The 42,698-nt window shown below is 73.4% G+C and carries 38 protein-coding genes, 3 pseudogenes and 2 riboswitches (1 of these 43 only partly in view); of the genes and pseudogenes, 21 read left to right on the top strand and 20 right to left on the bottom strand.

Annotation, left to right across the window (positions count from 1 at the left end; translation table 11 throughout):
- The first annotated feature begins 644 nt into the window (after positions 1-644).
- Both ACZ3IG_RS21790 and ACZ3IG_RS21785 read left to right on the top strand, forming a co-directional pair.
- A complete protein-coding gene (locus ACZ3IG_RS21790; protein ID WP_467434063.1) occupies positions 645-1,571 on the top strand; it encodes a HipA family kinase in 927 nt (308 codons plus the stop codon).
- Positions 1,568-1,852 carry an Rdx family protein gene (locus tag ACZ3IG_RS21785; protein WP_467434061.1) on the top strand — a complete coding sequence of 95 codons (285 nt, stop codon included), beginning with the start codon at positions 1,568-1,570 and terminating at the stop codon, positions 1,850-1,852. Before ACZ3IG_RS21790 ends, ACZ3IG_RS21785 begins: the two co-directional genes overlap by 4 nt.
- Positions 1,853-1,855: 3 nt before the next feature.
- Here ACZ3IG_RS21785 and aceB read toward each other — a convergent pair whose 3' ends face one another.
- Positions 1,856-3,478, bottom strand: coding sequence for a malate synthase A (gene aceB / locus ACZ3IG_RS21780; RefSeq protein ID WP_467434060.1), 1,623 nt, complete (start codon positions 3,476-3,478; stop codon positions 1,856-1,858).
- Between the two features lie 108 nt (positions 3,479-3,586).
- Positions 3,587-4,189, bottom strand: a complete 603-nt coding sequence (locus ACZ3IG_RS21775; protein ID WP_467434059.1) for a nucleotidyltransferase family protein — start codon at positions 4,187-4,189, stop codon at positions 3,587-3,589.
- Between the two features lie 267 nt (positions 4,190-4,456).
- On the opposite strand from ACZ3IG_RS21775, the gene ACZ3IG_RS21770 reads away from it, so the two are divergent.
- On the top strand, positions 4,457-4,771 hold the full coding sequence (locus ACZ3IG_RS21770) for a DUF5955 family protein (RefSeq protein ID WP_467434057.1): 315 nt from the start codon (positions 4,457-4,459) through the stop codon (positions 4,769-4,771).
- Between the two features lie 30 nt (positions 4,772-4,801).
- Here ACZ3IG_RS21770 and ACZ3IG_RS21765 read toward each other — a convergent pair whose 3' ends face one another.
- Positions 4,802-5,608, bottom strand: a complete 807-nt coding sequence (locus ACZ3IG_RS21765; RefSeq protein ID WP_467434056.1) for an IclR family transcriptional regulator — start codon at positions 5,606-5,608, stop codon at positions 4,802-4,804.
- Between the two features lie 260 nt (positions 5,609-5,868).
- Here ACZ3IG_RS21765 and allB point away from each other — a divergent pair, with 260 nt between their 5' ends.
- From allB to ACZ3IG_RS21745, 4 genes are all read left to right on the top strand, one after another.
- Entirely contained in the window at positions 5,869-7,206 is a 1,338-nt protein-coding gene (gene allB, locus ACZ3IG_RS21760; protein ID WP_467434055.1) for an allantoinase AllB, read from the top strand.
- A gap of 69 nt (positions 7,207-7,275) precedes the next feature.
- Positions 7,276-8,400 carry an allantoicase gene (gene alc / locus ACZ3IG_RS21755; RefSeq protein WP_467434053.1) on the top strand — a complete coding sequence of 375 codons (1,125 nt, stop codon included), beginning with the start codon at positions 7,276-7,278 and terminating at the stop codon, positions 8,398-8,400.
- A gap of 162 nt (positions 8,401-8,562) precedes the next feature.
- Positions 8,563-9,189 carry a dihydrofolate reductase family protein gene (locus ACZ3IG_RS21750; RefSeq protein ID WP_467434052.1) on the top strand — a complete coding sequence of 209 codons (627 nt, stop codon included), beginning with the start codon at positions 8,563-8,565 and terminating at the stop codon, positions 9,187-9,189.
- Positions 9,190-9,342: 153 nt separating this feature from the next.
- A complete protein-coding gene (locus ACZ3IG_RS21745) occupies positions 9,343-9,738 on the top strand; it encodes a guanyl-specific ribonuclease (RefSeq protein ID WP_467434050.1) in 396 nt (131 codons plus the stop codon).
- Positions 9,739-9,762: 24 nt separating this feature from the next.
- On the opposite strand, the gene ACZ3IG_RS21740 is transcribed toward ACZ3IG_RS21745, so the two are convergent.
- Positions 9,763-9,966: a hypothetical protein gene (locus ACZ3IG_RS21740; protein WP_467434049.1), complete on the bottom strand. Its 204-nt coding sequence runs from the start codon at positions 9,964-9,966 to the stop codon at positions 9,763-9,765.
- 180 nt (positions 9,967-10,146) lie between these two features.
- Between ACZ3IG_RS21740 and ACZ3IG_RS21735 the strand changes: the two genes are divergently transcribed.
- The 10 genes from ACZ3IG_RS21735 (at position 10,147) to ACZ3IG_RS21690 (ending at position 23,211) form a co-directional block, all read left to right on the top strand.
- Complete coding sequence (locus ACZ3IG_RS21735) at positions 10,147-11,403, top strand: sensor histidine kinase (protein WP_467434048.1); 1,257 nt, start codon at positions 10,147-10,149, stop codon at positions 11,401-11,403.
- 55 nt (positions 11,404-11,458) lie between these two features.
- Complete coding sequence (locus tag ACZ3IG_RS21730) at positions 11,459-12,145, top strand: response regulator transcription factor (protein WP_467434046.1); 687 nt, start codon at positions 11,459-11,461, stop codon at positions 12,143-12,145.
- 127 nt (positions 12,146-12,272) lie between these two features.
- Positions 12,273-13,037 carry a GntR family transcriptional regulator gene (locus ACZ3IG_RS21725; protein WP_467434045.1) on the top strand — a complete coding sequence of 255 codons (765 nt, stop codon included), beginning with the start codon at positions 12,273-12,275 and terminating at the stop codon, positions 13,035-13,037.
- 191 nt (positions 13,038-13,228) lie between these two features.
- Positions 13,229-14,233, top strand: coding sequence for a sugar ABC transporter substrate-binding protein (locus ACZ3IG_RS21720; RefSeq protein ID WP_467434044.1), 1,005 nt, complete (start codon positions 13,229-13,231; stop codon positions 14,231-14,233).
- Positions 14,230-15,270, top strand: coding sequence for an ABC transporter permease (locus tag ACZ3IG_RS21715; RefSeq protein WP_467434043.1), 1,041 nt, complete (start codon positions 14,230-14,232; stop codon positions 15,268-15,270). The genes ACZ3IG_RS21720 and ACZ3IG_RS21715 overlap by 4 nt, the downstream gene beginning before the upstream one ends.
- Positions 15,267-16,058, top strand: a complete 792-nt coding sequence (locus ACZ3IG_RS21710; protein WP_467434042.1) for an ATP-binding cassette domain-containing protein — start codon at positions 15,267-15,269, stop codon at positions 16,056-16,058. The genes ACZ3IG_RS21715 and ACZ3IG_RS21710 overlap by 4 nt, the downstream gene beginning before the upstream one ends.
- Before the next feature lie 127 nt (positions 16,059-16,185).
- Positions 16,186-17,334 (top strand): ROK family glucokinase, encoded by a 1,149-nt coding sequence (locus ACZ3IG_RS21705; protein WP_215168471.1) that lies wholly within the window; start codon positions 16,186-16,188, stop codon positions 17,332-17,334.
- Positions 17,331-17,912 (top strand): sugar kinase, encoded by a 582-nt coding sequence (locus ACZ3IG_RS21700; protein ID WP_467434040.1) that lies wholly within the window; start codon positions 17,331-17,333, stop codon positions 17,910-17,912. The genes ACZ3IG_RS21705 and ACZ3IG_RS21700 overlap by 4 nt, the downstream gene beginning before the upstream one ends.
- A 164-nt stretch (positions 17,913-18,076) precedes the next feature.
- Positions 18,077-20,974: a DEAD/DEAH box helicase gene (locus ACZ3IG_RS21695; RefSeq protein WP_467434039.1), complete on the top strand. Its 2,898-nt coding sequence runs from the start codon at positions 18,077-18,079 to the stop codon at positions 20,972-20,974.
- Positions 20,971-23,211, top strand: coding sequence for an SWIM zinc finger family protein (locus ACZ3IG_RS21690; protein ID WP_467434037.1), 2,241 nt, complete (start codon positions 20,971-20,973; stop codon positions 23,209-23,211). The genes ACZ3IG_RS21695 and ACZ3IG_RS21690 overlap by 4 nt, the downstream gene beginning before the upstream one ends.
- A gap of 173 nt (positions 23,212-23,384) precedes the next feature.
- Here the strand turns inward: ACZ3IG_RS21690 and ACZ3IG_RS21685 are convergent.
- The 7 genes and pseudogenes from ACZ3IG_RS21685 to ACZ3IG_RS21655 all read right to left on the bottom strand — a co-directional run.
- Positions 23,385-23,696 (bottom strand): annotated as a pseudogene (locus ACZ3IG_RS21685) (cation efflux transmembrane domain-containing protein); the annotation flags it as partial.
- A gap of 51 nt (positions 23,697-23,747) precedes the next feature.
- Entirely contained in the window at positions 23,748-24,428 is a 681-nt protein-coding gene (locus ACZ3IG_RS21680; protein ID WP_467434036.1) for an ATP-binding cassette domain-containing protein, read from the bottom strand.
- Complete coding sequence (locus tag ACZ3IG_RS21675; RefSeq protein ID WP_467434034.1) at positions 24,425-25,384, bottom strand: ABC transporter ATP-binding protein; 960 nt, start codon at positions 25,382-25,384, stop codon at positions 24,425-24,427. Before ACZ3IG_RS21675 ends, ACZ3IG_RS21680 begins: the two co-directional genes overlap by 4 nt.
- The gene (locus tag ACZ3IG_RS21670) at positions 25,353-27,119 is read right to left on the bottom strand and encodes an ABC transporter permease subunit (RefSeq protein ID WP_467434033.1); all 1,767 of its coding nucleotides are present in this window, start codon (positions 27,117-27,119) and stop codon (positions 25,353-25,355) included. The genes ACZ3IG_RS21675 and ACZ3IG_RS21670 overlap by 32 nt, the downstream gene beginning before the upstream one ends.
- A complete protein-coding gene (locus tag ACZ3IG_RS21665) occupies positions 27,116-28,609 on the bottom strand; it encodes an ABC transporter substrate-binding protein (protein ID WP_467434032.1) in 1,494 nt (497 codons plus the stop codon). The genes ACZ3IG_RS21670 and ACZ3IG_RS21665 overlap by 4 nt, the downstream gene beginning before the upstream one ends.
- Before the next feature lie 133 nt (positions 28,610-28,742).
- Positions 28,743-29,168: an MmyB family transcriptional regulator gene (locus ACZ3IG_RS21660; protein WP_467434031.1), complete on the bottom strand. Its 426-nt coding sequence runs from the start codon at positions 29,166-29,168 to the stop codon at positions 28,743-28,745.
- Positions 29,169-29,248: 80 nt separating this feature from the next.
- A pseudogene (locus ACZ3IG_RS21655) lies at positions 29,249-29,347 on the bottom strand (transcriptional regulator); the annotation flags it as partial.
- Between the two features lie 208 nt (positions 29,348-29,555).
- Here ACZ3IG_RS21655 and ACZ3IG_RS21650 point away from each other — a divergent pair.
- Together ACZ3IG_RS21650 and ACZ3IG_RS21645 are read left to right on the top strand one after the other, a co-directional pair.
- A pseudogene (locus tag ACZ3IG_RS21650) lies at positions 29,556-29,720 on the top strand (carboxylesterase/lipase family protein); the annotation flags it as partial.
- Positions 29,721-30,030: 310 nt separating this feature from the next.
- Entirely contained in the window at positions 30,031-30,519 is a 489-nt protein-coding gene (locus tag ACZ3IG_RS21645; RefSeq protein ID WP_467434029.1) for a GNAT family N-acetyltransferase, read from the top strand.
- 144 nt (positions 30,520-30,663) lie between these two features.
- Here the strand turns inward: ACZ3IG_RS21645 and ACZ3IG_RS21640 are convergent, their stop codons facing one another.
- The 8 genes from ACZ3IG_RS21640 to ACZ3IG_RS21605 all read right to left on the bottom strand — a co-directional run bounded on the left by ACZ3IG_RS21640 (position 30,664) and on the right by ACZ3IG_RS21605 (position 39,039).
- Positions 30,664-31,449: an ABC transporter ATP-binding protein gene (locus ACZ3IG_RS21640; RefSeq protein WP_467434028.1), complete on the bottom strand. Its 786-nt coding sequence runs from the start codon at positions 31,447-31,449 to the stop codon at positions 30,664-30,666.
- A complete protein-coding gene (locus ACZ3IG_RS21635; protein ID WP_467434027.1) occupies positions 31,446-32,561 on the bottom strand; it encodes a FecCD family ABC transporter permease in 1,116 nt (371 codons plus the stop codon). The genes ACZ3IG_RS21640 and ACZ3IG_RS21635 overlap by 4 nt, the downstream gene beginning before the upstream one ends.
- On the bottom strand, positions 32,558-33,577 hold the full coding sequence (locus ACZ3IG_RS21630) for an ABC transporter substrate-binding protein (protein WP_467434026.1): 1,020 nt from the start codon (positions 33,575-33,577) through the stop codon (positions 32,558-32,560). Before ACZ3IG_RS21630 ends, ACZ3IG_RS21635 begins: the two co-directional genes overlap by 4 nt.
- A gap of 48 nt (positions 33,578-33,625) precedes the next feature.
- Positions 33,626-33,746, bottom strand: a riboswitch (cobalamin riboswitch).
- A gap of 76 nt (positions 33,747-33,822) precedes the next feature.
- Complete coding sequence (locus ACZ3IG_RS21625; protein ID WP_467434025.1) at positions 33,823-34,572, bottom strand: class I SAM-dependent methyltransferase; 750 nt, start codon at positions 34,570-34,572, stop codon at positions 33,823-33,825.
- Complete coding sequence (locus ACZ3IG_RS21620) at positions 34,541-35,806, bottom strand: MFS transporter (protein ID WP_467434023.1); 1,266 nt, start codon at positions 35,804-35,806, stop codon at positions 34,541-34,543. Before ACZ3IG_RS21620 ends, ACZ3IG_RS21625 begins: the two co-directional genes overlap by 32 nt.
- On the bottom strand, positions 35,799-37,040 hold the full coding sequence (locus ACZ3IG_RS21615; protein WP_467434022.1) for an ATP-grasp domain-containing protein: 1,242 nt from the start codon (positions 37,038-37,040) through the stop codon (positions 35,799-35,801). The genes ACZ3IG_RS21620 and ACZ3IG_RS21615 overlap by 8 nt, the downstream gene beginning before the upstream one ends.
- The gene (locus ACZ3IG_RS21610; protein WP_467434021.1) at positions 37,037-38,059 is read right to left on the bottom strand and encodes a cysteine synthase family protein; all 1,023 of its coding nucleotides are present in this window, start codon (positions 38,057-38,059) and stop codon (positions 37,037-37,039) included. The genes ACZ3IG_RS21615 and ACZ3IG_RS21610 overlap by 4 nt, the downstream gene beginning before the upstream one ends.
- Positions 38,056-39,039: a GHMP family kinase ATP-binding protein gene (locus ACZ3IG_RS21605; protein WP_467434020.1), complete on the bottom strand. Its 984-nt coding sequence runs from the start codon at positions 39,037-39,039 to the stop codon at positions 38,056-38,058. The genes ACZ3IG_RS21610 and ACZ3IG_RS21605 overlap by 4 nt, the downstream gene beginning before the upstream one ends.
- A gap of 112 nt (positions 39,040-39,151) precedes the next feature.
- Positions 39,152-39,382: riboswitch (cobalamin riboswitch) on the bottom strand.
- Positions 39,383-39,589: 207 nt separating this feature from the next.
- Here ACZ3IG_RS21605 and ACZ3IG_RS21600 point away from each other — a divergent pair.
- The gene (locus ACZ3IG_RS21600) at positions 39,590-40,570 is read left to right on the top strand and encodes a ferric reductase-like transmembrane domain-containing protein (protein ID WP_467434019.1); all 981 of its coding nucleotides are present in this window, start codon (positions 39,590-39,592) and stop codon (positions 40,568-40,570) included.
- A 599-nt stretch (positions 40,571-41,169) separates the two neighbouring features.
- Here ACZ3IG_RS21600 and ACZ3IG_RS21595 read toward each other — a convergent pair.
- A complete protein-coding gene (locus ACZ3IG_RS21595; RefSeq protein ID WP_467434017.1) occupies positions 41,170-42,135 on the bottom strand; it encodes a glycoside hydrolase family 6 protein in 966 nt (321 codons plus the stop codon).
- A gap of 204 nt (positions 42,136-42,339) precedes the next feature.
- On the opposite strand from ACZ3IG_RS21595, the gene ACZ3IG_RS21590 reads away from it, so the two are divergent.
- Positions 42,340-42,698, top strand: partial view of a LacI family DNA-binding transcriptional regulator gene (locus tag ACZ3IG_RS21590; RefSeq protein WP_467434016.1) — the beginning only. It continues 655 nt past the right edge of the window; only the first 359 of its 1,014 coding nucleotides appear in the window; its start codon is at positions 42,340-42,342; the stop codon falls past the right edge of the window.

Here is a 42,698-nt window from a genome sequence, read left to right as displayed (position 1 = left end):
GACAGTTCCCGCACCCGCCGCGACAGCCGTCCGTAGGGCTTGCCGTTGGCGTAGGCCTTGTCCTCGTCGGCCTGCAGCATTTTCTCGCCGATCAGGACGAACAGCAGGTTGTTCAGCTGCGGCGAGACCTGGATGCTCATCGACGGCGTTCCGATCCGTCACCGTCGGTGCCCACCGCGGGTGTGCTTCCCGTCGGCCGCCCGGCCGGGCGACGCCCCGAGCGGGCAAGCGCGACGAGCCCCACCGCGGGGACGGAGGCCGAGGGGCCGGAGCAGCCGGAAGACGCGTGTGCTGGGAACATGGCGGAGTGATCGTCCGCGACATCGGCGACGCGCAGGCCAATAAAGATCAACGGATCGATGACGCGAACCGACTGTTCACCGACCCGTCACCCTCACCTGGCGACCGTGGCCGATGACCGGGGCCGTCACGCCCGGCCTTTCACGTCAGTGACCGCTCCACCGCTGCGGCGGACGCGAAGCAGCCGTGGAATACTCGGCAGGGTGCCTGCGCGGGCGGGAGCGGGAATGCTCCCCAGGGCCGACGCGGGCCCGACGCGGGCCCGACGAGGGCGGAGGCGCCCGGCCGGTACCTCGGAGGGCGGCCGTGGTTCGCATGACTGAAGGGCTAGGTCGGCTGCGCAGATGCTGAGACACGTCACCGCCACCCGCTACGTCGAACCCCTGCACTCCGGCGGCTCCGTCCCCGCGGTCGTCGAGGCCGACGACTGCGGAACGTACGTCGTCAAGTTCACCGGCTCGGCCCAGGGCCGCAAGGCGCTGGTCGCCGAGGTGATCGTCGGGGAGCTGGCGCGGGCGCTGGGGCTGCGCTTTCCCGAGCTGGTGCTGGTCGGCTTCGACCCGGCGATCGCGGAGAGCGAGCCGCACCAGGAGGTGCGCGAACTCCACCGGGTCAGCGCCGGCGTCAACCTAGGCATGGACCATCTGCCGGGTGCTGCGGACTTCACCCCCGAGGCGGCCCGGACCTTCCCGGTCGATCCGCTGGAGGCCGGGCGGATCGTCTGGTTCGACGCCCTCACCGCCAACGTCGACCGCACGGTGCACAGCTCCAACCTGATGATCTGGCCCACCCTGGGCACCGTACCGCCGCGGCTGTGGCTCATCGACCACGGCGCCGCCCTCGTCTTCCACCACCGCTGGGAGAGCGCCGACCCCGGCAAGGCGTACGACTTCCGCCACCACGCGCTGGGCCGCTACGCCCCCGACGTACGGGCCGCCGACACGGAACTCGCGCCCCGGGTGACCGAGCGGCTGCTGCGCGAGATCACCGCCGAGGTCCCGGACGCCTGGCTGGCCGCCGAGGAGGGCTTCGCCGGCCCCGACGACGCGCGCCGGGCTTACGTGGACCACCTCCACGCGCGCGTACGGGCGTCCGCCGCCTGGCTCCCCACCGACTTCCCCACCCGGGAGGAACTCGCCGCCGAGGACGCCCGACGCGCGGCCCGTACCCGGCAGGGCCGGCCGGACTGGCTCAAGCGGGTCCCCGACCTGCACGGCAAACCGGCGGCGGCACAGGACTGGTCGGTACACCTCAAGGGAAGCGGCGGATGACGGACGACGTACGGCGTGTGGAGATCGAGTACTGCACCCAGTGCCGCTGGCTGCCCCGGGCGGCCTGGCTGGCGCAGGAACTGCTGACCACCTTCGAGGCCGAGCTGACCGAACTGGCGCTCAAGCCGGGCACGGGCGGGGTGTTCGTCGTGCGGGTCGGCGACGAGGTGGTCTGGGACCGCCGCGAGCAGGGCTTCCCCGAGCCGACGGCCGTCAAGCGGGCCGTACGCGACCGAGTGGCCCCGGGCAGGACCTTGGGCCACTCGGAGCGGACGGCGTGAACCTCAGCCCTTGAGCTGCTCGTACGCCGGCAGGGTCAGGAAGTCGGCGTAGTCGTCGTCGAGGGAGACCGTCAGCAGCAGGTCGTGGGCCTGCTGCCAGTTGCCGGAGGCGAACGCCTCCTCGCCGGTCTCGGCGCGGATGGCGGCCAGTTCCTCGGCGGCGACCTCGCGGGCAAGCTCCGCGGTGACCCGTTCGCCGTTGTCGAGGACGACACCGGCGTTGATCCACTGCCAGATCTGGGAGCGGGAGATCTCGGCGGTGGCCGCGTCCTCCATCAGGTTGAAGATGGCGACCGCGCCGAGACCGCGCAGCCACGCCTCGATGTAACGGATGCCGACCTGGACGGCGTTGACCAGACCCGCGTACGTCGGCTTGGCGTCCAGGGAGTCGATGGCGATCAGGTCGGCGGCCTTGACGTCGACGTCCTCGCGCAGCCGGTCCTTCTGGTGCGGCTTGTCGCCGAGGACCTTGTCGAAGGACTCCATGGCGATCGGCACCAGGTCGGGGTGGGCGACCCAGGAACCGTCGAAACCGTCGCCGGCCTCGCGGTCCTTGTCGGCGCGGACCTTCTCGAAGGCCACCTTGTTGACCTCGGCGTCCCGGCGGGACGGGATGAACGCCGCCATGCCCCCGATCGCGTGCGCGCCGCGCTTGTGGCAGGTGCGGACGAGGAGTTCGGTGTACGCGCGCATGAACGGGGCGGTCATCGTCACCGCGTTGCGGTCCGGCAGGACGAACTTCTCGCCGCCGTCGCGGAAGTTCTTCACGATCGAGAAGAGGTAGTCCCAGCGGCCGGCGTTCAGCCCCGAGGCGTGGTCGCGCAGTTCGTAGAGGATCTCCTCCATCTCGTAGGCGGCCGTGATCGTCTCGATCAGGACGGTGGCGCGGACGGTGCCCTGCGGGATGCCGCAGTACTCCTGCGCGAAGACGAAGACCTCGTTCCAGAGGCGGGCCTCCAGGTGGGACTCCGTCTTGGGAAGGTAGAAGTACGGGCCCTTGCCGAGGTCGATCAGCCGCTGGGCGTTGTGGAAGAAGTACAGGCCGAAGTCGACCAGCGCGCCGGGGACCGGGGTGCCGTCGAGCCGCAGGTGGCGCTCGTCCAGGTGCCAGCCGCGGGGGCGCATGACGACCGTGGCCAGTTCCTCGTCGGCCTTCAGGGCGTAGGACTTGCCCGACCCGGCGTCCGTGAAGTCGATGTTCCGGGTGTAGGCGTCGATCAGGTTGAGCTGGCCGAGGACGACGTTCTCCCAGGTCGGGGCCGAGGCGTCCTCGAAGTCGGCGAGCCAGACCCGGGCGCCGGAGTTGAGCGCGTTGATCGTCATCTTGCGGTCGGTGGGACCGGTGATCTCCACCCGGCGGTCGTTCAGCGCGGCCGGGGCCGGGGCCACCCGCCAGGAGTCGTCCGCGCGGATCGCGGCGGTCTCGGGGAGGAAGTCGAGCGTGGAGGTGCGGGCGATCTCGGCGCGGCGCTCCGCGCGGCGGGCGAGGAGTCCGTCGCGACGGGGCGTGAACCGCCGGTGCAGCTCGGCCACGAAGGCGAGCGCCGCGTCGGTGAGGACCTCCTCCTGCCGGGGCAGGGGCTCGGCGTCGACGATGGCCAGCGGGGACGGCGCTGGTGCGGACATGAGCTGTCACTTCCTTCAGCGGGCGGCAAGCTTCTGATCAGTGGATAGTAGTTTCCTCATGGTGGAAGTTCAATGTTTTGTTGATGTCGAGACACCGGTGCGGCGCGTTCACTCGTCGAGGTGGACGAGGTCCGCCTCGGTGTCGATGTCGTAGGGCCGCGCCACGTCCGCGCACTCGACGAGCGTCAGCTCCCGCGCGTGCGCCTTCAGATAGGCGCGTGCCCCCCGGTCCCCGGCGGCAGTCGCGGTGACGCCCGCCCAGTGCGCCGCGCCGAGGAGCACGGGATGTCCGCGTACGCCGTCGTAGGCGGCCGAGACCAGTGACGTCTCGTCCCGGAAGGCGGCGCGGACCCGGGCCATCGCCTCGGCGCCGATGCCGGGCTGGTCCACCAGGCAGACGAGCGCGGCCCGCGCGCCCGTACCGGCCAGGGAGTCCAGCCCGGCGCGCAGGGAACCACCCATGCCCTGCTCCCAGTCCGGGTTGTCCACCAGGACGCACCCGTTCAGAGCCGCCCGCGCGCGTACGGTCTCCGCGCGCGCCCCCAGGACCACGTGCACGCGGGCGCAGCCGGCCGCGCGCAGGGCGAGTACCGCATGCTCGGCCAGTGGCCGGCCGCGGTGTTCCAGCAGCGCCTTGGGGCGTCCGCCCAGCCGCCGCCCGCCGCCCGCCGCCAACAGCAGGCCGGTGACCTGCTCTTCGTATGTCTTCATGCGTCCTGCATACCGGAGTTCGGCGAACGGCGTCCCGGCGAGCGGGGGGTTTCGGGACACTGAATTTCGGCCCCCGCTGTGGCGTGCGCGTACCGGGTGGCGTTTACTGACCCGCATCCCCTCGGCGCCCGACCAGCGCCGTCGGGGGCCAGAGCCTGTCCGACGGTGCCCGCCTGCCTCCGGGCGACGGCGGGCATCGTCGGACAGGCTCCGGGGGGAAACGGGATCGCGTGACGGGCGCACAACGGGGTGCCAGGGGGAGGGGCTGTGTTGCGTAGCGTGGGGCAGAAGCGAGCGGCCGACGGTGACGAGGACGTGCGGGTCCAGGAACTGCGGACCGCGGTGGCGCGGCTGCGCCGGCGGCTGGCCGCGTTGCCCGCGGAGTTCCCCGACCGGGGCGTCGCCGAGGAGGAGTTGGCCGACCTCGCCGCGATGGCCGCCGCCGGGGTGCCGGAGGTGCCGCGGCTGCGCCGCTCCCTGTTGCTGCTCGCCGGCGCGATCGGCTCGGTCAGCGCTCTGTCGGCCGGCCTGACGGAGGTCCGTCACGCCGTGGAACTCTTCGGGGGGCCCTCGCGGTCGTAGCCGGATGGTCGCGGTCGGGCCGGCGCGGCGTCAGGCCGCCGAGCCGCCGCCCGAGGCCAGCAGCGTCTGGGAGAGTTCCGCCGCCACCTGCCGCAGTACCGGCACGATCGTGGCGGTGGCCGCCTCGGTGACACGGCCGGCCGGACCGGAGATCGAGATGGCCGCGGCGGTGGGGGAGTCGGGCACCGGGACGGCCAGGCAGCGCACGCCGATCTCCTGCTCGTTGTCGTCGATCGCGTACCCCTGGCGCCGCACCTCCTCCAGCGCCGCCAGGAAACCGTCCGGCGTGGTGATCGTCTTCTCCGTGGCGGCGGGCATTCCGGTGCGGGCCAGCAGTGCCCGCACCTCTTCCGGCGGGAAACCCGCGAGCAGCGCCTTGCCCACGCCGGTGGAGTGCGGCAGCACCCGCCGGCCCACCTCGGTGAACATCCGCATCGAGTGCTTGGACGGCACCTGCGCCACGTACACGATCTCGTCCCCGTCCAGCAGGGCCATGTTCGCCGTCTCGCCGGTCTCCTCGACCAGGCGGGCCAGGTGCGGACGTGCCCATGTGCCCAGCAGCCGGGAGGCCGACTCGCCCAGGCGGATCAGGCGCGGGCCGAGCGCGTAGCGGCGGTTGGGCTGCTGACGGACGTAGCCGCAGGCGACCAGGGTGCGCATCAGCCGGTGGATGGTGGGCAGCGGCAGCCCGCTGCTCGCGGACAGCTCGCTCAGGCCGACCTCGCCGCCCGCGTCCGCCATCCGTTCGAGCAGGTCGAAGGCGCGCTCCAGGGACTGGACGCCGCCGCTCGCGGTGGTTTTGGCGGAGTCGGTGGTGCTGGCGCTGGACGACGGCACGGCACGTTCCTTTCGGGGCGGACGGGAGGGCAGAAGCCTACCCGGCGGCCGGTTGACTCCCTGCTCGTGCGTAGCTACGTTTTGCTTGTCGAAAGTGTATTTCCACTTTGTGGAAACCTCCAGGGGTGCCCGTCGTGCGGGCGCCCGACCGGGAGCGCCTTTCGGCGGCCGGGGGTGCCTCTTGACGCCGGGGAGGCGGAGGGGGAAGCTCCTTCAACAGTTCGTTGAAGTGCGTTCCATGGCGAAAGAGAGGGGCTCGGGTGTCCGAAGCCGAACTGGTGCTGCGCTCCACGCGGGTCGTCACCCCGGAGGGGACACGCGCCGCGTCGATCCCGGTGACCGACGGCACGATCACCGCCGTCCTGCCGTACGACGCCCCCGTCCCGTCCGGTGCCCGCCTGGAGGACGTCGGAGACCACGTCGTCCTGCCCGGCCTGGTCGACACCCACGTGCACGTCAACGACCCCGGCCGCACCGAGTGGGAGGGCTTCTGGACCGCCACCCGCGCCGCCGCGGCCGGCGGCATCACCACCCTCGTCGACATGCCGCTCAACTCGCTGCCGCCCACCACCACCGTCGACCACCTGCGCGTCAAGCGGCAGGTCGCCGCGGACAAGGCCCACATCGACGTCGGCTTCTGGGGCGGCGCCCTGCCCGACAACGTCAAGGACCTGCGCCCGCTGCACGAGGCCGGGGTCTTCGGCTTCAAGGCGTTCCTGTCCCCGTCGGGCGTGGACGAGTTCCCCCACCTCGACCAGGAGCAACTCGCCCGGTCCCTGGCCGAGATCGCCTCCTTCGACGGCCTGCTGATCGTGCACGCCGAGGACCCGGACCACTTGGCCGCCGCCCCGCAGCAAGGCGGCCCGCACTACCGGGACTTCCTCGCCAGCCGCCCGCGCGACGCCGAGAACAGCGCCATCGCGGCCCTCATCGCCCAGGCGAAACGGTTCGACGCCCGGGTACACGTCCTGCACCTGTCCTCCAGCGACGCGCTGCCGCTGATAGCCGAGGCCAGGGCCGAGGGCGTCCGCCTCACCGTCGAGACCTGCCCGCACTACCTGACCCTCACCGCCGAGGAAGTCCCGGACGGTGCCAGCGAGTTCAAGTGCTGCCCGCCCATCCGCGAGGCCGCCAACCAGGACCTGCTGTGGCAGGCGCTGGCCGACGGCACCATCGACTGCGTCGTCACCGACCACTCGCCGTCCACCGCCGACCTGAAGACCGACGACTTCGCCACCGCCTGGGGCGGCATCTCCGGCCTCCAGCTCAGCCTGCCCGCGATGTGGACCGCCGCCCGCGCCCGCGGCCACGCGCTGGAGGACGTCGTCCGCTGGATGTCCGCGGGTACGGCCGCCCTGGCCGGACTCGACCGCAAGGGCGCCGTCGAGGCGGGCCGCGACGCCGACTTCGCCGTCCTCGCCCCCGACGAGACGTTCACCGTCGACCCGGCCGCCCTCCAGCACCGCAACCGCGTCACCGCGTACGCCGGCCGGACCCTGTACGGCGTCGTCAAGTCCACCTGGCTGCGCGGACAGCGCGTGGTGGCCGACGGCGCGTTCACCGCACCGAAGGGACGGCTCCTCACCCGGAACCCCTGACCACCACGGCCACCACCACGACCACCAAGTCCGCACACCGCCCGACGACGAAAGGCAGAACTGATCACTGTGACGGCGACCTCGATGTTCACCGGCGACGCGAACCCCTACGCGGGCGGTGACCCGTACGCGGACTACCGCAGCGCGGAGCTGCCCTTCACGCACCACGCCAACCTCGCCGACCGGCGGCTGGGCGCCGGGGTCGTCGCCGCCAACGACGAGTTCTTCGCCCAGCGGGAGAATCTGCTGGTGCCCGGGCGGGCCGAGTTCGACCCCGAGCACTTCGGGCACAAGGGCAAGATCATGGACGGCTGGGAGACCCGCCGGCGCCGCGGCGTCTCGGCCGGCCACCCCTGGCCCGCCGACGACGACCACGACTGGGCCCTGGTCCGCCTCGGTGCCCCCGGCGTGATCCGGGGCATCGTCGTCGACACCGCGCACTTCCGCGGCAACCACCCGCAGGCGGTGTCCGTCGAGGGCACCGCGCTGCCCGGCTCCCCGTCCCCCGAGGACCTCCTCGCCGACGACGTCAAGTGGACGACCCTCGTCCCGCGCACCCCCGTCGGCGGCCACGCGGCCAACGGCTTCGCGGTCGACGTCGAGCAGCGCTTCACGCACCTGAGGGTGAAGCAGCACCCCGACGGCGGCATCGCCCGCCTGCGCGTCCACGGCGAGGTCGTCCCGGACCCGGCGTGGCTCGCCGCCCTCGGCACCTTCGACGTGGTCGCCCTGGAGAACGGCGGCCGGGTCGAGGACGCCTCCGACCTCTTCTACTCGCCGGCCACCAACACCATCCAGCCGGGCCGCTCCCGCAAGATGGACGACGGCTGGGAGACCCGGCGCCGCCGTGACCGGGGCAACGACTGGATCGCCTACCGCCTGGCCGAGCGTTCCCGGATCCGCGCGGTCGAGATCGACACGGCGTACCTCAAGGGCAACGCGGCCGGCTGGGCCTCGCTCTCCGTCAAGGACGGCGAGGGCGGCGAGGGCGGCGAGTGGCGCGAGATCCTGCCCCGCACCCGTCTCCAGCCCGACACCAACCACCGCTTCGTCCTCGCCGAGGAGGCCGTCGGCACGCACGCGCGCGTGGACATCTTCCCCGACGGCGGCATCTCCCGCCTGCGCCTGTTCGGCGCCCTCACCGAGGACGGCGCGGCCCGGCTGGCCGCCCGCCACCAGGAACTGGGCGGCTGACCGGGCCGGACGACAGCGCGGCCAGGCGGGCCGGAACGCAGCTGCCCGCCTGACCGCGCCCGCCTGGCGGGAAACGTGGCCGGGAAGCGATGAGTCGCGCGGACGGGCGGAGTCTGCCCTGATGACAGTGGATACGCCGCGCGCGAAAGGCAGGCACCCGTCATGGGCAAGCTCGTCCTCACCACCTTCGTCACCCTCGACGGCGTCTACCAGGGCCCCGGCGGCCCCCAGGAGGACACCAGCGGCGGCTTCGGCCAGGGCGGCTGGGCCGTCCCGTTCGACGACGAGGACACCGACCGGTTCATCCACGAGGTCTACGGCCGCGTCGGCGCCTTCCTCCTCGGACGCCGTACGTACGACATCTTCGCCGCGTACTGGCCGAAGGTCACCGACCCCGCCGACCCGATCGCCTCGAAGCTGAACGGCCTGCCGAAGTACGTCGCTTCCACCACCCTCACCGACCCCGGGTGGGCCGGCACCACCGTGCTCGGCGCCGACCTCGCCGCGGAGGTCACCGCGGCCAAAGAACGCACGGACGGCGAGATCCTGTCGCACGGCAGCGGCGTCCTCACCCGCTCCCTGTTCGCGCTCGGCCTCGTCGACACCCTCCACCTGCTGACCTACCCCGTCGTCCTGGGCGCCGGGCGGCGCCTGTTCGAGGAGGGCGGCGCGCCGACCGCCTTCCGGCACACCGGCGGGCGGATCACGGCGAAGGGCGTGACCATCCAGTCGTACGAGCCGGCGGGACGCCCCGAGTACGGCACGTACGAGCTGCCGGTGGACGGGTGACGCGGGCGCCGGGCCGCCCGGGGCTCCTCGCCGTGCCGCAGGCGGACCGGCCGTGTGCACGGGTTAACCCCGTGAAAACTCATCGGGCGAGACGGAGAAATCTTCCTCCTTGTCATTGACATGCCATCGTCTACGCGCGTCATCATGGTGGACATGCGATTCCCCCCACACGCCGCCCGCGTCGGCGCGGCCGCCGCAGCCCTGACCGCCCTGCTCGTGGGCGGCACCGTCTCCGCGACCACCGCCACCGCCGCCCCCGCGGCGGTCGGCAGCATCTGCTACAGCGACCTGCCGTCCCAGGCGCACGACACCCTCGACCTGATCGAACAGGGCGGCCCTTACCCGTTCGAGCAGGACGGGACCGTCTTCCAGAACCGCGAGGGCATTCTGCCCAGCCAGTCCACCGGCTACTACCACGAGTACACGGTGATCACCCCCGGCTCCTCCACGCGTGGCGCCCGCCGCATCGTCACCGGTGAGGAGTACCGGGAGGACTACTACACCGCCGACCACTACGCCTCGTTCGACCTGGTCGATCACGGCTGCTGACGACCGTTCGACCACGGCTGCCGATCACCGCGTGCCGCGTCCGCCGTCGGCCGCGGCGCACAGGGCGAAGCCCAGCACGAGCAGGGCGACGTTCACGTAGATCCCGTAGCCGTCGAGGAAACCGATCCGCTGCACCAGGCCGATGTGCCAGTCGGTGAACTCGTGCAGCAGACCGGCCGCTCCCTGGAGGACGGCCAGGAATCCCAGTAGTTCCAGCGACTTCTTCATGCTGACAGACCCTCGCCCCGCGGACCCCCCACCCACATCGGCCGCGGGGCGAGACCTTTCCGACGGAAGTACCGGCCGCCGGCCGTCCCGGCCGACGAAAGTCTCCCGTCGTGCGACTCAGGTAGGAGATGCGGTCCGCGGGGCGGTGGCGGCGGCCCGCGATGCGTACATTCGTCGTCCGTGACAGTCGTACGGAGCACGTCGTCCCCGGCCCGCCAGGAACGGCACTGGCTGCTGCCGTCCGCCCTGGCGGAGCAACTGGACCCGGACCCCGCGCGGCCCGGCGGGCGGCCCCGGCGGACCGCCCGCGACTGGTGCGTCGACACGGCCTGCTTCCTGCTCGCCGTCGTCATCGGCCTGCTCACGGCGGACGCACTGGAGAACGAGCCGGGCCTCTCGCCCGGGGTCCAGGCCGCCGACCAGCTCGTCGGTGCCCTCGCCTGCGCCGCCGTCTGGCTGCGGCGCCGCCGGCCGGTCGGGCTCGCCGTGGCCCTGGTCCCGGTGTCGCTGGTCTCCGCCACCGCGGGCGGCGCCGTCCTGGCGTCCCTCTTCACCCTCGCCGTGCACCGGCCGTTCCGGTACGTGGCCTGGACGGGCGGCGCCTTCATCGCACTCCAGCCCCTCTACTACCGTCTGCGCCCGGACCCCGAACTCCCCTACGTGGGCGCCGTCCTCTTCGGCTTCCTGCTGACCACCGCGGCGGTGGGCTGGGGCATGCTCGCCCGGTCCAAACGGCAGCTCCTGGTCAGCCTGCGGGACCGGGCCCGGCGTGCCGAGACGGAGGCCCGGCTGCGGGCCGAGCAGGCGCAGCGGCTGGCCCGCGAGGACATCGCCCGCGAGATGCACGATGTCCTCGCCCACCGGCTCACCCTGCTCAGCGTGCACGCGGGAGCGCTGGAGTTCCGGCCGGACGCGCCCCGCGAGGAGGTGGCGCGGGCGGCGGGCGTCATCCGGGAGAGCGCGCACGAGGCCCTCCAGGACCTGCGGGAGATCATCGGCGTACTGCGGACCGGCCACGCCGATGAACCTGACGACGCCGGCCGGCCCCAGCCGACCCTCGCGGCACTCGACGCGCTGGTCACCGAGTCCCGGGAGGCCGGCATGACGGTCACGCTCGCCGGACGGGTCGCCGAGTCCGCCGCCGTCCCCGCCGCCGTGGGCCGCACCGCCTACCGCATCGCCCAGGAGGCCCTGACCAACGCCCGCAAACACGCCCCCGGCACGGAGGTGTCCGTCTCCGTCACCGGCGCGCCGGGCGACGGACTCACCGTGACCGTGCGCAACGCCCCGCCCGACCGCGACGTACCCCCCGTCCCGGGCTCCGGACAGGGCCTGATCGGCCTCACCGAACGCGCCACCCTCACCGGTGGCACCCTCCGCCACGGCCCCACGGCGGACGGCGGGTTCGAGGTACGGGGGTGGCTGCCCTGGGGATGACGCGGAGGTGACGCGGGAGCGCCCGGCCCCGCCGGAGCGTGATTACGTGACTCCCATGACTGCTGCCACCATCAGACTCCTCCTCGTCGACGACGACCCCTTGGTGCGGGCCGGGCTGTCGCTGATGATGGGCGGCGCCGACGACATCACGGTCGTCGGTGAGGCCGCCGACGGCGCCGAGGCCGAGACGCTGGTCGACCGCACCCGCCCGGACGTCGTCCTCATGGACATCCGGATGCCCGGGACGGACGGCCTGACCGCCACCGAGCGGCTGCGCGGGCGCGAGAACGCCCCGCAGGTCGTGGTGCTCACCACCTTCCACGCCGACGAGCAGGTGCTGCGGGCGCTGCGCGCGGGGGCCGCGGGCTTCGTCCTGAAGGACACCCCGCCCGCCGAGATCGTCGACGCTGTGCGCAAGGTCGCCGCGGGCGACCCCGTCCTGTCGCCCGCCGTGACCCGCCGGCTGATGGCGCACGCGGCCGACACCGCCGCCGACGACCGGCGCTCCCGCGCGCGGGCCCGCGTCACCGCGCTGGCCGACCGCGAACGCGAGGTCGCCGTGGCGGTCGGCCGGGGCCTGGCCAACGCCGAGATCGCGGCCGAACTCTTCATGAGCGTCGCCACCGTCAAGGCCCATGTCTCCCGCGCCCTCGCCAAGCTGCGCCTCAACAACCGCGTGCAGCTGGCGCTGCTGGTCTACGACGCGGGACTCCTGGACGGCCCGGAGGCCGGCGCGTACTGACACCGCCCGCCTGCCGGCCCTGACGCCATGACAGGGATGCGCATGTCCGAACAACCAGGCAACCGGATAACCGGCCAACCGAACAACAAGACTTCCCGTCAACAGTTCGCAGAGCTACGCTCGCCCCGTGCCGAAGCCAGAAGGTGACCCGACCGCGACGCTCGACCTCGGTGTGGACCGGACCAGTCCGGTGCCGCTGTACTTCCAGCTGTCGCAGCAGCTGGAGGCGGCCATCGAGCGCGGCGCCCTGACCCCGGGGAGTCTGCTGGGCAACGAGATCGAGCTGGCCGCCCGGCTCGGACTGTCCCGGCCCACGGTCCGCCAGGCCATCCAGTCGCTGGTCGACAAGGGCCTGCTGGTGCGCCGCCGCGGCGTCGGCACCCAGGTCGTCCACAGCCGGGTCAAGCGCCCCCTGGAGCTGAGCAGCCTCTACGACGACCTGGCGGCGGCGGGTCAGCGTCCTGGTACGAAGGTCCTGGTCAACGATGTCGTCCCGGCGACCGCCGAGATCGCCGCCGCGCTGGGTGTGGCCGAGGGGAACGAGGTCCACCACGTGGAGCGGCTGCGGCTGACCCACGGCGAGCCGATGGCGTACCTGTGCAACTACCTGCCGCCCGGCCTCCTCGACCTGGACACCGGCCGGCTGGAGGCGACCGGTCTGTACCGGCTCATGCGCGGCGCGGGCATCACCCTGCACAGCGCCCGCCAGTCCATCGGCGCCCGCGCCGCCACCGCCGCCGAGGCCGAGCGGCTCGGCGAGGACGAGGGCGCCCCGCTGCTCACCATGGAGCGTGCCACGTACGACGACAGCGGCCGCGCGGTCGAGTACGGCACCCACACCTACCGGCCGTCCCGTTACTCGTTCGAGTTCCAGCTCCTCGTCCGGTCCTGAGCCACCGGGCCGCTACCGGCCCCCCGTGCGCCGCGCCCGGTGCCCGTGCCCGACAATAGGGCGTTTGGGTTGGTGAGGTCGCCGGCCCTCACGTAGGACAGAACCACCGCAGACACCACCACAGACCACAGCAAGACACACCGCAAGACAGCACACCGCAAGACAGCACACAGCAAGAAGGGCACCGCCTCGTGGCACGGTTTCGGACCTGGACAGGCATCGCGCTGGCAGGGGCATTGTCACTCTCCCTCGTCGGCTGCAGCAGCACCGGCGGCAAGCGCGCCGAGGACGCCCGCAAGGCCGCCGCGGCCCAGGGGAAGGCGGCGGTGAACACGCCCCGCTGGACCGTCGCGATGATCACCCACTCGGGCGACGGCGACACCTTCTGGGACATCGTCCAGAGCGGCGCCGAGCAGGCCGCCGTCAAGGACAACATCAACTTCCTGTACTCCCACGACGACGAGGCCCAGCAGCAGGCCCAGCTCGTCGACGCGGCCGTGGACAAGAAGGTCGACGGGATCATCGTCACGCTGGCCAAGCCGGACGCCATGAAGGCCGCCGTCGCCCGCGCGGTGAAGGCCGGCATCCCGGTGATCACCGTGAACTCCGGCTCGGCCGAGTCCAAGGAGTTCGGCGCGCTCACCCACATCGGACAGGACGAGACGATCGCCGGCGAGGCCGTCGGCGAGGAACTGAACGAGCGGGGCCGCGAGAGCGCCGTCTGCGTCCTGCACGAGCAGGGCAACGTCGGTCACGAGCAGCGCTGCGACGGCGTGGCGAAGACCTTCGACGGCAAGCTCCAGCGGCTCTACGTCACCGGCACCAGCATGCCGGACGTGCAGTCCGCCATCGAGGCGAAGCTCCAGACCGACAAGGGCGTGGACACCGTGGTCACGCTGGGCGCCCCGTACGCGGACACCGCCGTCAAGGCCAAGCGGGGCGCGAACAGCGACGCCGAGATCGACACCTTCGACCTGAACGCCAAGGTCGCGGCCGGCCTGAAGGACGGCAGCCTCGGCTTCGCCGTCGACCAGCAGCCCTACCTCCAGGGCTACGAGGCGGTCGACCTGCTGTGGCTCTACCGGTACAACGCCGACGTCCTCGGCGGCGGGCAGCCCGTGCTCACCGGCCCGCAGATCATCACCGAGGACGACGCCGACGCGCTGGCGGACTACACGGAACGGGGCACCCGATGAGCGCCACCGGAGCGGCAGTCTCCGACGAAAGGATCCTGCGCACCTCGCCGCTGCGGAAGCTGCTCGGCCGCCCCGAGCTGGGCTCGGTCGTCGGCGCCATAGCCGTCTTCGTCTTCTTCGCGCTGGCCGCCGACAGCTTCCTGCACGCCTCCAGCCTCAGCACGGTCCTGTACGCCTCCTCCACGATCGGCATCATGGCCGTACCCGTGGCGCTGCTGATGATCGGCGGGGAGTTCGACCTGTCGGCGGGCGTCATGGTGACCTCCTCCGCCCTGCTGTCCTCGATGTTCAGCTACCAGATGACCGCGAACGTCTGGGTCGGCGTCGGCGTCTCCCTGCTGGTCACCCTCGCCCTCGGCGCCTTCAACGGCTTCATGCTCAGCCGCACCAAGCTGCCCAGCTTCATCATCACGCTGGGCACCTACCTGATGCTGATCGGCATGAACCTCGGCTTCACCAAGCTGATCGACGGCACCGTCTCCACCAAGACCATCGCCGACATGGAGGGCTTCGCCTCCGCCAAGGACGTCTTCGCCTCGACGCTCACCGTCGGCGGCGTCGGCTTCAAGATCACCATCCTGTGGTGGCTGGCGCTGGTCGCGGTGGCGAGCTGGATCCTGCTGCGCACCCGCGCAGGCAACTGGATCTTCGCGGTCGGCGGCAACCAGGACGCCGCCCGCGCGGTCGGCGTCCCGGTGACGAAGACGAAGATCGGCCTGTACATGGGCGTCGCCTTCGGCGCCTGGATCTCCGGCCAGCACCTGCTCTTCTCGTACGACGTCGTGCAGTCCGGCGAGGGCGTCGGCAACGAGCTGATCTACATCATCGCGGCCGTGATCGGCGGCTGTCTGATCACCGGCGGCTACGGCAGCGCGGTCGGCTCGGCGGTCGGCGCGCTGATCTTCGGCATGACCAGCAAGGGCATCGTCTTCGCCGAGTGGAACCCGGACTGGTTCAAGTTCTTCCTCGGAGCGATGCTGCTCCTCGCGACCCTGCTCAACGCCTGGGTCCGCAAGCGCGCGGAGGCCACCAAGTGACGCGGACATCGAGTCGTACCCCCCTCGTCGAACTGTCGGACGTCAGCAAGCAGTACGGCAACGTCCGCGCCCTGGAGGGGGTGTCCCTGGCGGCGCACGCCGGGGAGATCACCTGCGTGCTCGGCGACAACGGCGCCGGCAAGTCCACCCTCATCAAGATCATCGCGGGGCTGCACCAGCACGACGGCGGCACCCTGGCCCTGGACGGCGAGGAGACCCGCCTCTCCTCGCCCCGCGAGGCCCTCGACCGGGGCATCGCCACCGTCTACCAGGACCTGGCCGTCGTCCCGCTCATGCCGGTGTGGCGCAACTTCTTCCTCGGCTCCGAGCCGCGCAAGGGCGTGGCCCCGTTCAAGCGCATGGACGTCGACCTCATGCGTCGCACCACGCGCGCGGAACTGCTCCGCATGGGCATCGACCTGCGCGACGTCGACCAGCCCATCGGCACCCTCTCCGGCGGCGAGCGCCAGTGCGTGGCGATCGCCCGCGCGGTGTACTTCGGCGCCAAGGTGCTGGTACTGGACGAGCCGACCGCCGCGCTGGGCGTGAAGCAGTCGGGGGTCGTACTGAAGTACGTGGCGGCCGCCCGCGACGAGGGCCTCGCCGTCGTCTTCATCACCCACAACCCGCACCACGCCTATCTGGTCGGCGACCGTTTCGTCCTCCTGAAGCGCGGCACCATGGTCGGCAACCACACCCGCGACGACATCACCCTGGACGAGCTGACCCGCCAGATGGCCGGCGGCAACGAACTGGACGACCTGCGCCACGAACTACGCCGCCGCTAGGCGCCCGGACACGGACGCGGGGAAGCGCGCGCCCGGCCCCGAACCACCCGCACCCGACCGACCCCCGACAACCCCCTCACCCGCGCCGTTCGGCACCCGCCAGGGCCGTACGGCACAATCGCACCCGATGAGCACCTACCGCGACCTCACCGCCCCCATCGGCTCCCGCCGGGCCACCGTGCTGCGCACGGCCGGCACCAGGGAACGCCGCTCCCACCTCACGGCCCCCCGCGTGCCCACCGTGGGCATCGACATCGGCGGCACCAAGGTGATGGCGGGCGTCGTCGACGCGGACGGCACCATCCTGGAGAAGGTCCGCGCGGAGACCCCGGACAAGTCCAAGAGCCCCAAGGTCGTCGAGGACACCATCGTCGAACTGGTCCTGGACCTCTCCGACCGCCACGACGTGCACGCCGTCGGCATCGGCGCGGCCGGCTGGGTCGACGCCGACCGCAACCGCGTTCTGTTCGCCCCCCACCTGTCCTGGCGCAACGAACCCCTCCGGGACCGTCTCTCCGGCCGCCTGTCCGTGCCCGTCCTCGTCGACAACGACGCCAACACCGCCGCCTGGGCCGAGTGGCGCTTCGGCGCCGGCCGCGGCGAGGACCACCTCGTCATGATCACCCTCGGCACGGGCATCGGCGGCGCCATCCTGGAGGGCGGTCAGGTCAAGCGCGGCAAGTACGGCGTCGCCGGAGAGTTCGGTCACATGCAGGTCGTCCCCGGCGGCCACCGCTGCCCGTGCGGCAACCGCGGCTGCTGGGAGCAGTACAGCTCAGGAAACGCCCTGGTCAGGGAGGCCCGCGAGCTGGCCGCCGCCGACTCCCCGGTGGCGTACGGGATCATCGAGCACGTCAAGGGCAGCATCGGCGACATCACCGGCCCGATGATCACCGAGCTGGCCCGCGAGGGCGACGCCATGTGCGTCGAACTCCTCCAGGACATCGGCCAGTGGCTCGGCGTCGGCATCGCCAACCTCGCCGCCGCCCTCGACCCGTCCTGCTTCGTGATCGGAGGCGGCGTCAGTGCCGCCGACGACCTGCTGATCGGCCCCGCCCGGGACGCGTTCAAGCGCCAGCTGACCGGCCGCGGCTACCGCCCCGAGGCCCGCATCGTCCGCGCCCAGCTCGGCCCCGAGGCCGGCATGGTCGGCGCCGCCGACCTGGCCCGCCTGGTCGCCCGCCGCTTCCGCCGCGCCAAGCGCCGCCGCGTGGAACGCCATGAGCGCTACGAACGCTACGCACAGTCCCGCCGTACGGAACGGGAGGCGCTGTGACGGACCCCCTGCCGCTCCAGGACGGGCCCGCCGAGGAGCCCGGGGCCCCGGCCGAGGACCGGCGGCACCGGTTCCGCCGCCGGGCGCTCACCCTGCTCATCATCGTGCTGCTGATCGGCATCCCGGCCGGCTACCTGCTGATCTCCGCCGAACAGAGCCGCAGCAGCGGCCGGGACAAGGAGGAGAAGTACTCGGCGACCGGGCTGACCGAGGCATGGCCCTCCAAGCTCCAGCGCCGCCTCTACCAGGTCCCGGTCCCGCACCCCGCCGGCAAGGTCGCGTACTACGAGACCAACAACTGGAAGACGAGCCGCCTGTACGTCCAGTTCGAGACCACCGGCGCCGGTCTGGACGCCTTCCTCGCGGGCATCGGCGTCGACCGGAGCGACCTTGAGCGGGACGACATCTCCATCAGCGCCCGCGACCAGCGGGTCACCGGCTGGGACTTCTCGGCGCCGGGACAGTGGTGGGGCCTGATCCGCACCCAGAAGAACCCGGCACCGACCCAGGACGTCGTCGTGAACCTGGCCAACCCGGCCCTCCCGATGGTGTACGTCGTCTCGCGCACCGTTCCCTGACCGGTCCCCGACCGGTCCCCGACCGGTCCCCGACCGATCCGACCGGTCCGACCGGTCCGACCGGTCCGACCGGGTCCCGGCAGGCGTCCGGAGCCGATTGGCAGACCCCGCCCGTAAAGTCGTAGACAGTGGATCCGGCGAACGGGAGGGAGGTGACAGGACGTATGACGGACACGTACACAGCGGAGACCTACACGGCGGACACGCCCACGGCGGGCACGGGACCCGGTGTCGTACGGCTCGCCGCCGTCTTCCTGCCCGCCCCGCTGCCGCGCGAGGGACGCTTCGCCTTCTGGGACCCGGCCGACGGCACCTCGCCCACCCCGCCTGCCGAGCCCTCCGGGACGGCCCCGCTCACCGTCGTTCGCCCCCACGGCACTCGCGTGCGCCGCGGGACCGTCCCCGCGGTGACCCTCCCCGTCGAGGAGGCCCTGCCCCTGCTGGTGCGCGCCCGGCACGACCCGGCCGCCCACCCCGCCACCGCCTGCTGGGGCGCCGCCGCCCTGCACGCCCTGCGGCTCGCCGCGCGCGGCCGGGTGCTGCCCGGCCTGACCGCCGACGGCCACGACGCCTGGCGGGCCGGACCCCTGGACCCGGACGACATCGCCCACCTGAGGGCGATCGCCGCCGCCCTGCCGCCCGAGGGACACGCGGTCCCGCTGGACGGCCCGGGCCCGCTCCGGCTGCCCGAGCCGCGCGCGCTGATCCGCTCCTTCCTGGACGCCGTCACCGACACGCTGCCCCGCACCCCGGCCGCGCCGTACGCCCTGGGTCTGCCCTTCGCCGCCCGCCCCGCCCAGCGGCTGCCCGGCGCGCGGGACTGGGCCGCCGAGGTCGCCGCCGGCATGGACGCGGGCGTGCGGATCTCGCTCCGCCTGGACCTGTCGCCGTTCGACCTGTTCGACGCCTCGGGGCAGGGCGGGGGCGGGGGCAGGGGCGACGCGGACAGCGGGCGCGGGCGCGCGGCGGGCGCCGCGGTGGTCCAGGTGCACAGCCTCGCCGACCCCACCCTGGTGGCCGACACCGCGGACCTGTGGTCGGGTGCGGCGGACCCCGCCTTCGGCCCGCGCGCCCGGGTCGACGCGGCCCTCGCGGTGCGGCGCGCCGCCCGGATCTGGCCGCCGCTGGACCGGCTCACCGAGCAGGACGTGCCCGACGTACTGGCTCTGTCCGAGGAGGAGCTGACCGACCTGCTCGGCATCGCGGCCACCCGGCTGGCCACCGCCGGCGTCGCCGTGCACTGGCCCCGTGACCTGGCCCAGGACCTCACCGCGACCGCCGTGGTCCGTTCCGCGCCCGGTTCGGCGACCGACGGCACCGGCTTCTTCGAGAGCGGTGACCTGCTCCGGTTCAGCTGGCAGCTGGCGCTCGGCGGCGACCCGCTCACCGAGGCCGAGATGGACCGGCTCGCCGAGGCGCACCGCCCGGTGGTCCGCCTCCGCGACCGCTGGGTGCTGGTCGACCCGGTCCTGGTCCACCGCGCCCGCAAACGCGACCTGGGCCTCCTCGACCCCGTCGACGCGCTGTCCGTGGCCCTCACCGGCAGCGCGGAGGTCGACGGAGAGACGGTGGAGGCGGTGCCGGTCGGCACCCTGGCGGCCCTGCGCGACCGGCTCACCGCCGGACTCGCCCCCGCCGAGCCGCCCCCGGGACTCGCGGCCACCCTCCGCGACTACCAGCTCAGGGGCCTGGCCTGGCTGGACCTGATGACCTCGCTCGGCCTCGGCGGCTGCCTCGCCGACGACATGGGCCTCGGCAAGACGGTCACCCTCATCGCCCTGCACCTCAAGCGGGCCCGCACCGAGCCGACCCTCGTCGTCTGCCCCGCCTCCCTGCTCGGCAACTGGCAGCGGGAGATCACCCGGTTCGCCCCCGGCGTCCCCGTCCGCCGCTTCCACGGCCCCGACCGCACCCTGGACGGCCTGGACGGCGGCTTCGTCCTCACCACCTACGGCACCATGCGCTCGGCGGCGGCCACCCTGGCCGACCTGCCGTGGGGCATGGTCGTCGCCGACGAGGCACAGCACGTCAAGAACCCGTACTCGGCGACGGCCAAGGCCCTGCGCACCATCCCGGCCCCCGCCCGCGTCGCCCTCACCGGCACCCCGGTCGAGAACAACCTCTCCGAGCTGTGGGCCCTCCTCGACTGGACGACCCCCGGACTCCTCGGCCCACTGAAGTCCTTCCGCGCCCGCCACGCCCGCGCCGTGGAGACCGGCGAGGACGACGAGGCGGTGACCCGGCTGGCCCGCCTGGTCCGCCCGTTCCTCCTGCGCCGCCGCAAGTCCGACCCCGGCATCGTCCCCGAGCTGCCGCCGAAGACCGAGACGGACCACCCGGTGCCGCTCACCCGGGAGCAGGCGGCCCTGTACGAGGCGGTGGTGCGCGAGTCGATGGCCGTCATCGAGGCGGCGGACGGCATCGCCCGCCGGGGGCTGGTGCTGAAGCTGCTGGGCGCGCTGAAGCAGATCTGCGACCACCCCGCGCTGTATCTCAAGGAGGACCACCGGCAGCAGGGCGACGGCGCCGCCGCCCGCTCCGGCAAGCTGGCCCTGCTCGACGAACTGCTGGACACGGTGCTCGCGGAGGACGGCTCGGTCCTGGTCTTCACCCAGTACGTCGGCATGGCCCGCCTCCTCGCCGCCCACCTGACCGCCCGCGCGGTCCCCGTCGACCTGCTGCACGGCGGTACACCGGTGCCGGAGCGCGAGCGGATGGTCGACCGCTTCCAGGCCGGCGCGACCCCGGTCCTGATCCTGTCCCTCAAGGCGGCGGGTACCGGCCTCAACCTCACCCGGGCCGGACACGTCGTCCACTTCGACCGCTGGTGGAACCCTGCGGTCGAGGAACAGGCCACCGACCGTGCCTACCGCATCGGCCAGACCCAGCCGGTCCAGGTCCACCGCCTGGTCACCGAGGGCACGGTCGAGGACCGCATCGCGGAGATGCTCACCGCCAAGCGGGCCCTGGCCGACGCGATCCTCGGCTCCGGTGAGTCGGCCCTCACCGAACTGACCGACCGCGAGCTGTCCGACCTGGTGTCCCTGCGGAGGTCGTCATGACACCCCGTCCCGCCGACGAGGCCCGCCGCGCCCTGCGCGCGGCACGGGAACGGGCGGCGGATCCGGCGCGGGAACAACCGGCCCCGCCCGCACCGACGCCGCCCGCGGAGCCGACTTCGACGCCCACGCCCAGCCCCACGCCCACGCCCACGGCGACGGCGACCGATCCGGCCCAGGGGCTGCCCGCCGACGCCTCCCGCCCCGCCGACGCCGCCCGCGCGGCACTGCGCCGTGCGGTGGCGGCCGCGGGGCGCACCGCCCCCACGCCGTCCGTCGACGGCGACCCCGTGGCGCCGGGCACGCACGAGAAGCCGCGAGTTCGTTCCGGGGACGCGTCGGCCGGCGCCGACGCGAGGGGAGGCTCCGGGCCGGCCGCCCCCGGCGGGGACGGGACGGTGACATCGGCCGACCGCGGATGGGACGAGGACATGACGTCCGACGGGTCCGACTCCGGCTCCCGTTCCGGCTCTGACTCTGGCTCTGACTCTGGCTCCGGTTCTGACTCCGACTTCGACTCCGACGCGGACGAGAGCGCGGAATCGTTCACCGCAGCAGCCCGGACCGCACCCACGGCACCCCCCACCTTGGTCGCCGCCCCCGACGGCGACGCTGCCCAGGCCCGTCCCGGGGACGGCGCGCGAGAGGCGCTGCGGGCCGCCCGCCAGCGGGCGCGCCGGTCCCAGGTGCCCGCGCCCGCGCGCAAACCCGCCCCCACGCACCGCCCGGCCCGCCCCGAAACCGTCGCGGACACCCGGGCCCGCACCGTACGGGCCGCGCTGGCGAACGCCTTCCGCCTGCCCATCGACGACTCGGCCGACTCCGACCACGCGGGCGACGTGAGCGAGGCGGGAGGCAGCATGGGCGACCCCGCCCCCCTCGACGACACGCCCCCCGACCCGGGCCGGGCGCCGGCCGCCGAACTGACGTCGGCGTCCCCCCACACCCCTCGTTCCATGGCCGCCCCGGGCCGGGACGGCGAGCTGCGTCGCACCTTTCCCGCGTTTCCCCCGGGACCTTCGGCCGGACAGGGGTTCGCCGAGACCTGGTGGGGCAACGCGTGGGTCACCGCGCTGGAGGAGGGCGCGCTGGACGCCGGACGGCTGGCGCGGGGACGCGGGTACGCCGAGCGGGGCCACGTCGACGCCATCACCGTCACGCCCGGTCTCGTCCTCGCCTACGTCCAGGGCAGCCGCCCCCGTCCGTACCGGGTGCGGGTACGGCTGCGCACGCTGGACGACGCGGACTGGGGACGGTTCCTCGACACCGCCGCCGAGCGGCCCGGACACATCGCCGCCCTGCTCGACAAGGAGCTGCCCCACTCCTTGGCCGACTGCGGCGTTCCCTTGTTGCCCGGCCCCGGGGACCTCGTCCCGCAGTGCACCTGCCCCGACTCCGGCCACCCCTGCAAGCACGCCGCCGCCCTCTGCTACCAGACGGCACGGCTGCTCGACGCCGATCCGTTCGTCCTGCTCCTGCTGCGCGGCCGGGGCGAGCGGGAACTGCTCGACGCCCTGTCCCGGCTGAGTGCCGCCCGCGCGGCCCGCGCCGTCCAGGGCAGGGAGCCGGAACCCCTGCCAGGGGTACGCGCCACCGAGGCCCTCGCCACGCGCGTACGCCCGCCCCTTCCGCCGCCGTTGCCCACGCCCCCGCACCCGGAACAGCCGCCCGCCTATCCGGCGGCCCCCGGCGGTCCCGACCCCTTCGCCCTGGACCAGTTGGCCACCGACGCCGCCGCCCGCGCGCACGCCCTGCTCACCACGGGGCGGGACCCGGTCGGCGGGTTCACGCTGTGGCAGGACGCCGTGCGTCTGGCCGCCGCCCGCCCCGGTTCCGGCCTGACCGCGGCAACCCGCGCCCTCTACTCCTCCCTGGCCCGGGCGACCGGCCGGGACACGGCCGAGCTGGCCCGCGCGGTGGCCGCCTGGCGGCAGGGCGGCCCGGAGGGCCTCAGCGTCCTTGAGGAACCCTGGGACCCGCCGGCCGGACGCTTCGACCGGGCCCGGCCCCTGTTGCTCGCCGCCGACCTGCCCGCCTTCCGCCCGTGGCGCAACCGCCTCACCCACCCCAGGGGCCATCTCCAGCTCCGCCTGGGCCGCACCGGCCTGTGGTACGCCTACGAGTCCGAGCCGGACCACGACGACTGGTGGCCCCGGGGCACCCCGGACCTGGACCCGGTCGGCGCCCTGACCGGCCTCGGGACCCTCGAAGATCCGGATTCCGGCATGCCGCACAGGTGAGCGGTGGCGGCTGTCGACGCCGACAAGGGCTGCCGCTGGCTTCGCCCCGCAGCCGCACTGACCGAGGTTCTGGCGAGCGTGGACGAACTGCCGCGCACGGCCTCCGGGAAGCCGCTGAGGTCCCGGGTCCGCGCCCGCTTCGGCGGCACCTGCTCAGGCGGGACGCAACACGAGGACGTGTCCGGCTGCCGCCCGCAGCAGCCCTTGCCCCGCCAGGCGTCGCGGCCCTCCCTGACCGCGACGACCGCGATCACGAGGGCGGCGACGGGGTCGGCCCAGGACCAGCCGAGGGCGAGGTGGGCGAGCAGGCCGACGAGCAGTACGGCGGACAGGTAGGTGCACAGCAGCGTCTGTTCGGAGTCGGCCACGGCGGAGGCGGAGCCCAGCTCCCGCCCGGCCTTGCGCTGGGCCGCGGACAGGAACGGCGTGACGGCCAGCGAGAGCGCGGCGAGAACGATGCCGGGGAGCGACTGGCCGGCTTCGCCTCGCGCTACCCGCTGTGCCCCGGCAGCCGGACCGCGCGCTCGGTCCCGGCGTCAGACGCGGACCGCCCGCCCCTCCCGCATCTCGACCACCCGGTCCGCGAAGTGCCGTACGACCGCCCGGTCATGGCAGATGAACAGGTACCCGAGGCCCAGTTCGTCCTGGAGGTCGGCGAGCAGGTTCAGCACCCCGGCCCGCACGGAGGCGTCGAGCGCCGACACCGGCTCGTCGAGGACGAGCAGCCGGGGCCCGGAGGCGAGGGCGCGGGCGATCCCGGCCCGCTGGCACTGGCCGCCGGAGAGTTCGTGCGGGCGCCGGTCCCCGTACGACGGGTCGAGGCCGACCCGGTCGAGCAGCTCGGCCACGCGGGCGGGACCGGCGGTACGGTCCCACAGCCCGTGCAGTCTCAGCGGTTCGGCCACCGCGTCGCGGATGCGGTGGCGGGGACTGAGGGAGCCGTACGGGTCCTGGAAGACGGGCTGCATGCGCGGGCGCAGCGGACGCAGTTCCCGTTCGGTCAGGGCCGTCAGTTCCCGCCCCTCGAAGCGGACCTCCCCGCTGTCGGGCCGGCGCAGCTGGAGCGCCGCGAGGGCGGTGGAGGACTTGCCGCAGCCGGAGGGGCCGTTGAGGGCGAGGGTCTCACCGGCGTCCAGCGTGAACGAGAGACGGTCCACGGCGGTCACCGGTCCGTAGCGGACGACCAGGTCACGGACGTCCAGCAGGGGGTGGGTCACACGAACTCCCGGAGCGGGTCGGGCACGTCGGCGGCACGGTGGCAGGCGACCAGCCGGCCGTCCACGGTGCGTTGTCCGGGTTCGTGGTCGTGGCACACGTCCGTCGCCAGCGGGCAGCGCGGTGCGAACGCGCAGCCCGGCCCGAGGGCGTCCGGCGCGGGCGGGGTGCCGGGCAGCGCCGGCAGCCGGCGGCGCCGGGGGCCGTCCTGCGGGAGCGAGGCCAGCAGGCCCGCCGTGTACGGGGCGCGGGGACGGTCCAGGACCTGGCGGACCGGTCCGGTCTCGGCCGCGCGTCCCGCGTACATCACCAGCACGCGGTCCGCGTGGGCCCGTACGACGTCCAGGTCGTGGGTGACGAGGACCAGCGCGGCGCCGACCGCCTCCCGCTGCTCGGCCAGCACCCGCAGCACCTGCTCGCGGCGCTCCTCGTCCAGCGCGGTGGTCGGCTCGTCGGCGACCACGACATCGGGCTCGTTGACCGTCGCCATCGCGATCACGGCGCGCTGCCGCATGCCGCCCGAGTACTCGTGCGGGTAGGCGCGGGCCCGGCGCGCGGCGTCCGGGATGCCGACCCGGTCCAGCGCCGCCACGGCCAGGGCGCGCGCCTCGCCGCGGGAGACCCGCCGCACCGACCGTACGGCGGCGGCGAGCTGGTCGCCCACGCGGTGGACGGGGGAGAGGGCCGACAGTGCGTCCTGCGGAACGAGGGTGATCCGGCGCCCGCGCCCGGCGGCGGGGTCGGCGCAGTCCCGCAGCCGCACGCTGCCCGCGGTCGTCGCACCGCGCGGCACCATCCCGAGCAGCGCCCGGGCGGTGAGCGACTTGCCCGCGCCCGACTCGCCGACCACGGCGAACACCTCGCGCGGCCGGACCTCGAAGGACAGTCCGCGCACCACCTCCACCGGGCCGAACGCGATCCGCAGGTCACGCACCGACAGCAGTGCCTCGGACGGCATGGGCGGTCTCCTTTCGTACCGTGTGGCCGGACATGCGCCGGGCGCCCCGGCCCCGCGCGTACGACGCCCCCGACACGGCCAGCCCGGCCAGCAGGGCCAGGGCGACGGCCGGGGCCAGCGCGGCCCAGGGGGCGCGTTCGATGTAGGCCCGGGACTCGTCGAGGAGCAGGCCCCACTCGGGGGCGGGCGGCTGGGCGCCCAGGCCCAGGAAGCCCAGGGACGCCAGGGCGAGGGCGATGCCGGGCAGCCGCAGCAGGGCGTGCCGGGCGACCGGGGCGGCGACGGACGGCAGCACGTGCCGGGTGAGGATCCACCACGGCGGTGCGCCGATGGCGCGCTGGGCGGTCAGGAACGCCGACGCCCGCACCTCCTGCACCAGCGCCGCCGCGTGCGCCGCCAGCGGCGGCCAGGAGATCAGCGCGACGGCGAGGGCCGCGCCGCCGGTGCCGGGACCGGCCGCCGCCGCGACCAGGATGCCGACGATCACCGGGGGCAGGGCGTTGGCGATGTCCGCCGCGCCCGCCGCCACACCGGGCAGGAAGCCCAGCGCCAGCCCGGCCAGCAGGCTCAGCAGGCAGACGGCCGCCGCTGTGCCGACCGTCGAGGCGGCCCCGTGCCCGAGCCGGGCCAGCACGTCACGGCCGAGCCCGTCGGTACCCAGCGGATACGCCCAGGAGGGCGCCGTCAGCCGGGCCGTGGTGTCCACCGCGTAGGGGTCGCGCAGCAGCCCCCAGCCGATCGCCGCCAGCAGCACGGCGGCGAGGAGGGCCGGCAGCGCCGGGTGCGCCCGGACCGGGCGGGCCGGCGGCAGCACCAGCCCGGCCTCCCGCAGGGCGGACCCCAGCATCCGGCGCCGTACGAGAGCGGCCAGCGCGCCGGTGACCAGGCCCAGGGCGAGCAGGGCGAGGACCGAGCCCTGCAGCAGCGGCAGGTCCTGCGACTTGGCCGCGCCCAGCGCGGTACGCCCGATGCCGGGCACGGCGAACACGGCCTCCACCGCGACCGCCCCGCCGGTCAGACCGACCGCGACCATCCCGAACTGCGGCACCAGCGGCGGCAGTACGCGGCGCAGCGCGGCGGCCGAGACCCGGGTACGGCTCACTCCCGCTCCCCGCCACAGCTCCACCCACCGTTCGTCCAGCACGGCGGGGAGCGCGTCCGCCACGAGCCGGCCGAGCAGGCCGCCCGCGGGGACGCCGAGCGCGAGGGCGGGCAGCACCATGTACGCGGGACCCTGCCAGCCGGACGTCGGCAGCCACCCCAGCCACACCCCGCACACCAGCAACACCACGGTGGCCAGAAGGAACTCCGGCACGGCGGCGGCCATCGCGGCGAACGCCCCGCCCGAGCCCCGCCCCCGCACCAGCACGGGCGCCACCAGCGCCGTGGCCAGCAGCGCCGCCACGGTCAGCGCGGCGGCCATCAGCCCCAGGGACACCTGGAGCCCGGAGACGACCGACGGCAGGATCTCCGTCCCCGACACCCACGAGGTGCCGAGGTCGCCGCGGACCAGCCCGCTCGCCCAGTCGCCGAGCAGGGAGAGCGGGCCGGCGTCCAGGCCGAGGTCCCGGCGGATAGCGTCCAGGGCCTCCTCGGTCGGCTCCTGCTCCGCGGACCGGGCGCGCAGCACGGTCAGCGCCGGGTCCCGGCCCGAGAGCCAGGGGAGCAGTCCGACGGCGGCGAGGACCGCGGCCAGACAGACGGCGCGGGTCACGCCCGCTGCGGACGGCCTCACTTGACGTGGGTGTCGAGCGTGACCAGCTCCCGCTCGCGCGGGTCGTGGGCCGCGCCGGCCACATCGGCCGCGTCGCCCTGGATCACGCGCTCGTGGAGCATCGGCACGGCCGCGTCGGTGGCGAGCACGGTGGCCTCGGCGTCGACGACGGCCCGGCGCCGGGCGTCACCGGTCGGCGTCGTACCGGCCTTGTGCAGGGCCTTGTCCACGGCCGGGTCGGCGAGCTGGGGGATGTTGAAGGAACCGTCGGAGGCGAAGTCGCTGTAGAGGTACGCGGCCGGGTCGCCGGAGTCCAGGACGGTGGCCCGGGAGAGGATGAAGGCGTCGAAGGCGCCCGCCAGGGCGTCGGACTCGATGTTGGCGTACTCGCGGACCTCCAGCTTCACCGTGAACCCGGCCTTCTGGAGCTGCTGTTGCAGCGCGGCGGCCACCTCGGGCAGTTCGGCCCGGTCGGTGAAGGTGCCGATGGTGACGGTCCGGCCGTCCGGGTCGCCCGCCTTGGCGCGGCTCACCGGCTCGCGCAGGTCCGCCGCCCACGGCAGTGCGGGCCCGAGCAGCCCCTCGGCGACGTCCGCCCTGCCCTCGTAGACGCCCTTCACGATCGACTCGGCGTCGATCGCCTCCCGGGCCGCCGCCCGCAGCGCGGGGTCCTTGAAGGCGCCCTTCTCCGTGTTGAGGTACAGGGTGTTGGTGCGCGGCATCGGGACCTCGGTGATCAGCTCCTCGTCCAGCAGCGCGGCCTGCGAGACGGGCACGGCCTCGACGATGTCGGCCTCGCCGCTGCGCAGCGCGGCGGCGCGGGCGGTGCCGTCGGGCACGAACGTCACGTCGATACCGGGGGCCTTGGCCGTGCCGCCCCAGTAGTCGTCGTAGCGGTCGAGGGCGGCCGAGGAGGTGCCGTTGACCTCGGTCAGCTCGAAGGGGCCGGTCCCGGTGCCGACCGGGTCGACCCTCTTGCCCCGGTACGCCTTCGCCGCGAGGATCGACAGCTGCGGGGAGCTGAGCCGCTGCGGGACCAGGGGGTCCTCCTCGGCGGTGGTGACGACCACGGTCCCGGCGTCCTTCGCCCGCACGGTCAGCTCGACGCCGTCGAGGATGCGGGGCTTGGGGGAGGCGGTGGCCGCCTTCGTGAGGGAGCGGACGACGGCCTCGGCGGTCAGCTCGGTACCGTCGTGGAAGGTGACGCCCTCGCGGAGCGTGAAGGTCCAGGCCCGGCCGGCCTGCTTCCACCCGGTGGCCAGGGCCGGTTCGGCGTCGCCGTCCGCGTCCAGTTTCACGAGCGTCTCCGCCGTCGACCAGCGGGACAGCTTGAACGCGTCGTCGGAGAGCGGGGACAGGCCCGAACGCGGCGGCTGCATCATCGCGACACGGAGACGCTCGCCGCCGCCGGTGCCGGTGCCGGTGGCCTCCGTGGTCGCGAAGCACCCGGTGAGCAGGGCGGAGGCGGCGAGAACCGCGGGGACGGGCAGGAAACGGGCGGGGACGCGCACGGGGTCACTCCGGGTAAAGAGCGGGTCAATGGTTGAGCGTGCGACGACCGTAGCACGATGACAATCGTTTTCAGAGAGTCGGGTCGAGGAGTGCCTGACGAGGGAGAACGTCCCCGGGCGGTGGGCGCGGGTGTCAGTCCAGGTTGGTGCCGGACGGCGGCCGCGCCGCGCCGGAGGGCTGACTGGGGCGCGCGGCTCTTTCGCCGGTGGCCTGGGCCAGCGGGGTGGCTCCCTCGCCGGTGGCCCGGGCGAGTGGGGCGGCACCTTCGCCGGTGGCCTGGGCGAGCAGGGTGAGAGCGGCGCGCGACGGCGAGCCCGTCTCCGTGGTGGCGACCACGACGGCGGGACCTCGCCCGCTGCTCATGGTCTGCTGGATGACGGTCAGCGGCCCGACCAGCGGATGGCGCATCTCGTAACCGGCCATGGTGCAGGCCCGTACCCGGTGGTCGGCCCACATCGAGGCGAACTCGACGCTTTTCGCGGACAGTTCACCCAGCAGCGCGTGCAGCGCCGCGTCCTCCGGGTGCTGGGCCGCCACCAGGCGCAGACTGCCGACCAAGGCCCTGACCTTGGTCGGCAGTCCGTGTACAGGTCACGGACATGGTCGTCGAGGAACAGCAGCCGGGCCATGTTGGGACGCCCCGCCGGCAGGTCGGGGGCGCCGAAGTCCAGATGCCCGGCGAACAGCGCGTGGCCCAGCCGGTTCCACGCCAGTACGTCGGAGCGCCGGCCGAGCACCAGGGCGGGGACGTCGCCGAGCACGCCCAGGAACTGACGTGTCGCCTCCGGCACCCGCTCCGGCGCCGGACGCCGCCCCCGGGGGCACCGCCGGTCCACCCGGGCCAGGTCGTGCAGGTACCGCTTCTCGGACTCGTCCAGCCGCAGGGCCCCGGCGATCGCGTCCAGCACCTCGGGCGACGCGCTCAGCGACTGTCCCTGCTCGTGGCCCCCGGCGGAACTCGCGGCCCGCGCGCATGCCACCTGGATCCGGTTCGCCACCACCGGCGACCTCGGCTGGGACCCGTACGACACCGAACGCCGGGCCACGATGCGCATCGACGCCGGGTGGGCCCGGGTCGACGACCCCCGCGGCCGGGAACTGCGGGCCTGGGACACAGCGCCTGGGCCGGCGGGGCGCCGGGTCGCCGGGGCGCCGTCGTCCGCGGCGACGAGGTGGGCGAGCGGGCGCAGGCCGTCCGCTCAGGGGGAGCCCGGTCCGGCGGAGCAGCCGGTCATGCCGAGGCCGGGCACGGCGGCCGGGCCGAGCGACTCGTGGGCGAGGGTCAGTTCGCCGACGGCGGGCCGGGCCCGCATGGCCCGCTTTCCCCCTGGGCGGAAGACTCCCCGGAACGGTGCGGGCCCCGCCCCGAGCGGCCGAGCGGCCGAGCGACGGCACATCCCCGGTGCGGCATACTTTCTGGATGAGCCCACGCACCACCCCGACCAGCCGGCCGATCACGATACGGAGGGCTGTGGCACGGGATGCCAAACGGCTCACGCGGCTCGTGCGTCGCTCGGGCGCCTACGCGGGTGAGTACGCGGCCGCGGTCGCGGGCTACCGGGTCGGACCCGATTACATCGAGGCCCACCGCGTCTTCGCGGCCGTCGGCGCCGACGAGGAGGAAGGCCGGGTCCTCGGGTTCTACTCGCTCGTCCTCGCTCCACCGGAGCTCGACCTGCTGTTCGTCGCCGACGAAGCGCAAGGACGGGGGATCGGACGGCTGCTCGTCGCGCACATGCGGGCCGAGGCCCGTGCCGCCGGGCTCGACCGCGTCACGGTCGTGTCGCACCTTCCCGCCGAGGGCTTCTACCACCGCGCGGGTGCGGTGCGGACCGGGACCGCGCTCGCGAACCCGCCCGCCGTGCCGTGGGACCGTCCCGCATTCGAGTTTCGTGTTTCTTCCGCATGAGGCGATCGCGGTCGCCCCGATACGGGTCGCGCCGCCGCCGCCCGTTTCGCGGTCCGTGTCCGTGACCGCACCGGCGGTGTACGACCCCGACACGACAGCCCTACGGGTGGCGCGGATGGCATGGGGCAGTACCGGGAGGGCCCTTCAGCCGCGTGGCTCTTCGGGGAGGAACGTCACCTGCGGGGCGCCCGTGCGCGGGTGGGTGGCCACTTCCGCGGCCACTCCGTAGACCTCGGCCAGCAGCCGCGGGGTGAGGATCTCGGTGGGTGGGCCGGAGGCGGTGACCTCGCCGGCGTGCAGGACGTAGAGGCGGTCGCAGTAGTAGGCGGCCAGGTTGAGGTCGTGCAGGGCGAGCAGCACGGTGGCGGGCAGGCGGCGCAGGGTGCTGAGCACGGACAACTGGTGCCGGATGTCGAGGTGGTTGGTGGGTTCGTCGAGGACGAGGAGGGCGGGCTGCTGGGCGAGGGCACGCGCGATGAGGACGCGCTGGCGCTCGCCGCCGGAGAGCCGGTCGAAGGGGCGGTCCGCCAGGTGGACGGCGTCGACCGCGAGGAGTGCGGAGCCGATGAGTTCGGCGTCCTCGGGAGTGTCGCCGGCGAGGAGCCGTTTGTGCGGGGTGCGGCCCATCGCGACGACCTCACGGACGGCGAGGTCCAGGTCGGCCGCCGAGTCCTGGACCACCGCCGCCACGGTGCGGGCCAGTCGCCGCACCGGCAGCGACCAGGCGTCGTCTCCGTCGACCCGTACCTGCCCGGTGTCGGGGCGCAGGACGCGGTAGACGGTGCGCAGGAGGCTGGACTTCCCGCTGCCGTTGGGGCCCACGAGCCCGATGGTCTCCCCCGGGCGGGCGGTCAGGGAGACGTCGTGCACCAGACGGCGGGCTCCGGCGGTGAGCGTGACGCCGTCGACGCTCAGTTCGGTCGCGGTCACGTCACTCCTCGGTCGGTGCCGCGCCGGGCGTCCCGGCGCATCAGCCACAGGAAGAACGGCCCGCCGCACAGGGCCGTGAGCACGCCGACGGGTATTTCCATCGGCGCGGCGATCGTCCGCGCGGCGATGTCGGCCCAGATGAGGAAGACCGCTCCCGCCAGTGCCGCCGTCGGCAGGACCCGGCGGTGGTCGCCGCCGACGAACAGGCGCACGATGTGGGGCAGCATCAGCCCGACGAAGCCGATCGGTCCGGCCGCCGCGACCAGCACCCCGGTGACGAGGGAGACCAGGACGAACAAGCGGGCACGGAACCGGGCCACGTCCAGCCCCATCGTGGTCGCCGCCTCCTCGCCGGCCAGCAGCAGGTTCAGATTGCGGGCCTGTGCCATGAGGGCGCCGACGCCGAGCAGCAGGGCCGTGCTCGGCAGCCACAGGGTGCCCCAGCCGACGCCGCCGAGGCCGCCGAGGGTCCAGGCGAGGACCGCGCGGGCCTCGTTGCCCCGGCCGGTGGTGAGCAGCAGCAGATCGAGGACCGCGGTGAGTACCGCCGCGATCGCCACTCCGGACAGCACCAGCCGCGCCGAGGTGACGCGTCCGCCGGTGCGGGCGGTGGCGTACACCAGCAGGAGCGCGCCCAGGGCGCCCACGAAGGCGGCCACCGACAGGGAGGCCGGTCCGAAGAGCGTGACCCCGAACACGATCACGGAGACCGCGCCGAGGGACGCACCGGAGGAGACGCCCAGCAGGTACGGCTCGGCGAGCGGGTTGCGCACCAGAGCCTGCAGAGCCGTACCGATCACCGCGAGGCCGGCTCCGGTGACCGCGCCGAGCAGCACCCGTGGCGCCCGCACGTCCACCACGATGGTCTCCCGGGCCCGTGACCAGTCAGGCTGCCTCCAGTCGGCACCCAGCGCGTGCGTCACGATGCCCCACACCTGGCCGGGCGGCACCTGGACGGAGCCGATCGCGAGGCCCGCCGTGGCGGAGACCAGGAGCAGGGCGGTGAGCACGAGCAGCGTGACGGCCGACCGGGTACGGCCCGCTCCTGCCGCCTCGGCTTTTCGTCGTTGAACCGCCCGCTCAGTGGACGTGCCGGCGGCGGCCTGGGTCACCGGAAGCCTTCGGGGTGCAGCCCGCGGGCCAGGTCCTCGACCGCGTAGGCCGAGCGGACGCCGACCAGGGTGGCGGTCAGCGGCAGGACGACGAAGCGCTTGTTCCTGATGGCGGGTACCCCGGCGAGCGCGGGCTGGGAGAGCAGGAACCTCTTCTTCTCCTCGACGCTTCCGGCGCCGGCGTAGTCGTAGACGGCGATGACCTCGGGCCCGCGCTCGACGACCTGCTCCCAGGAGACGTCGCCGAAGACGTCGTCGAGGCCGGCGAAGACGTTCTCGCCGCCGGCCAGCCGGATCAGCTCGGTGCCCAGGCTCCTTCCGCCCGCCGTGAAGGCGCTCTTGTCGCCGCTGTCGTAGACGAAGACGGACACCCGGGGTTCGCCCTTGACGGCGGTGGTGGTCTTGTCGACCCGCGCCTGGAGGCCGGCGACCAGTTCGTCCGCCCGGTCGGGCACGCCGAAGATCTCGCCGATGGTGCGGATCTCGTCGTAGGTGTCCTTCATCGTCACCCGCTTCTCGCCGCAGTACTCGCGGTTGAGGTGGGTGTCGATGCCGGCGTCGGCGAACGCCTTCCGGGAGCGGCCCTCGTTCTCGGCGAAGGCGCTGCCGTAGCCGCCGTAGACGAGGTCCGGCCCGGCGTCCAGGATCTTCTCGAACGACGGCTCCCTGTCCGCCAGTTCGGGGATCGACTCGTAGTCCTTCCTCAGTTCGGGCAGGACCGCGGAGTCGCGGAAGGCGGTGCCGACCACGCGGTCCTTCAGGCCGAGGGCGAGCATGAGTTCCGCCGGGTGCTGGTGGATGGTGACCACCCGTGACGGCGGCCTGTCGTACGTCGTCCGCACGCCGCAGTTGTCGACGGTGACGGGGAAGCCCGCGGGCACGGCACCCGTGGCCTTCGCGTCGCCGCCGTCGGACGAACCGCAGCCGGTGGCCAGTGGCGCTGACGCGAGAGCGACAGCAGCGGCCGCGGCACGGAGGAACCCGCGCGTGCGGGCAGGGGTGAACGAAGGGGACACGTGAAGCCTCCTGGAGTCCGCGCTCCTCGGATCGGGCCCGCGACGGACCAGTGTCCTGACTCCCGGATCGACGTTCCCTCCGCCTTCCCGCGCGGCGCGCAGTGGCGTGTCGGAGGGGCGCTCCCCGGTCACAGTGGCGGGACCGTGCCGGATTCGCACCGGCTTCCTGTCTCCCGTCGCGGCGATGACCAGGCGATCCTACGGTCCCCCGAGCCGGCGGCAAAAGGGCGTGCGCACCACCTTCCTCACGCCTCCCGGGCAGCCCGCAGGACGAGCCGCTCGGCACTCTCGTCGTAGGGGCGCCCGTCGAACCCGCCGAAAACCTCCACGCGGCCGAACCCCGCCTCCTCGGCCATCCGCCGCAGCTCCACCGCGCTGTACACGAACCACGTCAAGGTGGCCCGCGTCACCCGCTCGCCCCGGACCAGCACCCACTCGCTGCGCAGCCGCGCCCACTCGTCCAGCACGGTGTCGGTCTGCACCATCAGGTCGTCGCCCCGCCGCACCACCTTGGGCGGGGTGACCTTGCGGGCCAGGAGTTCCTTGCCGGCGAGGTCGAGGACGAGCGTGCCGCCGGGAGCCAGGCAGGTGCGCATGGTGCGCAGCACGCGCGCGTTGTCGGCGGGGTCCTCGAAGTACCCGAAGGAGGTGAACATGTTGAGGACGACGTCGAAACCGCCCGGTGCGCTGTACTCGCGGGCGTCGGCCCGTACGTACGTCACCTCGGCACCGGCCTCGGCCGACCGCTCGCGTGCCCGGTCCAGCATGGCCGGGCTCAGGTCCACTCCGGTCACGCGGTGACCGCGGCGGGCGAGCGGCACGGTGAACACCCCCGGCCCGCAGCACAGGTCCAGCACGCGCGACCCCTGCGGGAAGGCCAGCAGGGGGGAGGTGCTCAGCAGTTCCTCGGCCTGCCCGTGGCGCTGCTCGGAGAAGAGGAAGTCATGGAACTCGGTCCAGAAGTCATCGTCCTGGAATCCGCCCGTCCGTGTCATCGCGCGTCAGTGCTCCTTCATGGTCGTCGGGGACGCGGTGCCGCGCCGTGCGACGGCGCAGCGTGAGCAGAAGAGGGGGGAGCAGCAGACACTGGGCGGCGGCCAGCAGCCAGAACCAGCCGGTGTGTCCGGCCCGTTCGCCGAAACCGTACAACTGCCCGCCCAGCACGCCGCTCGCGCAGGCGCCCAGGCCCGCGGCCAGCCGCTGCTGGCCGAAGACCACGGCGTCGGAGCGAGGGCTGCGGCGCAATGCCTCCAGGTCGTTCTTGAGGAACAGCACGATGTCGCCCAGGGTGATCAGCGCGCCGCCCGCCAACAGCGCCGTCCGGGTACCGGCCGCCAGCACGGCCAGGCCCGCCGCCAGACCCGTGAAACCGACCGCGAGGGCGACGGCGTACGGCATGCGCCGGATCAGGCCGGACGCGAGCGGCTGTACGACGATGACCAGGGTGAAGCAGAGCAGCAGCACCAGGCTGTAGAACGCGCTGGAGGCGCGCTGGACGGCGTACACCGCCAGGAAGTGCTGGAAGTGGAAGTAGAGGTAGAAGGCCAAGGCGTTGGCGGCGAACGGCAGGAGTGCCACGCCGGCCAGGAGACCCGAGGGGGCCGTGTCCTTCGATCCGGTGGGGTGTTCCGCGGTGGTCTCCGGTAGTCGCGCGTGTCCCGCCGTGACCGCGAGGAACAGCGCCGTGACGGCCGCGAACAGCCAGCCGGGCGACGACAGGACGAACGGCGCGGCGATCAACGGGCCCACGGCCATGCCCGCGTTGAGTGCCGCGTTGCCCGCCGACAGGAACGCCGGGCGGCGCTCGTCGTCGACGCCGTGCACCAGGTACGCCTTGTTCGCGGGCAGGTAGAGGGCGGCACCGCAGCACGTCAGGACCAGCGCCCAGACCGCCAGGAGCGGCCAGCGCGGGGCCGGCAGGAGCCCGGCGAAACCGGCGGTGCGCACGACGAGGGCCCACAGCATCGTGCGGCGCAGCCCGATCCGGTCCGCGAGGGCCCCGCCGACGATGCCGCCGGAGAACTGCACGAGCGACGCCACGGCCAGGACGACACCGACCGTGCCGAGCCCCATACCGAGCCGTTCGTGCAGGAAGACCGACATGAACGGCAGGACCATGAAGCTGCCGAGCGGAATGAGGAACGAGCTGGCCAGGAGGAACCGCAGCGGGCCGGTGAGCGGGAACAGCGAGGCCCGCAGCCCCGGTCCCCGGGGGGCGCGCTCACCCACCGGGCGCCTCCCGGCCGGCCGGGTCGGTGAGTACCCGCAGGGCGTTGGCAGCGGCCACCGCGCGGTGGGTGGCGAGTTCGGCGGTCTCCGCCTCGGCGTACACGATGCCCGCGTAACCACGGCTGTCGTCCAGGTGCTCGATGAGGTCACCGGCCCGCTTGACCGGGTACCAGGCGGGCGTTCCCGGCATGCCGGTGAGCCGGTCGAGCCCGGCGACCCCGGTGAACACGCCGGGCGCGGCCGGATAGCCCAGAACGAAGGCGACGGCCGGACCACCGGGAACGTCCGCCTCCATGAGACCGGGGCGACGGCCGAGCGCGGCCTCGATCATCGCCTCGTACACGTTGACACCGAGCGCCCGGCACAGGCCCTCTCCGACCAGCGCGCCCCCGATCCGGGGATTGACCTCCACCACCTCCGGGCCGTCGGCGGTCAGGACGAACTCCACGTGAGCGAACCGGTCGGTGTAACCGATGGCGGCGAGCACCCGGCCGAGCCAACGCCCCAGCGAAATCCGCTGCGGGTCCGGGAAGGCCACGGGGAAGGCGGTGATCTCCTCCCGGAAGCGCGGCTCCGGCGACATGAGGCGACTGGAGACACCGAGCAGTCTGGTGCGGCCGGCCCAGGTGAGCGTCTCGGCGCTGTACACCGGGCCGCTGAAACAGGGCTCGGCGAACAACCGCCCCTTCAGGTCCCGGCCGGACGCCTCCGCCAGCGCCGCGTCGAGTTCTCCCTCGTCCCGGACCAGCCACACGTTCTGGCTCCCGGTGCCCGCGGTGTCCTTGAGCACGAGCGGCAGCCCCGCCTCCTTGAGCAGCAGCCCGCGTGCCTCGCGGTCCGGGCCGGCGTTCTCGACGGCCCTGCCGCGGGTGAGGCCCGCGTCGTGCAGCCTGTTGCGTACGGCGGCCTTGTCCCGGGTCAGTCGCAGGACGGCCGGGTCGAGACCGGGCAGGCCGAGTCGTTCGGCGAGGGCGGCGCCGGTGAGGGTCCAGGTGTCGGTGGAACTGATCAGACCGCGCAGCGCCGGGACGCGCCGGAGCAGATCGGCGGACCGCTCCATGTCGAAGGTGTCGGTCACGACGACGTCGAGGGCGCCGGCGGGCAGCCGGCCCAGTTCGTAGGCGTAGTAGGCGGGGTCCCGGGTCAGCAGCAGCAGGCGCTCGCCGAGCCGGCCGGCGGCGCGGACCAGATGACCGAGGCCGAAGGTCAGCGACTCCAGGCAGGCCACGGTCATACGGCACTCTCCTGCCGGCCCGCCGGGCAGGCCGCGCGCCGCCACGTCATCCTCGACCAGGGCATGGTCATCTGCTCCGGGCCGCGGACCTCGACGGGCTTCAACGCGGCCGGATCGAGGGCCTCGGCGTGCCGGGCGAACACGCGCTCCACGTAGCGGTGTCCGGTGTCGGCCCCTATCACCAGGTGCAGTCGGTCGGGGTGGCGGCGGGCCTCGTACGTCGCCGTCAGATAGCCGGCACCGGTGGACAGCCCGGCGAACACCGCGTGTTCGCGCAGCAGGGCGACGGCGCCGGCCATGGCGTGGGTGAAGTCCAGCCAGTGCACGGTGTCGTAGAGATGGTGGCGGACGTTGTCGAAGACGATCGACGAGCCGATGCCGGCGATGATCGCCTCGGGATCGTGATGGTCCTGGCTGCCGAAGGTGACGCTGCCGAAGGGCTGGACGCCGACCAGACGCACCGAGGGGTCCGCGACACGCAGCCGTTCCACGACGCCGCCGGTCGAGGCTCCGGACCCCACCCCGCCGACGACGGTCAGCGGTACGGCCGGGAACTCCGCCGCGATCCGGTCGGCGACCTCCTGGTAGCCGAGGTAGTGGACGTCGTCGTGGTACTGGCGCATCCAGTGGTGCCCGGGACGCTCGGCGAGTATCTCCCGCACCCGTCGCACCCTCAGTTCCTGGTCGAGTGCGAGGTCGCGCGACGGTCTCACCCGTTCCACCGTGGCGCCGAGGATCTCCAACTGGGCCAGGGTGGTGGTGTCGACGGTGGTGGACGCGACGATGTGACACCGCATGCCGTACCGGTGACACGCCAGGGCGAGGGCGTAGGCGTAGATGCCACTGGAGCTGTCGATCAGGGTCTGGCCCGGACGGACCGTGCCCCGCTCCAGCAGATGACGGACGGCGGCCAGAGCCGAGTAGATCTTCATCGACTCGAACCGCAGCAGGACCAGGCCGTCGGTGAGCCGGACCAGGTCCGGGACTTTCAGAGCGTCGGCGATGTGGGGGTGGATCACCCGTAGCCTCCTTGGGCGAAGGTGCACTGGTGGCCGAGCGAGTGGAAGAACGCGGAGAGTTCGGACTTGACCTCGGCTCGTGGGCGTGCGGCGAAGAGATAGCCGGCCAGGCAGCCGGTGTGGGCGACGAAGACGCCGTCGGCGCCGAACCGCTCACGGTGGGCTCGCAGGCTGCTGAAGGTCGTCTTGGGCAGCACCTCCTGGGACAGCGCGGCGCTGGTCGTCGCGGCACGGGCGACGGCGGCCGGGTCACCCGAGCCGAAACCCTTCAGCAGATCGGTCAGACACCGCTGGTATTCCTCGCCGCGGCGCCGGTAGTGGTCCAGCAGCAGGGGAGTGACGGCGGCGGTGTCCACCGTGCCGGGTTCCATGACGTAGGCGGTGTGGAAGCCGAGGTCCGGGCCCAGTCGCCGCACCACCCGGTGCCGGCCGCTGAGGTACAGGGCGAACTCGTCGAGGAAGACGCTGTCGGCGCGCTCGATGTCCGCCAGGACGCCGAGGACCACGTCCTTGTCGTACGGCAGGGAGAAGACGCGGAACAGGCAGCGCAGCGTCGCCACGATGTCCGCCGTGGAACTGGCCATTCCCACGCCCACCGGCAGTTCGGAATGGGTGCGCCAGTCGCCGGGCGGCAAGGTGAGACCGTAGTGCTCCAGGAAGAGGCGCGCCGCTGTCGCCGACTTCTCACCCAGTGCCGGCGGACCCGGTGAGCCGGCCGTCGTCCTCGGTGTGAAGTACACCCAGGAGTGGCGGTCCACGGGAAAGGACACCACCGCGATCTCGGGATCGGTGCCCGCTCGCAGCGGGCCCTGGTACAGCTCGCCCAGGGTGCCGTGGCAGACACCGGAGACCGTGCCGCCGGACAGGCCCGGTTCCTGGAGGACGCCCGCGACGGGTCCGAGTACCGTCGGTCCCGGTCCGTCGGCCGGCACGTCGACGAAGGACCGGTACGGCCGACATGGATCGGCTGGCTCCCGCACACCGTCCTCCTCCGTACCGGGTCTTGCACACCGACAGGGAAGGAGACGGGGCCACACGCACGACCGACCGTACCGCCGACCCGGTCCACGAGGTCACGTGCACAGCCCGCTCGGGAAGCGGGCGCAGTGGCAGGTCTTCGGACTCGCGGGCACGTCCGCCGACAGGGCGGACACCTACCGGCCGTCTCTTCCCCGGCCATGACGCCGGCCCAGTGACATCGACGGCTTTCGTTCCCGCTCACCGCTGCGGGACAGCCCCGGATTCGCACCGGGTTCCCTCTTGCGTCGCGCCACCGGGCGTCCGGGCGGACGGGAGGCGCGAACCGACTGCGTGCATCAGCGTAAGGGCGCCCGTACTTCTGGGACAGTGGGAGTTCTGCGGTTGTCTTGAATGTGGAGGGAAGGCGGAACCCGGCGTATCCCTGCGCAGTTGTCGGGGGCGGCTCTGGCCGGATAACGCCTCTGGGGATCGCTGTCTCATCAGCCAGACTCGTTGTCTCACGACACATGCACACCGCTGCCGCGGTGGCCGGTGCCCGGGAGGCCCCTGATGACGTCAGACGTGAGGCCGGACGAGGACGGGGCGGCAGCCCCGCGCGGACGGCGACGGCCCCCCGGCGACCGCGTCGTGCTCCGCGCCGATCTGCGGTCCGCCCTGCCCGACGCCGCCGCGGCGGTGGTGGTCACGGCGCTCGTGTTCGCGCTCCTGTGGACGCGTATGGAATCGGGTGCTTCGGACACGGTCGCGGTCATGCCGTTCATGGACGACGCCGGCACCTACTGGATGTACTTGCTCAGCCAGGCTTTCGGCTGGTCGGGACTGCTGTGGGCCTGGGGCACGGTCATGCTCGGCCTGCTGCTGTCGGGACCACGGCCCACCCGGTTGCCGGTCTCCCGGCAGGTACTGGAGCGCTGGCACCGCACCACGAGCCTGACGACGACGGCGCTGATGTTCGCACACGCGCTGATGTTCGCGGCGGAACTCGTGCGCTACGAGACGAAGGTGGACTGGGCGGAGCGGCTGTGGGTGGCCTTCGCGGACACCTTCGTACCCGGCTGGTACGACTCCGGAACCGGCCGGACCGCCATCCCGATCGGCCAGGGGGCCCTGTACCTGGCGATCCCGCTCGGGCTGCTGTTCTACGTCCGGCACCGCATCGGAGCGAACACCTGGCGACGGCTGCACCGGTTCGTGATCGTCGTCTACGTGCTGAGCGTGTGGCACACCCTGCTGTACGGAACCAACGTCTGGTACGGGGAGTGGCCCCGCACCGTCCTGTGGCTGCTGCAAATCCCGGTCGCGGTACTGCTGTTGCTCCGCCTGCTGCGGCCCGCCCGGCGGGCCGAACGGCTGGGTGCACCCGGCGGGGGCGCGGCCCGGCCGGGCTGGTGGGTGCGGGTGGCGGGACGGGTCGCGGTCGGGGCCGTCGTCGTCGGACTGGTCGTCGTGGTGGTGTCCGGCCGCGACGGCGGACGGGACCGTCCGACCGATCCGCCCGCGACGGCCCCCCACACCCAGGAGACGGACTGACTGCCGACACCGGGCGGGCCGGACGGACGGCGCATGACACCCTGACCGGAACAGCGAACGGCCCGTGCCGTGCCGCGGCACCGGTACGCGTCCCCGACTGCCTCGGCGTCCGCGAAGACGCCGACGGCCGTGGGAGCGGGAGTCGTACACGGCGGGCGGTGAAGCCGGCGCCGGCGGCTGGTCGCGCAGCGGTACGGGGCAGCGTGACCTTCCCGAAGGCGGAGCGCTTCGCCCGGCGTGGGGCGGTGATCGCCTGGGAGGCTCGGGCGGAGGCGGCGGACGACTCGGCGGCGCGACCGGGTCGCGTGCGCGCACCCGCAGCAGCGGGTGCGCGCACGGCGGCACCGCCCTCCCGGGCAGCTCCTGGCGCGGGACCGGGTCGCACTGGCCGGCATCGTTCACGTCCTGCGGCGCAGGGCGTGGCCTGGCGCGACGTGCCGAGAGAAGCGGTGGCCCGGCCCGGGGTGACGGCCTGGCGCCGACTGCGGGACTGGGCCGTGGCCGGAGTCGGCCGCGCCCGCGTTCAGCTGAGATGGCCGGGGGAGTGCCCGCCGCCCCGGCGGGCCGCCGGTCGCCTCCCGGGTGGTGGGAGTGCTGGATCAGTAGCCGTAGATCATCTTGTAGGCGACCTCGGGGAGGAACTGGCCGGCCGTGGAGCCGGTCCCGACACCGCAGTTGCCGTCGGACTCGCCCGGGGTCTTGATCCACAGGAGCATCTCGGCGCCTCCGCCCGTCTGGGTGGGCGTGCCGATGCGGCGGCCGGAGGGGTTGCACCACTGGCCGTTGGAGCCGTTGCCGTTGCGGCTGGTGTCCACGACGAACGGCTTGGTGTAGCCGTAGCGGGCGGCCAGTTCGTTGTTGACGGCGTTGCCGTAGGCGGTGTTCTCGGCGGTGGTGACGTAGTTGGAGACGTTGAGCGAGAAGCCGTGGGCCTGTCGGAGGCCGGCTTCGTGGAGGCGTCGGGCCATGGTCGCCGCGTCGGCCCAGCGCGGGTTGCCGGCGTCCATGTAGACCCAGGTGTTGGGGGCCTGGCGGTTGAACTCGGCGAGGGCACCGGTGAGCATGGCCTCGCGTTCGTCGATCTGGGCCTGGGTCATGCAGCCGTAGTCCCCGAGGGAGTCGGGTTCGAGGATGACGACGGCCGGGTGGGCCGCGATGCCTCCGGCGAACTGAGCGATCCAGTTGGCGTAGGCGGACGGCGAGGCGGCTCCGCCGGCGGAGTGCCCGCCGCAGTAGTCACGGTGGTAGATGTTGTAGGCGACGAGGATGGGCAGCTTGTCCCTGGAGTCCGCCGCTCCGGCGTAGGCACCTGTCGCGGTGCCTATGGTGCCGCTCCAGGAGCCGAACCAGCGGGCCATCGGTGTGTTGGCGATGGAGGCGTTGATCGCGGCGGCCCGGCCGTCGCCGGGGTTGGCGGCCGCCCACCGCCTCGCGCTCGAGTCGGGGTCCACGTAGAACCCGTTGGTCATGGTGGTGGGGTCCGCCGCGTGGGCGGAGGGTGCGGCGGCGAACGCCAGAGGCAGAGCACAGAGCGCTGCCATCAGGGTGCGGAGTCTGCGGCTCAAGACAGTACCTCGGTTTCGGAGGACGCTTTGGGAGCGCTCCCACTGGAAGCGGTCCCAATCGTCGGGGCGGGTGCGCAAGCTGTCAACGGTCCCCGCGGCATGGGACGTTCACAGGGCTCGCGGGCCCTGTGAGGCCACTGAGCTGGAAGCGGTCCCATCTCTCGCGGTCCTGCGCGCTCCGCGCCTGTGAAAGACTCACGGGTCATGGCAGAAGCAGCGCCGCGTCGGCGTCCGACGCTCGACGAGGTGGCCGAATGCGCCGGTGTTTCCCGCTCCGTGGCCTCCCGTGCCCTCAACAACGCCCCGCACGTCAGCCGCACCAAGCGCGAGGCTGTCGAACGGGCCGTGCGGCAACTCGGTTACGTACCCAATCCGACCGCCCGCGCGCTGGCCACTCGTCAGACGGGAGCGGCCGCCCTGGTCGTCTCGGGGGAGGACCCGTCGATCTTCGCCGATCCGTTCTTCGCCCGGGTGATCGTGGGGGCGTCGGCCGCCCTGGACGAGGCGGACCTGCATCTGATGTTGTGCCTGGCCGCTTCCGACCGGGGCCGCAAGCGGGTCGG

This window comes from Streptomyces sp. NPDC016677 (genome assembly GCF_055562815.1).
This window is presented reverse-complemented; position numbering and strand designations above follow the sequence as displayed.

Excerpts from the sequence above, each read along its gene's own strand:
- ACZ3IG_RS21790 (WP_467434063.1), top strand. The coding sequence starts at position 645 with ATGCTGAGACACGTCACCGCCACCCGCTACGTCGAACCCCTGCACTCC.
- ACZ3IG_RS21785 (WP_467434061.1), top strand. The coding sequence starts at position 1,568 with ATGACGGACGACGTACGGCGTGTGGAGATCGAGTACTGCACCCAGTGC.
- aceB (WP_467434060.1), bottom strand. The coding sequence starts at position 3,478 with ATGTCCGCACCAGCGCCGTCCCCGCTGGCCATCGTCGACGCCGAGCCC.
- ACZ3IG_RS21775 (WP_467434059.1), bottom strand. The coding sequence starts at position 4,189 with ATGAAGACATACGAAGAGCAGGTCACCGGCCTGCTGTTGGCGGCGGGC.
- ACZ3IG_RS21750 (WP_467434052.1), top strand. The coding sequence starts at position 8,563 with ATGGGCAAGCTCGTCCTCACCACCTTCGTCACCCTCGACGGCGTCTAC.
- ACZ3IG_RS21745 (WP_467434050.1), top strand. The coding sequence starts at position 9,343 with ATGCGATTCCCCCCACACGCCGCCCGCGTCGGCGCGGCCGCCGCAGCC.
- ACZ3IG_RS21740 (WP_467434049.1), bottom strand. The coding sequence starts at position 9,966 with ATGAAGAAGTCGCTGGAACTACTGGGATTCCTGGCCGTCCTCCAGGGA.
- ACZ3IG_RS21730 (WP_467434046.1), top strand. The coding sequence starts at position 11,459 with ATGACTGCTGCCACCATCAGACTCCTCCTCGTCGACGACGACCCCTTG.
- ACZ3IG_RS21715 (WP_467434043.1), top strand. The coding sequence starts at position 14,230 with ATGAGCGCCACCGGAGCGGCAGTCTCCGACGAAAGGATCCTGCGCACC.
- ACZ3IG_RS21705 (WP_215168471.1), top strand. The coding sequence starts at position 16,186 with ATGAGCACCTACCGCGACCTCACCGCCCCCATCGGCTCCCGCCGGGCC.
- ACZ3IG_RS21695 (WP_467434039.1), top strand. The coding sequence starts at position 18,077 with ATGACGGACACGTACACAGCGGAGACCTACACGGCGGACACGCCCACG.
- ACZ3IG_RS21690 (WP_467434037.1), top strand. The coding sequence starts at position 20,971 with ATGACACCCCGTCCCGCCGACGAGGCCCGCCGCGCCCTGCGCGCGGCA.
- ACZ3IG_RS21675 (WP_467434034.1), bottom strand. The coding sequence starts at position 25,384 with ATGCCGTCCGAGGCACTGCTGTCGGTGCGTGACCTGCGGATCGCGTTC.
- ACZ3IG_RS21645 (WP_467434029.1), top strand. The coding sequence starts at position 30,031 with ATGAGCCCACGCACCACCCCGACCAGCCGGCCGATCACGATACGGAGG.
- ACZ3IG_RS21625 (WP_467434025.1), bottom strand. The coding sequence starts at position 34,572 with ATGACACGGACGGGCGGATTCCAGGACGATGACTTCTGGACCGAGTTC.
- ACZ3IG_RS21615 (WP_467434022.1), bottom strand. The coding sequence starts at position 37,040 with ATGACCGTGGCCTGCCTGGAGTCGCTGACCTTCGGCCTCGGTCATCTG.
- ACZ3IG_RS21600 (WP_467434019.1), top strand. The coding sequence starts at position 39,590 with ATGACGTCAGACGTGAGGCCGGACGAGGACGGGGCGGCAGCCCCGCGC.